The following is a 55,749-nucleotide window of genomic DNA, read 5'->3' as shown; positions in this document are numbered from 1 at the left end:
GCAGGGGGGTGACACGCCCGCTGCAACTGGCGTTGAGTTATGATGAGGAACTGGGCTGCACCGGCGCCCCGCCGATGATTCAGACGATGAAGCAGGTGTTGCCGCTGGGTTCTGTCGCGCTGATTGGCGAACCCAGCCGCATGGCGCTGATCAACGGGCACAAGGGCGGCACCGGCTATCATGTGCATGTGAAGGGGTTTGAGGTGCACAGCTCGCTTCTGCCCTACGGCGTCTCGGCGGTGATGGAGGGCGCGCGGCTGATTCATTGGCTGAACGAGCGGAATGCCGAGATTCAGGCCAAGCCCCCCAGCCCGGCAGCGGCGGCCTTTCATCCGCCCTTTACCACGCTGCATGTCGGCCAGATTGCGGGCGGCACGGCGAACAACATCACCGCCGCCGATTGCCGTTTCTCCATCGAAATGCGGGTGGTGCCGGATGAAATCCTCGAACATCACGCGGAAGCGGTGGTTGACGCAGCGGCGCGGATTGAAGGGGCGATGCAGGCCATCCGGCCCGAGGCCGGGATTACCCTGACGCGGTTCTTCGGGGTGCCCGCCCTGAAACCCGAAGCAGGCGGCGCGGCCGAGGCGCTGGTGCGGCGGCTGACCGGGGCCAATGCGGCGGGCGTCGTCAGCTATGGCACCGAGGCGGGGCAGTTTCAGGAGGCAGGCTATTCCGCCGTGGTCTGCGGGCCGGGCGATATCGCGCAGGCCCACCAACCGGATGAGTTCCTTGAGGTCTCCGAGTTTCAGGCGGGCATCCGCTTTATGGAGGCGTTGCTGGAGGATCTGGGATGAGCTTTCCGATCTCCGAGGCGACGCCCATCCGCCACCCCGGCCCGCCGCCGCGTGAAACCGATGTGGTGGTGGTTGGCGGCGGTGTCGTGGGGGTAATGACCGCGTGGTATCTCGCCGAACGCGGGCTGCGGGTGGTCTTGTGCGAAAAAGGCCGGATCGCGGGCGAACAATCCAGCCGCAACTGGGGCTGGGTGCGCCAGCAGGGCCGCGATTTTGCCGAACTGCCGATCATGATGGAATCCATGCGCCTCTGGCAGGGGCTGACGCAGGAACTTGGCCCCGGACTGGGCTTCCGGCAGGAGGGCGTGGTTTACCTTGCCCGCAGCGAAGCCGAGATGGCCGGGTTCGAGGCGTGGCGGGCCGAAGCGGCGGGACATGGGCTGGACAGCCGGATGATGCGCCGCGCCGATGTGGCGCAGGCCATTCCGGGCGGCGGTGACCCTTGGCTGGGCGGGCTGATCACGCCCTCTGATGCCCGGGCCGAACCTTGGGCGGCGGTGCCGCTGATGGCGGCAGGGGCGGTGGCGCGCGGGGCGGTGATCGTCGAGAACTGCGCCGTCCGCAGGTTGGACCTTGCCGCAGGCCGGGTGGCGGGCGTGGTCACCGAGGAGGGACGCATCGGCTGCGCGCAGGTGGTGGTGGCCGGTGGCGCGTGGTCGTCACTGTTCCTGCGGGCGCACGGCGTAGTGATCCCGCAACTGGCCGTCCTCGCTTCGGTCGCGCAAAGCGAGCCGATGGCGCAGGTCTTTGCCGGCAATGCCGCCGATGACCGCTTTGCCTTCCGCCGCCGGGCCGATGGCGGCTATACGCTGGCGCCGGGGGCGAGCCATGATTTCTTCATCGGCCCCGATGCCTTCCGGCATTTCGGCGCCTTCCTGCCCGTCCTGAAAAAGGATTTCAGGTCAACCAACTTCCGCCCCGCCGCCCCGCGCGGCTATCCTGACGCATGGTCCACGCCGCGCAAATGGGCGGCGGATGAGGTTTCGCCCTTTGAACGTCTGCGGGTGCTGAACCCGGCGCCGAATATGGCCGCGCTGCGCAAGGTTCAGGATGATTTCGCTGCGGCCCTTCCCGCCCTTGGCCGCCCGAAACTGCGCAAGACATGGGCCGGGATGATCGACACCATGCCCGACGTGGTGCCGGTGATCGACCGTATCCCCGCGATTCCCGGCCTTGTGGTGGCCACGGGGATGAGCGGCCATGGTTTCGGCATCGGCCCCGGCATCGGCCGGGTGGTGGCCGATCTGGTGGCGGATCAGCCGGTGGGCCATGACCTGCACCGCTTCCGCTTTGCCCGCTTTTCGGATGGCACGCGGCTGGCGCCGGGGCCGACGCTGTAGCTGCTGCGTCATGGATATTTGGGCCAAGATGAAATCGCAAAACCTTTACAAGGCGATGGCACAGCGCTAACCGGGCGGCTTTCGCTTTGGAGAGCATCATAGGCGCGCAATTCTGCGGCATCGACTTTGGCACCTCGAACTCGACGGTGGCGCTGGCCGACGCTTCGGGGGCGCGGCTGATCGCGCTGGAGGGGACGGCGGTTACCCTGCCCTCGGCGGTGTTCTGGGAGCCGGGGGCGCCGCAGCTTTACGGGCGCGCCGCGATTGCGGCCTATCTTGAGGGGCAGGACGGGCGGCTGATGCGCGGGCTGAAATCCACGCTCGGCTCGGGTCTGGTCAATGACAAGACCTCGGTCGGCGGGCGGGCGGTGTCGTTCCGCGACGTGCTGGCGCGCTTCATCGGCCATCTGCGGAAGGCACAACAGGCAGCGGCGCCGGGGCTGGATCAGGTCGTGCTGGGCCGCCCGGTGCATTTCGTCGATGGCGATGCGGCGGCAGATACCGCCGCCGAATCCGTTCTGGCGGAAATTGCCCGCGACTGTGGCTGGCGCGAGGTGGCCTTCCAGTTCGAGCCGATCGCGGCGGCGCTGCATTATGAAACCACCGTGCCGCGCGAGGAACTGGTGCTGATCGTCGATATCGGCGGCGGCACCTCGGACGTGTCGGTGGTGCGGGTCGGTCCGGGGCGGGCGGCGCAGGCCGACCGGGCGGGGGATATCCTTGGCAATGACGGTATCCGGGTGGGCGGCACCGATTTTGACCGGCAACTGAGCCTGGCCGAGGTGATGCCGCATCTGGGCTTCCTTGCCCCCACCCGCAGCGGCGGGGTGATGCCGCGCCATTACTACCTTGACCTTGCCACCTGGCACCGGATCAACGCGCTTTACACCGCCCGCACCGCCAGCGACCTCAAGGCGCTGCGGGCCGAGGTGTTGCGCCCTGAACTGATCGACCGGCTGGCCCGGTTGGTCGAGGCGCGGCAGGGCCATGCGCTGGCCATGCGGGTGGAAGAGGCCAAGATCGCGCTGTCGGGCGCCGAAGCGGTGCGGCTGGCGCTGTCGGATCTGACCGGCGGCCCCAATCCGATGGTGCGCCGCGACGGGTTTGAGGCGGCAGCCGAGGCGCTGGTGGCCCGGGTGCGTGGGCTTTTGTCGGATGTGCTGGCACAGGCTGGCATCGCCACCGATGCCATCGGCACCGTCTTCATGACCGGCGGTTCCAGCGGCCTGCCGGTCTTGCACCGTGTGGTGGCAGAGGTGCTGCCCGGCGTGCCGGTGGCGACGGGCGACATGCTCGGCTCGGTCGGGACCGGGCTGGCGCTGGAGGCGCGGCGGCGTTTCGGCTGAGAGGGGCCAGACGGGGGGTTGCGGGCGGGCGGGCTTTGTCACAGGCTTGTCGCAAAGGAGACCCCCCATGCCCGTCAAGAACCGCTTCGCCGAACTCTTGCCCGAAATCGCCGGCTGGCGCCGCGATTTCCACGAACACCCCGAATTGCTGTTCGAGGTCCACCGCACCGCCGCCAAAGTGGCCGAACTCTGCCGCAGCTTCGGCTGTGATGAAGTCACCGAGGGCATCGGCCGCACCGGCGTTGTCGCCGTGATCAAGGGCAAGACCGATACAGCGGGCAAGGTCGTGGGCCTGCGCGCCGATATGGATGCGCTGCCGATCATCGAACAGACCGGCGTCGCCTATGCCTCGAAAACCCCCGGTGCGATGCATGCCTGCGGCCATGACGGCCATACGGCCATGCTGCTGGGGGCTGCCAAATATCTGGCCGAGACGCGGAATTTCGACGGCACCGTGGTCTGCATCTTCCAGCCCGCCGAAGAGGGCGGCGGCGGCGGGCGCGAGATGTGCGCCGATGGCATGATGGAGCGTTGGAATATTCAGGAAGTCTACGGGATGCACAACATGCCCGGCATCCCGGTGGGCCATTTCGCCATCCGCCCCGGCGCCATGATGGCGGCGGCGGATCAGTTCGAAATCGTGGTGACCGGCAAGGGCGGCCATGCGGCCAAGCCCCATGACTGCGTCGATACCACCGTGGTCGCCGCCCATATCGTGGTGGCGCTGCAAACCATCGCCAGCCGCAACGTCGATCCCCTGAAGCAGGTCGTCGTCTCGGTCTGCACCGTGGCCACCGACAGCACCGCGCATAACGTCATCCCGCAGGTGGTCAAGATGAAGGGCACCGTGCGCACCATGGATTTCGCGGTGCAGGATTTCGTGGAACAGCGCATCGGCGAGATCGTGCAGGGCACCGCCCTTGCCTTGGGTGCCCGGGCCGAGGTGCATTATGCGCGCGGCTATCCGGTGACGGTCAATGCCCCCGAAAACACCGATTACGCCGCCGAAGTGGCCAAGGCCGTCTCGGGCCATGTCGATACCGACACCCCGCCCCTGATGGGGGCCGAGGATTTCAGCTTCATGCTGCTGGAACGCCCCGGCGCCTATATCTTCATGGGCAACGGCGATACGGCGATGGTCCACCACCCCGCCTATAATTTCGATGACAACGCTATTCCCTTCGGGTCAAGCTGGTATGCCGGCATGGCCGAAGCGCGGATGCCGGCAAGGTAACCCCGGCAAGGGGAAAGGGAGCGAGTGACATGAGAACAGGACTGACCGCATTCTGCATCACGGTGGCCCTTGCGGTTTCGGCCCCCGCCGCCCGGGCCGAAAAGAGCTTCACCATCCCGGTGGACAAGGACTTCACCGACCTCGACCTGACATGGAGCAACGGCAGGGCCACCTGGCGCGGGGTCTGGACCGTGATTCTGGGGCCGGACAAGAAGATTGCCCTCTGTGGCGCGGGTGCGGTCATGGATGCGGGCGCGGCAACGGTCAATGCCAAGTGGCAGAACGGCATGCGGCTGAAGCTGAACGGCAAGGTGATTCACAAGGGCATCGGCCATTTCACCAAACTGAAAAGCACCGACGACCCCCGCAAGGCCAAGGCGACCTGCCTCTCCACCGGCGTCGCAGCGCCCAAGGGCAAGGCGGAGTTGATGCTGCAATCCTCGCCGATGAACGAGAGGTTCTGAACGGCGCAGCCCGGTTCAGGCGTCGGCTGCCTCCGGCGGGGATATTTGGGCCAAGATGAAATTGCCGGTTTTCATCTTGGCTCAAAATATCCCGGGGTCCGGGGCTGGCCCCGGTCCGCCGCATGGGCAGGGCGCGTCAGCCGCCGGTATGGCTCATATGGCGGGTCATTTGCCCCGCGATCTTCTGGCGGGAATAGTCGAAGTCATGGCCCTTGGGTTTGCGGGCGATGGCATTGCGGATCGCCTGTTCCACCAGCACATCCTCGGGGCTGGCACGCAGGGGCGCGCGCAGGTCGGCCATGTCTTCCTGCCCGAGGCACATATACAGCTCGCCAGTGCAGGTCAGCCGCACGCGGTTGCAGCTTTCGCAGAAATTATGGGTCAGCGGCGTGATGAAGCCGATGCGCTGCCCGGTTTCCAGAAGCCGCACATAGCGGGCCGGGCCGCCGGTGCGGTCGGCCAGATCGCGCAGGGTATAGCGGCTTTCCAGCCGGGTGCGCAGATCCTTCAGGCTCCAGTATTGGTCCAGCCGCTGCACCTCGCCCATGTCGCCCATCGGCATGACCTCGATGAAGGTCAGGTCATGGCCGTCGCGGGCGCACCATTCGGCCAGCGTGAACAGTTCGTCATCATTCACGCCTTTCAGGGCCACGGCATTGATCTTGACCGCCAGCCCCGCCTCTTTGGCTGCCGCGATGCCGTCCAGCACCTGACCCAGACGGCCCCAGCGCGTCACCTCAGCGAATTTCGCCGCATCCAGCGTGTCGAGCGAGACATTGACTCGCCGCACCCCCACCGCCGCCAGATCGGCGGCATAGCGGCGCAACTGGCTGCCGTTGGTGGTCAGTGTCAATTCCTTCAGCGCGCCCGATTGCAGATGGCGGCCCATCGCCTCGAAAAACGTCAGGATGCCCTTGCGCACCAAGGGCTCGCCCCCGGTGATCCGCAGCTTCTGCACCCCCATCCGCACGAAGGCGGAACAGAGCCGGTCCAACTCTTCAAGGCTGAGAAGTTCCGCCTTGGGCAGAAAGGTCATGTGTTCGGTCATGCAATAGGTGCAGCGGAAATCACAGCGGTCGGTGACCGAGACCCGCAGATAGCTGATCGCGCGGGCGAAGGGATCGACAAGGGGCGGCGGCATATCCATGCTGCAAAGTTAGGCGTCACGCGGCGCCGCGACAAGGCGGAATACGCCGGTTGATCGGCAAGGGGCGGCAGACTAACGTCGCAGGATGAGAAATTCGATCGCCGTGATGGCCCCGCTTGTCTTGTCGCTTGGCGCCTGCGGGCTGGCGCCCAAGCCTGCTGCCCCGCCGGTCGCCATCATCGACCCGGCCCCGGTGACCGCCACGACGCTGCCCGCCTTGGGCGCCGGTCAGCCTGTGGCAGCGCTGGATCAGACGAGCGCTGCCGACAAGTCCGCCGCCACCGCGCCTAAGGCGGGCGGGCGTGAATTGGGCCGGGTTTCAGTCGCGCTTGGCAGCCCGGCCGAGCAGGGGTTCTGGCTCACCTCGCCCTTGGTCACAGTGGCGAGCAAGGGGCGTGTTGTCACTGCAAGCGGGGCGCAGGTGGCCGTGGAGCTGCGCCCGGGGCAGGGCGGGGCGCTGTTGTCGCTGGCGGCTTACCGCGCCCTTGGCCTTGCGCTGACCGATCTGCCGGAAGTGACGGTCTTCATCGACTGAGAAGGGCGCTCATGCCGCGGCCTGCGCCCGCCAGACTGGGAAAGGGTCGGGCAGATCGGCCCAATCGGCGGGGGTGAAATCCGTCGCCTGAACCAGCGCCGCATCCAGCCGGGCCGTCAGCGCGGCCTGGTCCAGACCCTGCCCGATGAAGACCAGTTCCTGCCGACGGTCGCCCCATGGCTCCACCCATTGCCGTTCGATCTCGGCTCGCGCTTCGGGGTGGGTCGGCAGGCGCGCAGGCGGAACCGCCGCCCACCAGCGGCCCAGCGGCGCCACCGAAGACATGACCCCGGCCAGCGAAAACTCGCCCGCCCAATCCGGGCGGCTGGCCAGCCAGAAATGCCCCTTGGCCCGGATCACCCCCGGCAGGTCGCCATTCAGCAGGGCATGAAGTTTGGCCGGATCAAACGGCCGCCGCGCCCGGTAGACGAAAGAGGAAATGCCGTATTCCTCGGTCTCGGGCTGATGGCTGGCAAAACCGTAAAGCTCTTGCGCCCAGAGCGGATGTTCCTGTGCGCGGTCAAAGTCAAAGAGTCCGGTGTCAAAGATCGCATCCACCGGCACCCTTGCCTGATCCGCCTCGATCAGGCGGGCGCCGGGGTTCAGCGCCTTGATGATCCGCCGCGCCGCCGCCGCGCGGTCCGGTCCGGCATCGCCGACCTTGTTCAGGATCACCACATCGGCAAATTCGATCTGATCCGTCAGCAGGTTGACCAGCGTGCGGCCATCTTCCTCGCCCAGACTTTCGCCCCGGTCGGCAAGGAAATCATGGCTGGAAAAATCGCGCGTCAGGTTGATCGCATCGACCACCGTCACCATGCAATCCAGCCGCGCCACATCTGACAGGCTTTCGCCTTCCGCATCCCGGAAATCAAAGGTCGCGGCGACCGGCATCGGCTCGGCAATGCCGGTGGATTCGATCAGCAGCCAGTCGAACCGGCCTTCGGCGGCAAGGCGGCGCACCTCTGACAGAAGATCATCGCGCAGGGTGCAGCAGATGCAGCCATTGGTCATCTCGACCAGTTTTTCTTCGGCCCGCGACAGGGTGCTGCCCTCGCGGATCAGATCGGCGTCGATGTTCACCTCGGACATGTCGTTGACGATCACCGCCACCCGCCGGCCTTCGCGGTTGTTCAGGATATGGTTCATCAGCGTGGTCTTTCCGGCGCCGAGGAAACCAGACAGCACAGTGACGGGAAGGCGGGGATCGGGCATGGGGGACTCCATTTTATGTTATAACATAACATAAAATGAACAAATGCAGGCTGCAACCCCCGGCGCGGGGCCGCGTTTCAGAGGTATTTCGTGGCTTCCTTGCGGGCAAAGCCCTTCATCGCGGCGCCGTGTTCGGCCAGAAACTGCCGCACCCGGTCGGCGTCATGCTTGGACAGGTCGCGCAGCCACCAACCGATGGCCTTCTGGATGAACCAGTCGCGGTCGGCAACATAGGCGGCGGCCCAACCAAGCACCTGTTCGCGGATCGCCAGATCCTGCGGCTTAAGAAAGTTCATCTTGGCCCAGGGCAGGGTGATGACCAGCGCGGCGCGGCGGGTCCACATGTTTTCCGCCGTGGTCCAGCCCGCCACCTCTTCCACCCGCGACGGATCGGCCAGCAACCGCCGTCCACCCGCGTCGCAGGCGTGGTCGGCAATCGCCCAGGCATCGAATTGCGGCACCCATGAGCAGATCAGCGCCCAGGCCCCGTCATCAGGCCGCAACCGCGCCTGCGTGAGCAGTTTGGCAGAGGCGATCCGCGCTTCGTGAATGTCGGTCTGCCACAGCGCATCGGCCAGTGCCACCCGCTCTTCCACCGTCCGTTCGGCCCGCCAGCCATTGGCCAGCTCGGTGATCTGCGGCACCGCGACGCCCAGATAGCGCCGCGGCGCCTTGTGATAGGCCGCCATCTCGGCCGCCTTGGCCGGATCGGCCAGCGCCTCAAGCGCTTGCAATTCCACGCTCATTCCACCGTCACCGATTTCGCCAGATTGCGCGGCTGGTCCACGTCGGTGCCCTTCGCAATTGCGGTGTGATAGGCCAGAAGCTGGGCGGGCACCGAATAGAGAATCGGCGCAAAGGCGCTGTCGCAGGCGGGCAGGGTGAGGGTTTTCCAGCAGCCCTTGCCGGCCTCGGCCACGCCCTGCGCGTCGGAAATCAGCAGAACCTTGCCATGGCGGGCCATGACTTCCTGCATGTTCGACACGGTTTTTTCAAACAGCGCATCGCGCGGCGCCAGCACGATCACCGGCACCTGCGCGTCGATCAGGGCGATGGGGCCATGCTTCAACTCGCCCGAGGCATAGCCTTCGGCGTGGATATAGCTGATTTCCTTCAGCTTCAGCGCCCCTTCCAGCGCCAGCGGATACATCGACCCGCGGCCAAGGAAGAGGATGTCCTGCGCCTTGGCCAGATCGCTCGCCAGCGCCGCGATATCGCCCGACAGGCCCAACGTGTGGTTCATCAGCCCCGGCAGCGCCGCCAGCGCCCCCAGATGCGCGGCAAGATCGGCAGGCGCCAGCCGCCCCCGGTCCAGCGCCGCCTTGAGCGCCAGAAGCGCCAGCACCGTCAACTGGCAGGTAAAGGCTTTGGTCGAGGCGACGCCCACCTCAACCCCCGCCAGAATGGGCAGCGCAAGGTCGCTTTCCCGCGCGATGGACGAGGTGGGCACGTTCACCACCGAAACCACCTTGGCCACCTTGCCGCTGGCATAGCGCAGGGCGGCCAGCGTATCGGCCGTCTCGCCCGACTGGCTGACGAACAGCGCCCAACTGCGGTCCGACAGCGGCGGTTCGCGGTAGCGGAATTCCGAGGCGATATCGACCTCGCAGGGCAGGCCCGCAATCTGCTCGAACCAGTATTTCGCCACAAGGCAGGCGTAAGAGGCGGTGCCGCAGGCCACCAGCGTCAGCCGGTCAACCCCGGTGAAATCCACCTCGGCGGGCAGGTTCGGGGCGCCGTCCTGAACGTAATGTTTCAGGGCATCGGCGATCACCACCGGCTGCTCGGCGATTTCCTTGGCCATGAAATGCTTGTAACCGCCCTTTTCGATCCGGGTGGCGTCGATCTGGATGCGGGTTTCGGCCCGGTTGGCCAGACGGCCCGCGGCATCGTAAATCTGCGCGCCCGCGCGGGTGATCACCGCCCAGTCGCCCTCTTCCAGATAGGTGATGCGGTCGGTCATCGGCGCCAGCGCGATGGCGTCCGAGCCCACGAACATCTCGCCCTCGCCATGGCCGATGGCCAAGGGGCTGCCCTTACGGGCGGCGATCATCAGATCTTCCTCGCCGTCAAACAGGAAGCACAGGGCAAAGGCGCCGTGCAGGCGGGTCAGCGTCTCGCGTGCTGCGTCCACCGGCGACAGGCCGCGGTCCATGAACATCCGCAGCACAAGGGCGACGGTTTCGGTATCGGTCTGCGATTCCGGGGTCAGGCCCGCCGCCGTCACCTCTTCGCGCAGCTCGCGGAAGTTCTCGATGATGCCGTTATGCACCACGGCGACGGGACCAGAGCGGTGGGGGTGCGCATTCACCGTGGTTGCAGCGCCGTGGGTTGCCCAGCGGGTGTGGCCGATGCCGGATTTGCCCGCCAGCGGTTCATGCACCAGCAGGTCCGACAGGTTCACCAGCTTGCCCACCGCGCGGCGGCGGTCCAGCCGCCCGCGGTTGACCGTGGCGATGCCGGCCGAATCGTAACCGCGATATTCCAGCCGCTTCAGCGCCTCGACGATCAGCGGCGCCACTTCATGGTTGCCCAGAACGCCCACAATCCCGCACATCAGACTTTCCCCTTCGCGGCCTTGATGGCCTTCAACCGTTCAAACAATTTCGTGGCCAGCCCCGGCTTGGTCACCTGTTTCGCCCGCCCCAGCGCCACCGCCTCGGCCGGCACATCCTCGGTGATGACCGAACCCGAGCCGGTCAGCGCGCCATCGCCCACCGTCACCGGCGCCACCAGCATGGTATCCGAGCCGATGAACACACGTTTTCCGATGCGGGTGCGGTGCTTCATCACGCCATCATAATTGCAGGTGACGGTTCCCGCGCCGATATTGGTGAATTCGCCCACATCCGCATCGCCGATATAAGAGAGGTGGCCGACCTTCACGCCCTCGTCCAGAATGGCGTTCTTGATTTCCACGAAATTGCCGACATGCACGTCTTCGGCCAGTTCCGCCCCCGGACGCAGCCGGGCAAAGGGGCCGACATCGGCGCCGCGTGATACATGGCAGCCCTCAAGATGGCAGAAACCCTTGATCTCGGCCCCGGATTCGATGGTCACCCCCGGCCCGAACAGCACATGCGGCCCGATGATGGCATCGCGCCCCACATGGGTATCCAGCGCGAAGAACACGGTTTCCGGCGCCGTCAGGGTGACGCCATTGTCCAGCGCCTCGGCCCGGGCGCGGGCCTGAAAAGCCGCCTCGGCCTCGGCCAGTTGCTGACGGGTGTTGACGCCAAGGGTTTCCGCCTCATCGCAGATCACCACGCCTGCGGACAATCCGCGACGGCGGGCCAGTTCCACGATATCGGTCAGGTAATATTCCCCCGCCGTATTGGCATTGCCCACCTCTGCCACCAGCGACAGCAAGGTTTGCACATCGGCACAGACCACACCGGAATTGCACAATGTGACCGAACGTTCGGCTTCGCTGGCCTCTTTATACTCGACAATCCGCTCAAGTGAATTACCGTTCACAATCAGACGGCCATAACGGCCGGGGTCGCGCGCCTCAAACCCCAGAATGACCACGGCATGTTCGCTGCGCGCCGCCAGCATCGCCGCCAGCGTCTCGGGGCGGATGAAGGGTGTATCGCCATAAAGCACGATGGCTTCGCCTGTGGCGCCTGCCAAAAGGGGTGCCGCCTGTGCCACGGCATGGGCGGTGCCCAGTTGCGGCTCTTGCATGACGCATTCCGCCGCCTCGTCATAGGTCGCTGCCGCCCGGGCCACCTCTTCGGCGCCGTGGCCGGTCACCACGACGATGCGCGACGGCTCCAGCGCCCGGCCCGCCGCCAGAGCATGGTGCAACAGCGGCGCCGCCGCCACCTTGTGCAGCGCCTTGGGCAGGTCGGAATTCATCCGTGTGCCCATGCCTGCCGCCAGAACGATCAGCGAAACCGCCATGCCTGCCTCTTTCTTTTCTGTTGCGCCCGTTTTACCGGGGAATGGCGGGCTCGCAAGGGGCGGCTTGCTCACGGAAGGTTACAGGATGCGCACGGTTGTCTTCGATCTGGACGGCACGCTGGCCGATACCTCTGCCGATCTGCTGGCGGCGGCCAATGCCTGCTTCGCGGTGCCGCTGCTGGACGCGGGCGATGCGCTGACGGCCTTTCACGGCGGGCGGGCGATGCTGCGGCTGGGGTTCACGCGGCTGGGAAAGGCGTGGACCGAGGCGGATGTGGACCGGGAATATCCGCGCCTTCTGGGCTTTTATGCCGAAGGGATCGACACCCATACCCGGCTTTATCCCGGTGCCGTCGAGGCGGTTGTCGCCCTGCGGCAGGCCGGTTTTGCCACCGCCATCTGCACCAACAAGCCCGAGGCGCTGGCCGAGACCCTTGTCCGCAAGCTTGGGGTGCGCGACCTGTTCGGCGCGCTGATCGGCGCCGATACGCTGCCCACCCGCAAGCCCGACCCGGCACCCTATCGGGCGGCGGTGGAGCAGGCGGGTGGCACGGTGGCGCGCTCGATGCTGATCGGCGACACCGAGACCGACCGCAAGACCGGCCTTGCCGCCGGGGTGCCGGTGGCGCTGGTCACCTTCGGCCCCGAAGGCCGGGCCGTCGCCCGGCTGGCCCCCGAAGCCCTGCTGGACCGTTTCGGGGATCTGCCGGAGCTGGCGGAACGTCTGTTGCAGCCGTAGATTTCTCGCCGAAAAATCTACGCTAAAGACTATTCATAGAAAGGCCGAATTGCACCAGGCCGAGGTCTCGTTATATTCGTCCAGCAACTGGTTGAGCGAACGGGTCCGCATCAGCTTGTCAAAGCGCTGGCCCATCGCCTGCACCTTCTGGTCATCGGTGCCGGGCACATAATCCAGCATCCGAACCGCGTTTTCCTGCGCCGAATTGGCGGTGGAATAGTCCAGCAAACCGGCCTCATACAGCGTGTCCGACACCATATAGAGCATGGCCGCGCAATGCAGCGCCTGCGCCGCGCGGCCCTTGATCACCAGATCGGCGCGGACGGGCTGGGACAGGGCGGCGGTCAGGGCCAGAGCGGGCAGGGCGATCTTGGCGAGGGTCTTGAGCGAGAGGGTCATTCGGGGTCTCCTTTGCATCTGTTGCCGCCAGACTGTCGCCGGGACTGCCCTGAATCCAGTGACAAAGCCCGTCATCCTTGTGTCGCCCATGGATTTGACAGTTCCGGCCCGTCCGCCTAGCGTCCGCGCCATGCAGACCCATGCCCTTCCCCCCGACGCCGACCCCACAGCGCCGCGACCCGCCGCTTCGGGCCATGCCGTGACCTTTGTCATGCTGACCGTGCTGCTGGATATGGTGGGGTTCGGGCTGATCATTCCGGTTCTGCCCAAGCTGATCGAGGGGGTCGGCCATGTTTCGCTGTCGCAGGCGGCGGTGATCGGCGGCTGGATGGCCTTTGCCTTTTCGATCACGCAATTCCTGTTCGCGCCGCTGATGGGCAACCTCTCGGACCGTTTCGGACGCCGGCCGCTGCTCTTGCTGGCGATTGCCGGGCTTGGGGCGGATTACCTGCTGCACGCCTGGGCGCCGACGCTGGTCTGGCTGTTCATCGGGCGGGCGCTGGCGGGGTTCTGCGGCTCGTCCTGGGTGATTGCCAATGCCTATATCGCCGATGTGACAGCGCCCGAGGACCGGGCGAAAGCCTTTGGCATGATGGGCGCGGCCTTTGGTGTGGGCTTCGTGATCGGCCCGGCGATTGGCGGGCTTCTGGGCGAGCTTGGCCCGCGGGTGCCCTTTGTGGTGGCAGCCATCGTCTCGGGGCTAAACCTGATCTATGGCTGGTTCGTGCTGCCCGAAACCCTGCCGCCCGAGCGGCGGCGCAAGTTTGAGCTTGCCCGCTCCAACCCGTTCGGCGCCTTCCGGGTGTTCCGCAGCTATCCCGGCGTGCTGCCGCTCTGCGCGGTGATGGCGGTGTTCTTCTTTGCCTCGTCGGTTTATCCTGCGATCTGGCCCTTCTGGGGCATGGCGAAATTCGGCTGGTCCGAGGCGATGGTGGGCGCCTCGCTGGCGGTGTTCGGGCTGGTGATGGCGGCGTTTCAGGGCTTTGGCACCGGGCCTGCGGTGAAATACTTCGGCGAGGCGCGGGTGGTCGTGGTCGGCCTTCTCTGCGCGACCATCGCGGCCACCGGCTATGGGTTTTCGGGTGGGGTGGTGGCGGTGGTGCTGCTGATGGTGGTTCACGGGCCCGAAGGGTTCGTCCATCCGATGCTGACCGCGATGATGTCCAAGGTGGTGCCCGACGATGCGCAGGGTGAATTGCAGGGCGGCATTTCGGCCATCACCAACATCTCGATGCTGGCGGGCACGGTGTTCTTTGCGCAGGTCTTTGGGCATTTCATGTCGGAAGAGCGGGCCAACCCGTCGCCCGATGTGGCCTATTACATCGCGGGCGGGCTTCTGGCGGTGGCCTTGGGGCTTTACATTCTGGTGCGACGCGGCAATTGGGCCAAGGCATGACGCAGGAACGTTTTACCGGCAGTTTCACCCAGCAGGAACCGATCCCCGAATCCGGGATTGAGGCGGCGCTGGCCGTGCTGCGCCATGGCCGGTTGCACCGCTACAACACCGCCCCGGGCGAGCTGGCCGAGGCGGCGCTGCTTGAGGAAGAATTTGCGGCCCTGACCGGGGCGAAATACTGCCTTGCGGTGGCTTCGGGTGGCTATGCCCTGGGCTGTGCCCTGCGGGCGGTGGGGATGCGGGCCGGAGAGCGGGTGCTGACAAATGCCTTCACCCTGGCCCCGGTGCCGGGTGCGATTGCGGCGGCGGGGGGCAGGCCGGTGTTCGTCGAGGTGACCGACGACCTCGTACTGGATTTCGCCCATCTTGAGGAGCAGGCGCGGGCCACCGGCGCGCGGCTGCTGATGCTGTCGCATATGCGGGGCCATCTGTGCGACATGGAGGCGCTGGTGGCCCTCTGCGCCCGGCTGGGTGTCACGATCATCGAAGATTGCGCGCATACGATGGGGGCGGCGTGGAACGGCGTTCCGTCCGGGCGCCATGGGCTGATCGGCTGCTATTCGATGCAGACCTACAAGCATATCAACGCGGGCGAGGGCGGGTTTCTGATTTCCGACGATGCCGAAGTCATGGCACGGGCGATCCTGCTTTCGGGCAGCTATATGCTTTACGCCCGCCATCGCGCCGCGCCGCCGCCCGAGGTGTTCGAGGCGATCCGGCTGGAAACGCCCAATGTTTCGGGCCGGATGGACAATCTGCGCGCGGCCATCCTGCGGCCGCAACTGCCGCTTCTGGCCGGGCGGGTGGCCCGCTGGGCGGCGCTTTACCGCGTGCTGGAGGCGGGTCTGGAGCAGACCCCGGGCCTGCGGCTGATTCCGCGGCCTGCGGCGGAAAGCTGGGTCGGTTCCTCGTTCCAGTTCAGCCTGCCGGGTTGGTCCGATACGCGGATCGGCGCCTTTCTGGCGCGTTGCGGTGCCCGGGGGGTGGAACTGAAATGGTTCGGCGCCGATCAGCCGGTGGCCTTCACCAGCCGCTATGACCATTGGCACTATGCCGAACCCACGCCGCTGCCGCAGACCGACCGCGTGCTGAAGGGGCTGATCGACATGCGGCTGCCTCTGACCTTCACCGAGGCCGACGCAGCCCAGATCGCCCGCATCATCCGGGCCGAGGCGCTGGCGGTGGGGCAGGCGGAAGAGGCGGCACTGGCCGCCGAGGCGCGGGCGGTCAGGCTGCCCGACTGACCCCGCCGTCGCCGCCGGATGCGGGCCAGATTCGGGCCGGATTGTTGGCGTTCAAATCCGACAAAAACACTTTATGCGGCGGCGCGGCAATTTCGGCATACTGTCGCATACAAAGGCCGCATTCTCATGTCGCAGGCCCCTGAAATCGCACCGCCTTCGGTTGACCCGGCCCCGGGGCCAGAGTAAACGGGCTAAAGATCAGCAACGCCCTGCCGGGCGCTGCGGCCCGCCTTGCAGCCAGCCGAAGGAGCCCCTTAGTGGACAATCCCCTCCTGCGTGAATACCTGCCGATTCTCATCCTGCTTGCGGTTGCGGTCGGTCTTGGCATCGTCCTGCTTCTTGCCGCCGCCGTGATTGCGGTGCGCAACCCGGACCCCGAGAAGGTTTCGGCCTATGAATGCGGCTTCAACGCCTTTGACGATGCGCGGATGAAGTTTGACGTGCGCTTCTACCTCGTCTCGATCCTCTTCATCATCTTCGACCTTGAAGTGGCGTTCCTGTTCCCCTGGGCTGTGGCCTTTGCGGACATCTCGCTGACCGGGTTCTGGTCGATGATGGTGTTCCTGGGCGTGCTGACCGTGGGCTTTGCCTATGAATGGAAGAAGGGGGCGCTGGAATGGGCGTGATGACCTCGGCCAATACGGCGGGCGCCGACCGCGAAGTCGCCACCCAAGCCCTGAACCGCGAGTTGCAGGACAAGGGTTTCCTGCTGACCACGACGGAAGACATCATCAACTGGGCGCGCAACGGCAGCCTGCACTGGATGACCTTCGGTCTGGCCTGCTGCGCGGTCGAGATGATGCACACCTCGATGCCGCGCTATGACCTTGAACGCTTCGGCACCGCCCCCCGCGCCTCACCGCGCCAGTCTGACCTGATGATCGTGGCGGGCACGCTGACCAACAAGATGGCCCCGGCGCTGCGCAAGGTCTATGACCAGATGCCGGAACCGCGCTATGTGATCTCGATGGGAAGCTGCGCCAATGGCGGCGGCTATTACCACTACAGCTATTCGGTGGTGCGCGGCTGTGACCGGATCGTTCCGGTTGACATCTACGTTCCCGGCTGCCCGCCCACGGCCGAGGCGCTGCTCTACGGTATCCTGCAATTGCAGCGGAAAATCCGCCGCACCGGCACGCTGGTTCGTTGAGGTTGATCATGTCCGAAGCCCTGACCGAACTGGCCGCCTATCTGGAAATCAAGCGCGCCGATGCCGTGCTGGCCACCAAGATCGCCTTTGGCGAACTGACGGTGACGGTGCAATCCGCGCATCTGATCAGCTTTGTCGAATTCCTGCGCGATGACGGCGCCTGCCGTTTCTCCTCGCTGGTCGATATCACCGCGGTTGACCACCCCGAGCGCAGCCCGCGCTTCGATGTGGTCTATCACTTCCTGTCGATGTATCAGAACCACCGCATCCGCGTCATCGTCGGTGTGGGCGAGGATGAGATGGTCCCCTCGCTGGTGACGGTCCACCCCTCGGCCAACTGGGTTGAGCGGGAGGTGTTCGACATGTTCGGCATCCTGTTCTCGGGCCATCCCGACCTGCGCCGCATCCTGACCGACTATGGTTTCCGCGGCCATCCGCTGCGCAAGGATTTCCCGACCACCGGCTACACCGAAGTCCGCTATGACGAGGCCGAAAAGCGGGTGGTCTATGAGCCGGTGAAGCTGGTGCAGGACTACCGCCAGTTCGACTTCATGTCGCCTTGGGAAGGCGCGCAATACATCCTTCCCGGCGACGAGAAGAAGGTCTGATCCGGTATGCGGGAGCCGACCGTCCTTTTCTGCGTGGGTGCGACCAAAGCCGGGACTTCCTGGCTTTACGAGCATTTGTCCGCGCACCCGGACTGTCACTTCCGCACGATCAAGGAACTGCATTACTTCCAGTTGACCGCGCCCGGTCAGTTCGGCGCGGCCCTGCGCCGCCTTCAGGGCGAGATCGACGGTCTGAAGGCCCGCCTGACCGGCGCCGCTGCCGCACAGCGCGCCCGGATCGAGCGGCGTCTGGCCGATCTGCGCGACTGGCGCCGGGTTTTGCAGCGGCGGGAAACCGATCTGGACGCCTACCGCGCCTTCCTGACCGAAGGGCAGGGCGAGCGGCGGCTGGTGGGCGACATCACCCCGGCCTATGCGCTGCTGGATGCCGACCGTCTTGCGCTGCTGCCGCAGGTCGCTGCCGATACCCGCGTGGTCTATCTCATGCGTGACCCGGTGGCGCGGCTGTGGAGCCATGTGCGGATGATCGCGCAGCGCGTGGCGCCTGCGGGCTTTGCCGCCGAGGCGCGCGCCCTTCTGGCGCGGATCGTGGCCGGTGACCTTGCGGGCGAGGGTGCCGGGATCGCGGCGCGCGGCGATTATGCCGCCATCCTGCCGCGTCTGGCGCGGGCCTTTGACCCGGCCCGGCTCTTGGTGCTGTTCTACGAAGAGATGCTGACCCTGCCGGGGCTGGCCCGTCTGTCGGAGTTTCTGGGCATCCGCCCGCTGCCCGCCGATCTGGACCGCCGCGTGCATGAGGGCATCGCCCTGCGCATGACCGAAGACGAAAGCCGCGCTGCCCGCGTCTGGCTGCGTCCGCAATATGACTATGTATCCGCAAAGTTCCCGTCGCTGCCCAAGGCGTGGCGCGCGAACATGGAAGAGGGTTTGGCATGATGGATGGCGATATTCGTCAGAATGCTTATGACGACGGCTCGCGCGATGCCCTGACGGGCGAGCAGCGCATCCGCAATTTCAACATCAACTTCGGCCCGCAACACCCGGCGGCCCACGGCGTGTTGCGCCTTGTGCTGGAGCTGGACGGCGAGATCGTCGAACGCTGCGACCCGCATATCGGCCTTCTGCACCGCGGCACCGAAAAGCTGATGGAATCGCGGACTTACCTGCAAAACCTGCCCTATTTCGACCGGCTGGACTATGTGGCGCCGATGAATCAGGAACATGCCTGGTGTCTGGCGATCGAACGGCTCACCGGCACCCCGGTGCCGCGCCGCGCCAGCCTGATCCGGGTGCTGTATTCGGAAATCGGCCGCATCCTGAACCACCTCCTCAACGTCACCACGCAGGCGATGGACGTGGGCGCGCTGACTCCGCCGCTCTGGGGCTTTGAAGAGCGTGAAAAGCTGATGGTGTTCTATGAGCGGGCCTGCGGCGCCCGTCTGCACGCCGCCTATTTCCGCCCCGGGGGCGTTCACCAGGATCTGCCGCCCGCGCTGATCGACGATATCGATGCTTGGGCCGACCAGTTCCCCAAAACGCTGGCCGACCTGCATGGCCTTCTGACCGAGAACCGCATCTTCAAACAGCGCAATGCCGATATCGGCATCGTGACCGAGAAGGACATTCAGGACTGGGGCTATTCCGGCGTCATGGTGCGCGGTTCGGGCTTTGCCTGGGATCTGCGGCGCAGCCAGCCCTATGAATGCTATGACGAGTTCGACTTCAAGATTCCGGTCGGCAAGAATGGCGACTGCTATGACCGCTATCTGGTTCGCATGGCCGAGATGGAAGAAAGCCTGAAGATCATCAAGCAGGCGCTGGCCAAGCTGCGGGTGGAAAAGGGCGACGTGCTGTCGCGCGGCAAGATCACGCCGCCGAAGCGGGCCGAGATGAAAACCTCGATGGAGGCGCTCATCCACCACTTCAAGCTCTATACCGAAGGCTTCCACGTTCCCGCCGGTGAGGTTTACGCCGCCGTCGAGGCGCCCAAGGGCGAATTCGGCGTCTACCTCAAGGCCGACGGCACCAACAAACCCTACCGCGCCAAAATCCGCGCCCCGGGCTACATGCACCTGCAATCCATGGACTACATCTGCAAGGGCCATCAGCTTGCCGACGTCTCTGCCATCATCGGCACGATGGATATCGTGTTCGGGGAGGTGGATCGCTAATGGTATCAGGTGGCGCCCCGGAAGATATGCTCGCCGCATATGATCGTCAGCGGGCTATCATAGAGCAACAATCAGTCGTGATCGAAGATCAGCATTCTGAGATTGATCGGATGAAATCCAAGGTTGATGTCCTTGCAAAGCAAGTCGATTCCCTGCGGGAGGCCCTGCATGGGAATCGGAGCGTTTGGGCGTCACTCGGTTCAGTTGCAGGTGCGCTTGGTGTCGTGCTGGCCTCTCTAGCTCTGCTATTTGTCTTCTTGGCAGATCCCGTAGAATACGGGGATGCGGTTGCGCTGAAGAACTCTGTGGGGACCGAACTCTGGCAGCTTGATGCCTGCTTGAGCGCAGAATGCAATGATCGGGGCGCCATTCACATGGCGCAGGATGCCCAAACCGGGCATCGCTTCTTCGTTTCCAAAACGGAATAAACCAGATGCTTCGCCGTCTTCACAAAGAACAACCCGCCTCCTTCGAGTTCACCCCGGCGAACCTTGCCTGGGCGAAGGGGCAGATTTCCAAATATCCCGAGGGGCGGCAGGCGTCTGCGGTGATCCCGCTTCTGTGGCGGGCGCAGGAGCAGCACGGCTGGCTGACCCGCCCGGCGATCGAATATGTCGCCGACATGCTGGGCATGGCCTATATCCGCGCGCTGGAAGTGGCGACCTTCTACTTCATGTTCCAGTTGCAACCCGTTGGTTCGGTTGCACATATCCAGATCTGCGGCACCACCTCCTGCATGATCTGCGGCGCGGAAGAGCTGATTGCCGTCTGTCAGGAACTGGTTGCCAAGGCGCCGCATACCCTGTCGGCGGATGGGAAGTTTTCCTGGGAAGAGGTGGAATGCATGGGCGCCTGCGCCAATGCGCCCATGGCCCAGATCGGCAAGGATTATTACGAAGACCTGACCGCCGACAAGTTGCGCGCCCTGATCGGCCGCTTCTCCAAGGGCGAGGTGCCGGTGCCCGGCCCGCAGAACGGCCGTTACGCGGCCGAGCCGCTGTCGGGGCTGACTTCGCTCAAGGATTATGCGGCGGACCGCGCCGAGTATAACGCTTCGGCGCAACTGGCGGTGGACATCGCCGACACCGTGCGCCGCATCGACGGCACCGAGGTTCCGCTGGTTACCCCTTGGCTGGGCAAGGCGGTGCCGGGTTCGCTCGCCGCGGCCGTGCAGGAGTTTGAGGACGAAGGCGGCAGCACTGGCGAGACCGCCGAGGAAAAGGCTGCGCGCAAGGCCGCCAATGCCGCCCGCAAGGCGGCCAAGGCGGCGCGGGAAGCCAAGGTCGCCGAACCCGCCCCCGAACCCGTCGCGGTTGCCGCCCTGCCGGGCGAAGGCACCAAGCCCGCCGCGCTGGACGGCGCGCGGGGCGGCGTGGCCGACAAGCTGCAAACCATCGAAGGCATCGGCCCGGCGCTGGAGAAACTCTGCCACGAACTGGGCATCTTCCATTTCGACCAGATCGCGGGCTGGGGTGCGGCGGAAGTGGCGTGGATGGACAGCAACCTCAAGGGCTTCAAGGGCCGGGTGACGCGCGACCGCTGGGTGACGCAGGCCAAGCTGATCCTTGAGGTCGGGATCGAGGAATTCCTGATCCGCGCCAAGTCGAACAATTACTGAGGGGGCCGCCATGGACGACCATCACCATCACGAGACGGTTGAGGGCCTTTGGCCCGGGGGCTGGCTGGTGGCCGCGGTCGCCGGGCTTTTCGCGGCGCTGGTCGCCCGCGTCATCGGCGAGACGGGCATCAGCCCGGCGGTGCTGATGGGCAGCGTGACCTTCCTTGTCTTCGGGGTTCTTCTGGGCTCGGGCGGCGTTGAACTGACTTTGGACGCGGGCCATGGCGATGACCATGGTCACGGCCACCACTGAGGCAGGGCGATGACCGCCCCCAGCCCTCAGGACATGGCGCTGGCGCGCGAGGCCCGGACGGTGGGCATCGTGCTGGCCGCGACCATCGTGCTGTGGGTGGGGGCGCAATTCGTCGGCGGCGAGATGGGCTGGGCGCCCCGCTTTGCGCTTCTGGCCGATCTGGCCGCGCTGGCGGGGTTCGTCTGGGCCCTTGTCGTGACATATCGGATCTGGCGCAAGCGCCGGGCGTGAGGGAAAGGGGCAAGCAATGCTCAAGGATCAGGACCGCATCTTTACCAACCTCTACGGGATGCACGAGCGCACGCTCGCGGGGGCGATGAAGCGCGGCCACTGGGACGGCACCGCCGCCCTGATCGCGCTGGGGCGTGACAAGATCGTCGAGATCATCAAGGCATCGGGCCTGCGGGGCCGGGGTGGTGCGGGCTTTCCGACCGGCCTGAAATGGTCCTTCATGCCCAAGGCGTCGGATGGTCGTCCGTCCTATCTGGTGATCAACGCCGACGAATCCGAGCCGGGCACCTGCAAGGACCGCGAGATCATGCGGCACGATCCGCATACCCTGATTGAAGGGGCGCTGATCGCGTCCTTCGCCATGGGCGCGAATGCCTGCTACATCTACATCCGCGGCGAATATATCCGCGAGCGTGAGGCGCTTCAGGCCGCCATCGACGAATGCTATGACGCCGGCAAGCTGGGCAAGAATGCCGCCGGGTCGGGCTGGGACTTTGACCTTTACCTGCACCACGGGGCAGGGGCCTATATCTGCGGCGAGGAAACCGCGCTTCTGGAAAGCCTTGAGGGCAAGAAGGGGATGCCGCGGATGAAGCCGCCGTTCCCGGCGGGCTCGGGCCTTTATGGTTGCCCGACCACGGTGAACAATGTGGAATCGATTGCCGTCGTGCCGACCATCCTGCGCCGGGGTGCGGAATGGTTCGCGGGCTTTGGCCGCCCGAACAATGCGGGCACCAAGCTCTTCGGCATCTCGGGCCATGTGATGAATCCCTGCGTCGTCGAAGAAGCCATGTCGATCCCGCTGAAAGAGCTGCTGGAGCGGCATTGCGGCGGCGTGCGCGGCGGGTGGAAGAACCTCAAGGCGGTGATCCCGGGCGGCTCGTCGGTGCCCTTGCTGACGCAGGCGCAATGTGACGATGCGATCATGGATTTCGACTGGCTGCGCGAGCAGCGTTCGGGCCTTGGCACCGCCGCCGTGATCGTGATGGACAACTCGACCGATGTGATCAAGGCGATCTGGCGGCTGTCGAAGTTCTACAAGCACGAAAGCTGCGGCCAATGCACGCCCTGCCGCGAAGGCACCGGCTGGATGATGCGGGTCATGGACCGTCTGGTGAAGGGCGACGCCGAGGTTGAGGAAATCGACATGCTGTTGTCGGTGACCAAGCAGGTCGAAGGCCACACCATCTGTGCCCTTGGCGATGCCGCCGCCTGGCCGATCCAGGGTCTGGTGCGCGCCTTCCGCAATGAAATCGAAGACCGGATCAAGGCCAAGAAGACCGGCCGGATTTCGGCCGCACTGGCAGCGGAGTAAGCGATGATGCCCGCCCTCACCCTGCGTTCCGCCCTGCTGTTGACCGCGCTTTGCGCGCTCGCGGCCTGTGGCGACCGGGGGGAACAGGCGCCGGTGCCGCTGGCCGCCTCTGGCCCGTCCGAGGTGAAGGTGGAGGGCGTCTCGTATCTGGCCGACCTGCAACCCACCGCGACCGGCAGCACGCTGCGCGTGACGCGGGGCGAACCGGCGATGACCTATGACGAAGGTGCTTTGGCCAAGCAGGTCGGCGTGCAGTTCTGCTCGGGGCGCGGCAAGCGGCTGGCGCCTTGGGCGCTTGGCAAGTTTGACGGCGGGGCTTGGGTGTTTGACGGGGGCTGCGCATGACAAATGTCGTCGCCTTTCGCGGGAATGCGCCGATGACAAAGGTTTGTCATGGCATATCAGGGGGTTTCACCCCCATCTCCGGGGCATCAACCGCCAAGGAGGCCCTTATGAAATTCGCAATCCTGCCCGCCACCCTGCTGACTTCCGCCCTGCTGACCCTCGCCGCGCCCGCACTGGCGCGGGAGCCTTTGGGCGATGATCCGCATATCGTCAACAGCCTGATGTCGGGCCGCGTCGCGGATGTGATCCGCAATGAATGTTCGTCGATCTCGGCCAAGATGTTCGTGGTGATGGGCAAGCTGAACGACCTTGAGACCTATGCCCGTGGCAAGGGCTATACCGAGGCCGAGGTGAAAGCTTTCCTCAAGGACAAGACCGAGAAAGACCGCATCAAGGCGATGGCCACCGACTATCTGGCCAAGGCTGGCGCCAAGCCGGGCGATGCCGAAAGCTATTGCAAGGTCGGCCGCGATGAAATCGCCAAGGGCACCCTTGCGGGCAGCCTGTTGAGGTCGTGGAAATGAACGCACGCCCGGGCTTCCATCTGGCCGAGTTGAACGTGGGGCGCCTTCTGGCCCCCACCGACGACCCGCGCGTGGCCGATTTCATGGCCGCGCTCGACCGGGTGAATGGTCTGGGCAAGCGGATGCCGGGCTTTGTCTGGATGATGGAAGGTTCGGGCGAACCGGGGACCGGCAACACCGAAGCCAAGATCGGCGGCGACCCGCAGTTCGTGTCGAACCTGACCGTTTGGACGGACGTGCAAAGCCTTGAGCATTTCGTCTGGAACACCGTCCACCGCGCGTTTTATGAACGGCGGGCGGAATGGTTTGAAGTGCTGGGCAAGATGCATTTCGTCATGTGGTGGGTGCCTGCGGGGCACCGGCCCACGCTGGACGAAGCTTTGGACCGGCTTGCCGCGTTGCAGGCCAATGGCGACAGCGACCGGGCCTTCGGCTGGTCTTATCTCAAAGAAGCGCAGGCGTGGAAAACGCGTGGTTGTTCAGGGGTGGCAGCGGAGTGATGCAAATGTGGTCAAACAAGTCTCGGTTGGCGGCGGCGGCGGCTTTTGCGATGGTTTTCGCACTGGCTGGTTGTGTCGAGCCGGAACCGCCGGTGCCGGTCAAGCCGTTGTCGCCCGCGCTGAAGCAAGAACTGATGAACGTGGGCCTTGCCGTCGAGACGGTCAGGAATTGCCGCGGTGGTCTGGGGCTGAACACCGCACAGTTGGAGAAGCTTAAGCCGCGTCTTGAGGCCGAGGTTCTGGGCGAAGGCGGGGAAATCCCGTCCAAGCGCACGATTGACGCGATTCTCAAGAAAAGCCTCAGCGAAAAAGAGGTTCAGGACCAGGTCTTTGGCTACATCCAGAAACGAGATATTGTCATCTCCGAAAGCCAGACTTGGTGCGTGGCAGGGGCGAAGGAGATCGCGGCCAAGACCCCGCTTGGAAAATATCTCACGCTGAGAAAATGACCCGGGCGGACCGGGACTGACAAGAAGACCAGGCACCCTGCGGTGCGGTGACGAAGTGGACAGGCAGATGACGAACCTGAAAAAGATCAGCATCGACGGCATCGAGGTCGAGGTGGATGGCGCGATGACCATCATCCAGGCCGCCGAGGTTGCCGGGGTGGAAATCCCGCGCTTCTGCTATCACGAGCGGCTGACCATCGCGGGCAACTGCCGGATGTGTCTGGTCGAGGTTCAGGGTGGCCCGCCGAAACCCGCCGCAAGCTGCGCCATGCAGGTGCGCGACCTGCGCCCCGGTCCGAACGGCGAGGCGCCGGTGGTGAAAACCAAGTCGCCCATGGTCAAGAAGGCCCGCGAGGGCGTGATGGAATTTCTGCTGATCAACCATCCGCTCGATTGCCCGATCTGCGATCAGGGCGGCGAATGCGACTTGCAGGATCAGGCCATGGCCTATGGCGTGGACTTCTCCCGCTACCGCGAGCCGAAGCGAGCCAGCGAGAACCTGAACCTTGGCCCCTTGGTCAAGACCGAGATGACGCGCTGCATCTCCTGCACCCGCTGCGTGCGCTTCACCACCGAAGTTGCCGGCATCACCCAGATGGGCCAGACCGGGCGCGGTGAGGACAGCGAGATCACCTCTTATCTGAACCTGACGCTGGATTCGAACCTTCAGGGCAATATCATCGACCTTTGCCCGGTCGGCGCGCTGACCTCGAAACCCTATGCCTTCACCGCCCGTCCGTGGGAACTGACCAAGACCGAAAGCATCGACGTAATGGATGCCGTTGGCAGCAACATCCGCCTCGATACCAAGGGCCGTGAAGTCATGCGGATCATCCCGCGCAACCATGACGGCGTGAATGAGGAATGGATCAGCGACAAGACCCGCTTCATCTGGGACGGGTTGCGGCGGCAGCGGCTGGACGTGCCCTATATCCGTGAAAACGGCAAACTGCGCAAAGCCACCTGGGCCGAGGCGCTGTCGGCGGCGGCCACGGCGATGAAGGGCCGCAAGCTGGCCGGTCTGGTCGGCGATCTGGCCCCGGTCGAGGCGGCCTATTCGCTGAAAACGCTGGTGGAATCCTTGGGCGGTTCGGTCGAATGCCGCACTGACAATGCCCGGCTGCCGGCGGGCAACCGCGCCGCCTATGTCGGCACCGCGACGATCGAGGATATCGACACGGCCAAGACGATTCTGCTGATCGGCACCAATCCCCGCAATGAGGCGCCGGTGCTGAACGCCCGGATCCGCAAGGCATGGATCAATGGCGCCAAGGTCGGGCTGATCGGCGAGGCGGCCGATCTGACCTATGATTACAAGCATATGGGCACCGACCGCGCCGCGCTGGTCGATCTGGTGGGCCGGGTGACGGAAAAGCCCGATACGCTGGTGATCGTGGGGCAGGGCGCCCTGAACGAGGCGGATGGCGAAGCGGTTCTGGCGCAGGCCATGGCCTATGCGACGGGCGCGGGTGGCAAGCTTCTGGTGCTGCACACCGCGGCGGGCCGCGTGGGTGCGCTGGATGTGGGCGCCGTCACCGAGGGCGGGCTGAAAGCCGCGACCGAGGGCGCCGAGGTGATCTTCAATCTGGGCGCCGATGAGGTGGAAATCGCTGCTGGCCCCTTCGTGATCTATCAGGGCAGCCATGGCGACCGGGGCGCGTCGCGCGCCGATGTGATCCTGCCCGCCGCCGCCTATACCGAAGAGAACGGCCTGTTCGTGAACACCGAGGGCCGGCCGCAACTGGCGATGCGCGCCGGTTTCGCGCCGGGGCAGGCCAAGGAAAACTGGGCGATCCTGCGGGCGCTGTCGGCGGAACTGGGCCAGACCCTGCCTTGGGACAGCCTTGCCGCCCTGCGGGCTGCCATCGTGGCCAAGCACCCCCATCTGGGCCGGATCGACGAAGTTGCGGTGAACGAAGGTCCGGCGCTTGAACTGCGCGCACCGGGCAAGGCCACCTTCCGCAACATCGGCGGTGATTTCTACCTGTCCAACCCGATTGCCCGCGCCTCTGCCGTGATGGCAGAGCTTTCGGCGCTGGCCAAGGCGCGGGCGCAGGCCCCGCTTGCGGCGGAGTAAGCGATGCTGAAACCGCTCCGCCTGCTGGCAAGTCTCGGGGTCGCTTCGGCGGCGCTGATGGCTTGCGCGCAGGGTGGAGAGGTCAGCCAGGGCGACTTTTCACCGACCTATCGCGGGATCGAGACGATCCTTCTGGACGGCGATCTGGTCAACTTCCGGGTGTCAATGGACGGCGCGCGGAACAATGGCGATGTCGAGGCTTATGGCCGCTGTGCGGCGGCGCAATATGCGCTGATCCGCGGCTATGGTTTCGCCCGTCATGTGCGGACGAATGTGAGGAATGCGGGTGGCATTTGGCGCGGGGATGCGGTTTACACCATCTCGGCGGCGCTGCCCGAAGGACTGAAAACGATAGATGCCGAGGTAACCGTGCGCGACTGCGGCGCGCTGGGGATACCGACGGTTTGAGGGACGTGAGGGACCATGGCTGAATTCTTGCAAACGGGACTGGGCACGGCGCTGCTGATCATCGCCCAAAGCCTGCTGATCGTCGCTTTCGTGATGCTCAGCCTGTTGTTCCTTGTTTACGGCGACCGCAAGATCTGGGCCGCGGTCCAGATGCGCCGGGGGCCGAACGTGGTGGGCCCCTGGGGCCTGCTGCAATCGGTGGCCGATGCGCTGAAATTCGTGGTCAAGGAAATCGTGGTCCCGGCGGGGGTTGACCGCCCGGTCTATTTCCTTGCGCCGATGCTGTCCTTCGTGCTGGCCATCCTCGCCTGGGCGGTGATCCCGTTCGACTCTGGCTGGGTGCTGGCCGATATCAACGTGGCGCTGCTCTTCGTTTTCGCCGCCTCCTCGCTTGAGGTCTATGGCGTGATCATGGGCGGCTGGGCCTCGAACTCGAAATACGCCTTCCTCGGCTCGCTGCGCTCGGCGGCGCAGATGATTTCCTATGAGGTCTCGCTGGGCCTGATCATCATCGGCATCATCATCTCGACCGGCAGCATGAACTTCTCGGCCATCGTCGCCGCGCAGGATACCGGATACGGGCTGCTCAGCTGGTATTGGCTGCCGCACCTGCCGATGGTGGTGCTGTTCTTCATCTCGGCGCTGGCCGAAACCAACCGCCCGCCGTTTGACCTGCCCGAAGCGGAATCGGAACTCGTCGCCGGCTTCATGGTGGAATATTCCTCGACTCCCTACCTCCTCTTCATGGCGGGCGAATACATCGCCATCTTCCTGATGTGCGCGCTGATTTCGCTCTTGTTCTTCGGCGGCTGGCTGTCGCCCATCCCGGGCATCGCCGATGGCTGGTGGTGGATGGTTGCCAAGATGTGGGTGTTCTTCTTCATGTTCGCCATGGTGAAGGCCATCGTGCCGCGCTACCGCTATGACCAGCTGATGCGGATTGGCTGGAAGGTCTTCCTGCCGCTGTCGCTGGGCTGGGTCGTGCTGGTGGCTTTCCTTGCGAAATATGAAGTTCTGGGCACCTTCTGGGCCCGGTTCGCGATCGGGGGCTGATCCATGGGCATCGGCGCCGCCACTTTCCGGGAGCTGGCCGAACTGGGCGCGCGTATCGCGCTGCCCGGGGCGTCGGTCATGCTTGGCCGGCAGCGGTGTCGCCTGAAGCATCCGCACCGCCGCCATTACCGCAAGGCGCTGGACCGCAACGGCCATGCCGGAGCCGATCTGAAATCCTTCTTCGATGACAGCGGTTATGCCGAAACCGCGCTGGAAAAGCTGGGCTTCGGCACGGTCGAGACGATGGATTTCTCGGATTACGAAGGCGCCCGGCATCTGGCCGACCTGTCGCGTCCGCTGGACCCGAAGTTCCACAACCGCTTTGACTTTGTGCTGGACGGCGGCACGCTGGAGCATGTCTTCGACATCCCGCAGGCCTTCCGCAACATCTTTGCCATGCTGCGGCCGGGCGGCACTTTCGTGTCGGTCAACGGCTTTACCGGCTGGCCCGGCCATGGCTTTTACCAGTTCCAGCCCGATCTGGTCTGGTCTTACTGGAAATACATGGCGCATTGCGAAGTGCGCCGCTGCATCGCCCTTCCGGCGAACCCCGATGATGCGCCCTTCGATCTGCCCGACAACAAGGGCAGCGCCGAGCGGCGCGAATATGACAAGATGGTGCCTGCGGGCCGGGTCTCGATCTATTACGAGATCTTCAAGCCCGCAGACGCACGGCTGGACGGCGATGTGCTGCAGGCCGACTACGAGACGAAATGGCTGAAAGCCAAGGAAGATGAGAGGGACGCATGACGGTCGATATCGCCCGCGCCACGAAATATTTCCTGATGATGGATTTCATCAAGGGTTTCGGCCTTGGCATGAAGTATTTCTTCGCCCCGAAGGCCACGCTGAACTATCCGCATGAAAAGGGGCCGCTCTCGCCCCGCTTCCGCGGCGAACATGCGCTGCGCCGCTATCCCAACGGGGAAGAGCGTTGCATCGCCTGCAAGCTGTGTGAAGCGGTCTGCCCGGCGCAGGCCATCACCATCGACGCCGAACCGCGCGAGGATGGCAGCCGCCGCACCACCCGCTATGACATCGACATGACGAAATGCATCTACTGCGGCTTCTGTCAGGAAGCCTGCCCGGTGGATGCCATCGTCGAAGGCCCGAACTTCGAATTCTCGACCGAGACGCGGGAAGAGCTGTTCTACACCAAGGACAAGCTTCTGGAAAACGGCGCCCGCTGGGAAGCCGAGATCGCCCGCAATCTCGAAATCGACGCCCCTTATCGCTGAGGCAAACACCGCATGACCGATGCCCTGACCCAGATGTTCAAACAGATGCTGGAAAGCAGCCAGGAAATGGCGCGCGTCTTTGCACCCTCGTTTGAAACGGGCAGCATGAAGGGCTTTGAAAAGCTCTGGCCCACCATGTCGAAAGACATGATGGAGATGTGGTTCGGCAAGACCTTCAACCGCGAGGGGCTGGATGCCAAGACCCGGCTTCTGGTGACCATCGCGGCGCTGACCGTGCTGGGCGCGCAGGCCGAGGCGCAGATGAAACTGACGATCCGCCACGCGCTTGAGGCCGGGGCCACGAAACGCGAGATTGCCGAAGTGATCTGGCAGATGAGCATGTTCGGCGGCGTGCCCGCCATGCAGAAGGCGCTTGAAACCGCTCAGGCTGTCTTCGACGAGACCAAGGAGAATGACGCATGACCGTCGCTGACTATGCCTTTTATGCTTTTGCCACGGTGATGGTGGCGGCGGGGCTTCTGGTCACCATCAGCCGCAACCCGGTGCATTCTGTGCTGTGGCTGATCCTGGCCTTCCTGTCTGCGGCGGGGCTGTTCGTTCTGCTGGGGGCCGAGTTCGTGGCGATGCTCTTGATCATCGTCTATGTCGGCGCGGTGGCGGTGCTGTTCCTCTTCGTCGTGATGATGCTCGACATCGACTTTGCCGAGTTGAAGGGCGAGATGGCGCGCTATATGCCGCTGGGCCTTCTGGTGGGCGTGATCATCCTGATGCAACTGGCGCTGGGTGTCGGCGCCTGGGTGCAGGCCGATGGTGCGCTGGGGCTGCGCCAAGCGGTGACGCCGGCGGCGGATCAGGTGGAAAACACCCGCGCGCTGGGTCTGCTGATCTATGACAAATACCTCTACCTCTTCCAGGCCGCCGCGCTGATCCTGCTGGTTGCGATGATCGGCGCCATCGTGCTGACGCTCCGCCACCGCAAGGACGTCAAGCGCCAGAACGTGCTGGCCCAGATGTGGCGCGACCCGGCCAAGGCGATGGAACTGAAGGACGTGAAGCCGGGGCAGGGGCTCTGACAAGGATGGGCAGATTGCCCATCCTACGAAATCACCCGTAGGATGGGCAATCTGCCCATCCCGACGATGAAAAAGACAACGGGCCAAAGCCCTGAGGGACGTGAGCGATGGTGGGACTTGAACATTACCTTGTGGTGGCGGCGGCGTTGTTCGTCATCGGCATCTTCGGCATCTTCCTGAACCGGAAGAATGTCATCGTGATCCTCATGTCGATCGAGTTGATCCTGCTGGCGGTGAATATCAACTTCGTCGCCTTCTCCTCCTACCTTGGCGATCTGGTGGGGCAGGTCTTCACCATGTTCGTCCTCACGGTGGCCGCGGCCGAGGCGGCGATCGGTCTGGCGATCCTGGTGGTGTTCTTCCGCACCCGCGGCACCATCGACGTCGAAGACGCGAATGTGATGAAAGGCTGAGACCCATGGCAACGATCATCCTCCTTGCGCCTCTGATCGGGGCCATCATCTGCGGTTTCGGCTGGCGTCTGATCGGCGAGAAGGCCGGTCAGATCATCGCCACCGCGCTGGTGTTTCTGGGCGCTGCCCTGTCGTGGAACATCTTCCTGACCTTCGACGGCACCACGCAGCACATCGTCCTTCTGCGCTGGATCGAGAGCGGCGCGCTTTCGACCGACTGGGGCATCCGGCTGGACCGGCTTACGGCGATCATGCTGGTGGTGGTGAACTCGGTCTCGGCCCTCGTCCACCTCTACTCGTTCGGTTACATGGCCCATGACGACAACTGGACCCATGAAGAGCATTACCGGGCGCGCTTCTTTGCCTATCTGTCGTTCTTCACCTTCTCGATGCTGGCGCTGATCACCTCGGACAATCTGGTGCAGATGTTCTTCGGCTGGGAAGGCGTGGGTGTCGCGTCCTATCTGCTGATCGGGTTCTACTACCGCAAGCCGAGCGCGAATGCCGCCGCCATCAAGGCGTTCGTGGTCAACCGGGTGGGCGACTTCGGTTTCGCGCTGGGGATCTTCGGGCTGTTCTACCTTACCGACAGCATCCGTCTGGATGATGTCTTTGCCGCAGCGCCCAAGCTGGCCGAGACGCAGTTGCATTTCCTGTGGACCGAGTGGAATGCCGCCAACCTTCTGGGGGTGCTGCTGTTCATCGGGGCCATGGGCAAATCGGCGCAGCTTATCCTGCACACCTGGCTGCCTGACGCGATGGAAGGTCCGACCCCGGTTTCGGCGCTGATCCATGCGGCAACCATGGTGACGGCGGGTGTCTTCCTGGTCTGCCGGATGTCGCCGCTGTATGAATATGCGCCGCAGGCTACTGCCTTCATCACTGTTCTGGGCGCCACCACCGCCTTCTTTGCGGCGACGGTCGGCCTTGTGCAGAACGACATCAAGCGGGTGATCGCCTATTCCACCTGTTCGCAGCTTGGCTACATGTTCGTGGCCGCGGGCGTGGGCGCCTATCCGGTGGCGATGTTCCACCTCTTCACGCACGCCTTCTTCAAGGCCATGCTGTTCCTTGGCGCCGGTTCGGTGATCCATGCGATGCACCATGAACAGGACATGCGGAACTACGGGGGCTTGCGGAAAAAGATCCCGCTGACCTTCTGGGCCATGCTGATCGGCACGCTGGCGATTACCGGCGTCGGTATTCCGCTGACCCATTACGGCTTTGCCGGCTTCCTGTCGAAGGATGCGGTCATCGAATCCGCCTATGTCGGCTCGGACTATGCGTTCTGGCTGCTGGTTGTGGCGGCGGGGATGACCAGCTTCTACTCGTGGCGGCTGATGTTCCTGACCTTCTGGGGCAAGCCGCGGGGCGACCATCATGCGCATGACCATGCCCATGAAAGCCCGACCGTCATGCTGATCCCGCTGGGGGTTCTGGCAACCGGCGCGGTTTTTGCCGGGATGCTGTGGTATGGCGTCTTCTTCGGTGACGAGGTCAAGCTGCGGAGCTGGTTCGCCATGGAGCCTGCCGCCCATCACGAGGTTGCGGCCGAAGGCGAACACGCCACTGAAGCCGCCGCAACCGAAGCCGCGCCCGCGACCGAAGCGGCCCCTGCCGAGGCGGCGGCCACCGACCATGCCGCAACCGAAGCTGCCCCGGCGGAACATGGCCCGGCGGTTGCCCCCAAGGGCGCCGTGCTGATCCTGCCTTACGGCGCCGAGGAGCAGGCCGTGGTCGATGCCCGTGTCGGCTATGATCCGGCCCATGCCGAGGAAGGCCACCATGCGCCGACCAATATCATCCTTGCGGCCCATGCGGTGCCGAAATGGGTGAAGGTCGCGCCCTTCATCGCCATGCTGCTGGGCCTTCTGCTGGCCTTCCGCTTCTACATCCAGCGGCCCGACCTGCCGGTGCGGTTGGCGGCGGCGCAGCGTCCGCTCTACCTCTTCCTGCTCAACAAGTGGTATTTCGACGAGCTTTATGACTGGGTCTTCGTGCGCCCGGCCAAATGGCTTGGCCGCTTCCTGTGGCAGAAGGGCGATGGCGCCGTGATCGACGGCACGATCAACGGCCTTGCCCTGGGGATCATTCCCTTCTTCACCCGGCTGGCTGGCCGTCTTCAGTCCGGCTACGTCTTCACCTACGCCTTTGCCATGGTCCTGGGGATTGCCGCCCTGTTGACCTGGATGACCCTCGGGGGGCACTGAGAACCATGGATAACCTCCTGTCGATCATCACCTTTCTGCCTGCGGTGGCGGCGCTTGTGATGGCGCTGTTCCTGCGGGGCGACGATGCCGCCGCGCAGAAGAATGCCAAGAGCCTGGCGCTGTTTGCGACCACGGCGACCTTCCTTGTCTCGCTCTTCCTGCTGGCCGGGTTTGATCCGGCCAACACGCAGATGCAGTTCGTCGAGGATTATGCCTGGATCGCCGGGCTGAAATACAAGATGGGCGTGGACGGCATCTCGATCCTGTTCGTGCTGCTGACCACCTTCCTGATGCCCATTACCATCCTGTCCTGCTGGGGCGTGGAAACCCGGGTCAAGGAATACATGATCGCGTTCCTGCTCTTGGAAACGCTGATGCTGGGCGTGTTCTGTGCGCTGGATCTGGTGCTGTTCTACCTGTTCTTCGAAGCCGGTCTGATCCCGATGTTCCTGATCATCGGCATCTGGGGCGGGGTGAACCGCATCTATGCCGCCTTCAAGTTCTTCCTCTACACCTTCCTCGGCTCGGTGCTGATGCTGGTGGCGATGATCGCCATGTATATGATGGCGGGCACCACCGACATTCCGACGCTGCTGACCTTCGACTTCCCGCATGAGGATATGGCGCTCTTGGGTCTGACCATCACCGGCGGGGTGCAGACTCTGCTGTTCCTCGCCTTCTTTGCCAGCTTTGCGGTGAAGATGCCGATGTGGCCGGTCCACACCTGGTTGCCCGATGCCCACGTTCAGGCGCCTACCGCAGGTTCGGTCGTGCTGGCGGCGATCCTGTTGAAGATGGGGGGCTACGGCTTCCTGCGCTTCTCGCTGCCGATGTTCCCGGTGGGGTCCGATACCATGGCCGGCCTGGTCTTTGCGATGTCGGCCATTGCCATCGTCTACACCTCGCTGGTGGCGCTGGTGCAGTCGGACATGAAAAAGCTGGTGGCCTATTCCTCGGTCGCGCACATGGGCTATGTGACCATGGGCATCTTTGCCGCGAACCAGCAGGGCGTGGACGGCGCGATCTTCCAGATGATCAGCCACGGCTTCATCTCGGGCGCGCTCTTTCTCTGCGTCGGCGTGATCTATGACCGGATGCACACCCGCGAGATTGATGCCTATGGCGGTCTGGTGAACCGGATGCCCGCCTATGCGCTGGTCTTCCTGTTCTTCACCATGGCGAACGTCGGCCTGCCGGGCACCAGCGGGTTCATCGGCGAATTCCTTGTTCTGATGGGGATTTTCCAGGTGAACACCTGGGTTGCCGCCGTGGCCACCTCTGGCGTGATCTTCTCGGCGGCCTATGCTTTGTGGCTTTATCGCCGCGTCGCCCTCGGCGCGCTGGTGAAAGAGGCGCTGGCCACCATTCAGGACATGAGCCGCCGCGAGCGGGCGATCTTCGCCCCCCTCGTCGTGATGACGCTGCTTCTGGGCGTCTATCCGGCGGTGGTGACCGACATCATCGGCCCGTCGGTGACGGCGCTGATCACCGACTATCATGCTGCTCTGCCCGTTGTGGCGGAAGCGGCCACGCACTGAAGGACGAACCCGATGCAAGGCGTTGATCTTCCCATTCTCCTGCCCGAGATCGTCCTGTCGGTCTATGCCATGGCGGCGCTGCTTTTCGCGGTCTACAGCGGCAAGGACGCGCTGACCGGGGTGCTGACCTGGGCCACGGCGGGGCTGTTCGTTCTGCTTGCGGGCTTTGTCGCCCTGCGCAATGGCGAGGGTGCCATCGCCTTCGGCGGTATGTTCATCGACGACGCCTTTGCGCGGTTTGCCAAGGTTGTCGTGCTGCTGTCGGCGGCGGGCGTGCTGGTAATGGCCAAGGACTATATGGCCCGGCGCGATCTGGCGCGGTTCGAATATCCCATCCTTGTCGCGCTGGCGGTGGTCGGCATGATGATGATGGTTTCGGCGGGCGACCTGATGGCCCTCTACATGGGGCTGGAGCTGCAATCGCTGGCGCTTTATGTCGTCGCCTCGCTGCGCCGCGACAGTGCCAAATCGACCGAGGCGGGTCTGAAATACTTCGTCCTTGGCGCGCTGTCTTCGGGTCTGCTGCTTTACGGGTCGTCGCTGACCTATGGCTTTGCCGGGACCACACTCTTCTCGGGAATCTTCTCGACGGTGGAGCATGGCGTTCCGCTGGGGCTTTTGTTCGGTCTGGTCTTTGTGCTGTCCGGTCTGGCCTTCAAGGTCTCGGCGGCGCCGTTCCACATGTGGACGCCCGACGTTTACGAAGGTGCGCCGACGCCGGTGACCGCTTTCTTCGCCACCGCGCCCAAGGTGGCGGCGATGGCGCTGATTGCCCGCGTGGTGCATGACGCTTTTGGTGGCATCCCGGGCGATTGGGGGCAGGTGCTGGCGGCGCTGGCGGTGATCTCGATGTTCCTGGGTGCCGTGGCGGCCATCGGGCAGAAGGACATCAAGCGTCTGATGGCCTATTCCTCGATCGCGCATATGGGCTATGCCCTGATCGGCATTGCCTCGGGCACGGCCGAGGGCATTCAGGCCATGCTGATCTACATGGCGATCTATGCCACGATGAACCTTGGCACCTTTGCCTTCATCCTCTCGCTGGAGAAGGATGGCCGCCCGGTGACCGACATTGCCAGCCTGAACCTCTTCGCCCGGCGCGAGCCGCTGAAGGCGCTGGCGGTGCTGGTCTTGATGTTCAGCCTTGCCGGCGTGCCGCCGATGCTGGGCTTCTTCGGGAAGTTCTATGTGCTGAAGGCTGCCGTCGATGCCGGGATGACCTGGCTGGCCATCGCGGGCGCCGTGGCTTCGGTGATCGGTGCCTTCTATTACCTGCGCATCGTCTATTTCATCTATTTCGGGGCCGAGACCGAGGGCGCCGAAAGCCGGATGTCGCCGGTGCAATGGCTGATGCTGGTGGCGGTGGCTGCTGTGATGGTGCTGGGGGTGGTCAATCTCTTCGGGATCGAGCCTATCGCCCTGAACGCTGCCGAGGCGCTTCTTGGCTAAGGCGGTCTGGCCTGCGGGCCTCGGCCGTCAGGTGCTGGACACGGTCGATTCGACCAATGCCCACGCGCTGCGCATGGCCCCCGAGCTTCGGGGGCCTATGTGGTTTCTGGGCCTGACGCAGACGGCGGGGCGCGGGCGGCGGGCGCGGCCGTGGGTCAGCCCGCGTGGCAATTTCTATGGCACGCTGCTCTTGCATCCGCAGGAGGCGCCCGAAACGGTGGCCTCGCGCAGCTTTGCCGCAGCACTTGCTCTGCGCGACGCCTTTGTGGACATCACCGGCCTGCCGGACAGTTTTGCGCTGAAATGGCCCAATGACGTGCTGCTGAACGGCGCCAAGGTGGCGGGGATTCTTCTGGAAAGCAGCGGGGCCGGGGGCAGGGTGGATCATCTGGCCATCGGCATCGGCGTCAACCTGATCGCCCATCCCGATCCGTCGCTGATCGAGGCCGGGGCGGTGCCTGCGGTGTCCCTGCTGTCGGAAACCGGGCTGCGCATCACGCCCGAGGCGTTTCTGGATGCGCTGGCCCCCGCCTATGCCCGGCGTGAGGCGCAGTTTCAAAGCGGTGGCTTCGCGCCCCTGCGCGCCGATTGGCTGGCCCATGCCGCCCGTCTGGGCGAGCCGATCCGTGCCCGCACTGGCCAGACCACCCGCGAGGGCGTGTTCGAGACCATCGACGATCAGGGCAACCTGATCCTGATGACCGCAAAGGGGCGCGAGGCGATCCCGGCGGCCGAGATTTTCTTCTAGGGGGGCGGCAATGCTTCTGGCCATCGACTGCGGCAATACCAATACGGTGTTCTCGATCTGGGACGGCGCCCGCTTTATCGCCACATGGCGCATCGCCACCGATCACAAGCGCACGGCGGATGAATATTTCGTCTGGCTCTCCAGCCTGATGATGCTGACGAAAACCGAAGCCAAGGTGACCGAGGCGATCATTTCCTCCACCGTGCCGCGGGTGGTGTTCAACCTGCGGGTGCTGTGCAACCGCTATTTCGACTGCCGCCCGCTGGTGGTGGGCAAGCCGGAGTGCCGCCTGCCGGTGGCGCCGCGGGTGGATCAGGGCACCACGGTCGGCCCCGATCGGCTGGTCAACACCGTGGCGGGATTTGACCGGCACGGCGGCGATCTGGTGGTGGTGGATTTCGGCACGGCAACCACCTTTGACGTGGTGGATACCGATGGCGCCTATGTCGGCGGGGTGATTGCGCCGGGGGTGAACCTGTCGCTGGAAGCCTTGCACATGGCCGCTGCCGCCCTGCCACATATCGACATCGCCCGCCCGGCCCGCGCCATCGGCACGAATACGGTGGCCTGTATGCAGTCGGGCGTGTATTGGGGCTATATCGGCCTGATCGAAGGCATCGTCCGTGAAGTCCGGCGCGAGCGGGACCGGACCACGAAAGTCATCGCTACCGGGGGCCTGGCCCCGTTGTTCGCCCAGGGAACCGACCTATTTCATGCGATCGAGGACGATCTGACCATGCATGGTCTGGTCCTGATCAACCAGTTCAACAAGGACACTCCATGAGCGGCGAACGCCTTATCTACCTCCCCCTTGGAGGCGCCGGTGAAATCGGCATGAATGCCTATGTCTATGGCTATGGCCGCCCCGGAAAGGAGCGGCTGATGCTGGTCGATCTGGGGGTGGCCTTCCCCGATATGGATACCTCGCCGGGTGTCGATCTGATCGTGCCGGATATCTCGTGGCTGATGGACAAGCTGGACCGGCTTGAAGGCATCGTGATCACCCATGCACACGAAGACCATATCGGCGCGCTGGCGCATCTGTGGCCGCAACTGCGCAAGCCGGTCTATGCCCGCAAGTTCACCGCCGCCCTCGGACGGCTGAAATTCGAAGAAGGCGGTCACCCGCAGGATGCCATCAAGACCGTCGGCGCCCGCCCCGAAGTGGTCGAGATCGGGCCGTTCCGGGTGCAGTTCATGCCGGTCAGCCATTCGATCCCTGAAAGTGCGATGCTGGTGATCGACAGCCCGGCAGGCCGGGTGATCCACACCGCCGATTTCAAGCGCGACGCAACCCCGGTGGTCGGCGAAGGCTGGGACGAGGCCGCGATGCAGGCGCTGGCCGCCGAACAGCCGGTCAAGGCGGTGATGTGCGACAGCACCAACGTCTTTTCGCAGCATGAGGGCCGCAGCGAGGCCACGCTTGCCGCCCCGATTGCCGATCTGATCCGCACCCAGCCCGGCATGGTGGTGGCGACCACCTTCGCCTCGAACGTGGCGCGGTTGCAGACGCTGGCCGAAGCCGGCCGCGCTGCCGACCGCTCGGTCTGCCTTCTGGGCCGCGCGATGAAGCGGATGGTGGCCACGGCGCAGGCCACCGGCATCCTCACCGGCTTTCCGCAGATCGTCAGCCCGGAAGAGGCGCTGGAACTGCCGCGCCGCAACCTCATGCTGATCGTGACCGGATCGCAGGGGGAACGGCGGGCGGCTTCGGCGGCACTGTCGCGCGGCAAATATCTGGGGATCGAGCTGAAAGAGGGCGATACCTTCCTCTTCTCCTCGAAAACCATCCCGGGGAACGAGCGGGACGTGCTGCGCGTGGTCAATGCGCTGTCGGAAAAGGGTGTCGATATCGTCGATGACAACGGCGGGCTGTATCACGTTTCGGGCCATGCCAACCGCCCCGACCTTGAGCATGTCCACCGGCTTTTCCTGCCCGATATGGTTATTCCGATGCACGGCGAACACCGCCACCTGCGTGAGCATGTGCGGCTGGCGCATGAGGCGGGCATCGCTTCGGCTATCGCCACCAATGGCACCATGCTCGACATCACCGGCGATGTGCCGGTGGTGGCCGAACGGGTGCAGACCGGGCGGACCTATCTGGACGGCACGGTTCTGGTGGGGGCAATGGATGGGGTGGTGCGCGACCGCATCCGGCTGGCGCTGAACGGGCTGGCCATGGTGACGGTGATCCTTGACGAACAGGACGAGCCCTTGGGCGAAGCCTGGGTCGAGTTGATGGGCCTGCCCGCCACCGGCCTGAATGGCCGGGCACTGTCGGAAACCATCGAGGATGAGCTGACCGAGTTCATGGAAGGTGTCGGCGGTAAGATTCTGTCGGACGACGACAAGCTGGACGAGGCGCTGAAGCGCATCGTGCGTCAAGTCGCCATGGAAGAGATCGGCAAGAAACCCGAGGTGCGGGTGGTGATCAGCCGTCTGGCCGCCGAGTAAGCGGGCTTGACCGGACAACGGCGGCGGCGCGGGGGTGAACCCCCGCGCCGCCGCCTTGGCTTTCGGGGCAGCGCCCTTGCAAAGCTTTGGCCACCCTTGTAAATTCCTTTACAAGGAGGTGCGCCCCATGCCGATGCAGACCCTGACCGGCACAAGGCTGCGCGAACGGCGGCAGGCGCTTGGCCTGCGGCAGTCCGATCTGGCCGAAAGGGCGGGGATTTCCGGTTCCTACCTCAACCTGATCGAGCATAACCGCCGCCGCATCGCGCCCGATCTGCTGGCGCGTCTGGCCGGGGTTCTGGGCCTTGACATGGCGGCCTTCGAGGGCAGCGCGGCGGGGGCACTGGTCGAAGAACTGCGGGCGGCGGCGGCGGGGGTGCCGGGGGGCGGCGCCGAACTGGACCGGGTGGAGGATTTCGCCGGGCGCTTTCCGGGCTGGGCCGCCACGCTGGCCGCGCTGCACAGCCGGGCCGAGGGGCTGGGCCGCGCGGTCGAGGCGCTGAACGACCGGATGAGCCATGACCCGCACCTGTCAGCCTCGTTGCATGAGGTGCTGTCGGCGGTCTCCTCGGTCCGTTCGACCGCCGCGATTCTGGCCGATACCGAGGATATCGAGCCGGAATGGCGCGAGCGCTTTCACCGCAACCTGCATGAAGACAGCGAACGTCTGGCCGCCGGGGCCGAGGCGCTGGTGGCCTATCTCGATGCAGGCGGGCAGGCGGAAGAACAGGTCATCGCCTCGCCACAGGAAGAGGTCGAGGCTTGGGCGGCAGCCGAGGATTGGGCGCTGGAAACCGCGCCGGAGGGGCTGGCTTCGGGGGCTGCGCGGGCGCTGGCGGCGGCAATGCTGGCGCGGGCGCGGGCCGACCGTATGGCCTTGCCGGACCCGGCGTTTTCGCAAGCGGTGCAAGAGCTTGGCCCTGATCCCGCCGCATTGGCCGCGCGGTTCGGGGTGGAGGTTCTGGCGGTCTTCCGGCGGCTGACCTTGCGGCCCGGCGCCGCGGCGGGGCTGGTGATCTGCGACGGTTCGGGCACGCTGACCCTGCGCAAGCCGCTGGCGGGTTTTGCCTTGCCGCGCTTTGGCGCCGCCTGTCCGCTCTGGCCGCTCTTCACCGCGCTGGCCCGCCCGGTGACGCCGATCGAGGCGGTGATCGAAACCCCGGGGCCGCAGGGCCGCCGCTTTCGCGCCCGCGCCTTTTGCCTGCCGCGCCATCCGGGCGGCTTTCGCGGCCCGGAACTGCGCGAGGCGGCCATGCTGATCCTGCCCGAGCCGCCGGGCGCCGAGACGGCGCTGCCGGTCGGCTCGACTTGCCGCATCTGCCCGCGGGCCGATTGTGCCGCCCGGCGCGAGCCGTCGATCCTGACAGTCTGAGGTGATCTCGCCTTTTGACAGGGGCGGGATTTGCCCTGATACTCGGAAAGGGAACCGGCGGAGAAAAGCCGGAGAGGACGGGAGGGGCGATGGCGGGCCGGGTTCTGCTCATCGAAGACGAAAGCAATATCGCCGAGGCGATCCGCTTCATCCTGTCGCGCGACGGCTGCGAGGTGGAGGTGGAACATGACGGTCGCGCCGGCTTTGCCCGGCTGGCCGAAGGGCTGCCGGATGTGCTGATCCTTGACCTGATGCTGCCGGGGATGAGCGGGCTGGAAATCCTGACCGCGCTGCGCGCCGATCCGCGCAGCGCCGATCTGCCGGTGCTGATGCTGACCGCCAAGGGCCAGGGCCGCGACCGCGAGGCGGCCGAGCGGGCCGGGGTTTCCGCCTTCATGTCGAAACCCTTCGCCAATGCCGAGATGCGCGCCCGGGTGCGCGCCCTGATGGGGCTGGACGCATGACGAGAGGCCGGGCGAAGGGCGGGCGCCAAAATCCTTGCAAGGATTTTGCAAATTACTTTGAAGAATTTTGGTTCGCCTCGTCCCGGCGGTTGGTCTGATGCGGGCGCCGCTTTTCCTTGCCCGCAAGGTTTACCGCCGCCGCCGGTTGCGCGATGCGGCGCGGATTCTGCCGTTTCTGGGGCTGTTCCTCATGCTGCTGCCCGCGCTCTGGTCGCCGGGACGGGGGGGCGGCGGGGCGGCGGTTTTCGTCTTTTCGGTCTGGGCGCTGCTGATTGCCGGGGCGGCGGCGCTGGCGCCGGGCCTTGCCCGCCCCGAGGCCGACGGCGGCGAGGCCGAGGGGACCGAAGACTGACATGCCCTTCGACATTCTGGTTCTCACCTGTCTGGCCTATGTGATCTTCCTCTTCCTCGTCGCCTTCGCGGTCGAGCGGCGGGCAGGGCAGGGCGCGATGGGCTTCCTGCGCTCGCCCGTGGTCTATACGCTGTCGCTGTCGATCTATTGCACCGCCTGGACCTTTTACGGCGCGGTCGGCTATGCCGCCCGTTCGGGCATCGAATATCTGACGATCTATATCGGGCCGACGCTGGTCTTTGTCGGCTGGTGGTGGGTGCTGCGCAAGCTGGTGCGGATCGGGCGGCAACAGCGGGTCACCTCGATCGCCGACCTGATCTCGTCGCGGTTCGGCAAGTCGAACCTGCTCGGTGTGATGGTGACGGTGATCGCGGTGGTGGCGGCGACGCCCTATATCGCGCTGCAATTGCAGTCTGTTACCCTGTCCTTCGCGGTTTTCGCCTCGGACGCGCCGGCGGGATGGGCACTGCCGAACCGCGATGCCACGGCGGTCTGGGTGGCCGGGGGGCTGGCGCTTTTCACCATCCTCTTCGGCACCCGCAAGTTGGACGCCAAGGAACAGCACCACGGCATCGTCATGGCCATCGCGGTTGAGGCAGTGGTCAAGCTGGTGGCGCTGGTTGCGGTGGGGGTCTGGGTGGTCTGGGGGCTGGCGGGCGGCCCGGCGGCGGTGGTGGCGCGGATTTCCGCGATGGACAATCCCGACTGGGCCTTGCAGCCCGGGCGCTGGTTCGGGCTGACCGCGCTGGCGGCGGCGGCGGTGATCACCCTGCCACGGATGTTTCAGGTTCTGGTGGTCGAGAATGTGAACGAGCGGCATCTGGCCCGCGCCAGTTGGGCCTTTCCGCTGTATCTTTTCGGGATGAGCCTGTTCATCCTGCCCATCGCCCTGATCGGGCTGGAGCGGATGCCCGCCGACAGCAACCCCGACATGATGGTCTTGACGCTGCCCTTGTCCGAGGGGCAGGGGACGCTGGCGATGCTGGCCTTTCTGGGCGGCTTTTCCAGCGCCACCTCGATGGTGATTGTCGAGACGGTGGCGCTGGCGACCATGCTGTCGAACCATGTGGTGATGCCGCTCTGGCTGCGGCTGCGGCCGTTGGCGGCGATGTCGGGCGACCTTCGGGGCGGTATCCTCTTGGCGCGGCGGCTGTCGATCGTGGGGGTTCTGGGGCTGGGGCTGGCCTATTACCGGCTGTCGGGTGGCACGGTGGCGCTGGCCTCGATCGGGCTGATCGCCTTTGCCGGCATGGCGCAGGTGCTGCCCGCGATGCTGGGCGGCATCTTCTGGCGCGGGGCGACCAAGGCCGGGGCGGTGGCGGGGCTGGCCACCGGCTTTGCCGCCTGGGGCTGGACGCTGTTCCTGCCCTCCTTCGGGCAGGATGTGCTGATCCCGGCTTCGGTCTTTGCCGAGGGGCCGTTCGGCATCGGCTGGCTGCGCCCGCAGGCGCTGTTCGGCACCGGCACGATGGACCCGCTCTTGCATTCGATCTTCTGGTCCTGTGCGCTGAACAGCGCGGCCTTCTGCGCCGGGTCGATCCTGACCTTTCCCGACCCGGTGGAGCGGATACAGGGCGCGGCCTTTGTCAACGCCTTTGACCGCGAGGCGCAGGCCGAGCGTCTGGGCTGGACCCATGGGCAGGCGGAGCCTGAGGCGCTCTTGAACCTCGCGCAGCGCATCCTGGGCGAAGAGGCGCTGACCTTTTTTGAGGCCGAGGCGCGGGCGCAGGGCAAAGAGGGCTATCTGCCCGACCTGACCCCGGCCTTTCTGGCCGAGCTTGAGCGGCGGCTGGCCGGTTCGGTCGGCGCGGCCACCGCCCATGCGATGATCAGCCAGTTGTTCGGCCGCGCCACCGTGACCGTCGAAGACCTGATGGCGGTGGCCAATGAGGCGGCGCAGATCATGGAAAGCTCGGCCCGGCTGGAGGCCAAGCAGCAGGAACTGACCATCACCGCCCGCCAGTTGCGCGAGGTGAATGAAAAGCTGACCCAGCTTTCGGTGCAGAAGGATGCCTTCCTCAGCCAGATCAGCCATGAGCTGCGCACCCCGATGACTTCGATCCGCGCCTTTTCGGAAATCCTGACCGAAGGCGATCTGCCGCCCGCCATGGTCGCCGATTATGGCCGTATCATCCATGACGAGGCCAAGCGGCTGACCCGGCTGCTGGATGACCTCCTTGACCTGTCGGTTCTGGAAAACGGCACGGTGCAACTGAACCTTGATCTGGCGCATCTGGGCCAGATGCTGGACCGGGCCGAGGCGGCGGCCAGCCAGACCCGCCCCGGCCGCGCCTTCCGGGTGGAGCGGGACGTGACCGGCGAAGAGGTTTACCTGCGCACCGACAGCGACCGTCTGGTGCAGGTCTTCATCAACCTGATTTCCAATGCGCGCAAATATTGCGACGCCGATCCGGCGGTGCTGCGGGTGGTAGTGCGGCTCAAGGCCGGGCGGGTCAGCATTGATTTCATTGACAATGGCAAGGGCATTCCCAAGGACAAGCAGGGCCTGATCTTCGAGAAATTCTCGCGGCTGACCGACCTCAGCCGCGCCGGGGGGGCGGGTCTGGGGCTGGCGATCTGCCGCGAGATCATGGCCAATCTGGGTGGCACGGTGGCCTATCTGCCCGGCCAGCGCGGCGCGGCTTTCCGGGTGACGCTGCCCTTGCGGTTGGAAAAACAGGTGGCATGAGGCAGGTCGGGGTTAACCCCGACCTAAGCGGTTTGCCGCCGGCGTTCATCTTTCGGAAAGGGCTTGTGGTCTAGTCTGATCGGGCAACAGCGAAGGGGTTTGCCATGGCAGACGAAGGGTCGGGCGTGATCCGGCGCAAACTGGCGGCTGCGCGGGCGGCAGGGGCCGAAGGGGTGCCGGGGGCCGATCGCGGCTGGCGGCTCTCGCTGGCGCGGGCGGCGCGCGATGTTCTGAAACTGCCGCTTGAGGTGGCCAGCCTGCGGCTGACCCGCGGTTCTCTGGCCGAACTCCTGGAACTGCCGCTGGAAATGTCGCTGCTGGCGGTGCTGGAAGGGCCGGCAGAGGGGATTGGCCTTCTGGTGCTGTCGCCCGCGGTCTTGCAGGCGATGATCGAGGTGCAGACGGTGGGCCGGGTTTCGGCCAGCCCGCCACCCGCCCGCCGTCCGACGCGCACCGATGCCGCCATGGTGGCCGGGCTGATCGACACCGCCCTTGCCGGGCTGGAAACCAGTCTTGCACAAGAGGCCGATCTGGTCTGGGCCGGGGGGTTCCGCTATGCCAGCTTCCTTGACGATCCGCGTCCGCTGGGTCTGTTGCTGGAAGATTGCAGTTACCGCATCCTGCGGGCCGAGGTGGCGCTGGCCGATGGGGCGCGCGGGGGCGGCGTGATCCTGGCCCTGCCGGCCGAAGGGCGGGGGGCCAAGCCGGCGCTTCTGGCGCCGCAGCCCGAGGATGAGGCGATGGCAGGTTTCGCCTTTACCCGCGCCCTGGCCGAGCAGGTGGAAGGCTCGGGCGCGGTGTTGCAGGCGGTGCTGGCGCGGATGATGCTGCCTCTGGCCTCGGTGATGGCGTTGCAGCCCGGGGAGGTGCTGGCGCTGCCCTCTGCCGCGCTGGACCGGATCGGGTTCGAGGGCATCGACGGTCGCCGGGTGGCCGAAGGGCGGCTAGGCCAGAACCGCGGCCTGCGGGCCTTGCGGCTGACGCCGCCCGCAGCCCCCGCTCCGGCGGCAAAGGTGGTGGCGCCTGCCGTGGCGCCGCCGGTGGCAGAGCCGCTGCGGCAGGCGGGATAAATCACGCTGTGACCTTTCGCCTCCGCTTGGGGCCATTGCCCGCGCCGCGGCGGTGCCTATGCTGCCCTCCTGTCGCCCCCCACCCGCAATCCTGCACGGCAGGCCCGGCGACGAGGAGGCAGCCTTGGCCCATTCCCATGACGATGCCGACAGCGCGGCCGCCCTTGGCCTGACGCAACTGACGGTCTTTGGCCTGATGGCCGGGCTTGCCGCGGAATATGGCGGGGCGCCGGGGGCGGCGTGGATCGGCTATGGCCTTGCCTATCTGGCGGGCGGGCTGCCGGCGGCGCGGTCGGCGCTGGCCGAATTGTGGCAGGATCATGTGCTGGACATCGACCTTTTGATGGTGATTGCGGCGCTGGCGGCGGCCAGCGTCGGCGCGCCGACCGAAGGGGCCATCCTGCTGGCGCTGTTCAGCCTGTCCTCGACGCTAGAGGCGCGGGCGATGGGCCGCGCCCGCCGTGCGGTGCAGGCGCTGATGGCGCTGCGGCCCGATACCGCCCTGCGCCGCAGCGGCACCGGCGTGGAAGAGGTGGCGGCGGGCGCGCTGGTCCTGGGCGATATCGTGATCCTGCGGCCCGGGGCGCGGGTGCCGGTGGATGGCCGGATCGTCGCGGGCGAGGGGGCGCTGGACGAAAGCACCATCACCGGCGAATCGCTGCCGCAGACCAAGGGCGCCGGGGCGCCGCTCTATGAGGCGACGGTGAACCTTGACGGCGTGCTGGAGATGGAGGTGACGCGCCTCACCTCGGACAGCACCGTGGCGCGGATGATCGCGCTGGTGACCGAGGCGCAGGCCGCCCGCGCCCCGTCGGAGCGGTTCAGCGAATGGTTCGGGCAGCGCTATACCGTGGCGGTGCTGCTGGGCGCCGTTCTGGCCTATGGCGTGATGCGGGGGCTGGGGCTGCTGCATGGCGATGCGCTTTACCGGGCGGCGACGCTTCTGGTGGCGGCAAGCCCCTGTGCCATCGTGATTTCGGTGCCGGCGGCGATCCTGTCGGCGCTGTCGGCTGCGGCACGGGGCGGCGTCTTGTTCAAGGGCGGCAGCGCCTTGGAAACGCTGGGCGCGGTGCGGGCCTTTGCCTTTGACAAGACCGGCACGCTGACCACGGGCCGCCCCGAAGTGCTGCGCCTTGTCGCGCCGGGACTGGCCGAGGATGATTTTCTGGCCCGCATCGCCGGGATCGAGGCGCAGTCGGAACATCCCGTCGCCACGGCGCTGCGGCGGCTTGCGGCAGAGCGGGGCGTTGCGCCGCGCCTCTGCGACGGGGTGCGTTCCCTGCCGTCCGAAGGGATCGTGGCGGGCGAAGGCGCGGCGGCGATCTGGGCCGGCAATCTGCGACTGGTGGCGCGGATGGGGGCGGTGGTCAGCGATCCGGCCATCCGCGACCTTGCCGAGGAAGGCAACACCACGGTCTATTACGGCGAGGGGGCGCGGCTGATCGGGGCCGTTTCGGTGGCGGATCAGCCTCGGGTATCCTCGGCCGAAGGGCTGGCGGGGCTGCGCGCCTCGGGGGTGAGGGGCATCGTGATGATGACGGGCGACCGCCGCGCCGTGGCCGAAAGGGTGGGCGCCGAACTGGGTCTGCGGCCGGAAGAAATTCATGCCGACCTTCTACCGGGCGACAAGGTGGCGCTGGTGGCCGGGCTGTCGCACCATGGCAAGGTGGCTTTCGTCGGCGACGGGGTGAATGATGCGGCCGCACTGGCGCGGGCCGATGTCGGCATCGCCATGGGGGCCGCGGGCAGCGATGTTGCCTTGCAGGCCGCCGATGTGGCGCTGTTGTCCGAGGATATGACACAGCTTGCCGCGGCACACCGGCTGGCCCGGCGCACGGCTTCGGTGATCCGGCAGAATCTGGCTTTTGCCATGGCGGCCATGGCGGTTCTGGTGCTGGGGGCGCTGTTCTTTCACCTGCCGTTGCCGCTCGCGGTCATCGGGCATGAAGGCGGCACGGTTCTGGTGGTGCTGAACGGGCTGCGGCTGCTGGCAGACCCGGTCCGGCGCGGCTAGGATGGCGCGCAAGGCAAAGCGGGGGGCAGCATGGCGCAGCAGGGCATTCTCATCACCGGCGCAGGGTCGGGCATCGGCCGGGCCACGGCACAGGCGTTTCACGCCGCGGGCTGGCGGGTGGCACTGATGGGGCGGCGGGTGGGCGCGTTGCAGGAAACGGCGGCGGGGCATGACATGCTGATCCTGCCCGCCGATGTCGGCGATCCGGCGCAAGTCGAGGCGGCTTTTGCCCGGCTTGCCGCAGAATGGGGCCGGCTGGACGTTCTTTTCAACAATGCCGGGCAAAGCGCCCCGGCCGCGCCGATTGACGAGATTCCGGTGGAAACCTGGCTTTCGGTGATGAATGCCAATGTCAACGGCATGTTCCTCTGTGCCCGTGCCGCCTTTGGTCTGATGCGGCGGCAGGCGCCGCAGGGCGGGCGGATCATCAACAACGGCTCGATTTCCGCCCATGCGCCGCGGCCCGGCTCAGCGCCCTATACCCTGTCGAAACATGCGGTGACGGGGCTGACGAAGACGCTGGCGCTGGATGGTCGGCCCTTCGACATCGCCTGCGGTCAGATCGACATTGGCAATGCCCTGACCGAGATGGCCGCCCGCTTCCCGCTTGGCGTGCCGCAGGCCGATGGCAGCATCAGGGCCGAACCGGTGATGGAGGTGGCCCATGTCGCCGAGGCGGTGCTGCATATGGCGGCGCTGCCCCTGTCGGTGAACATCCCGTTCCTGACCATCATGGCGCGCGACATGCCCTTTGTCGGGCGGGGTTAGGGCCGCGCGCTTTCCGGGCCGCAGAACAGGTCATAGACCAGCGCCATGATCGCCGCCGCCTTGGGGTCGCGGATGGAATAATGGATCACCTTGCCGTCGCGCCGGGCCGAGACCAGACCTTCGGCCCGCAGCCGGGCGAGTTGCTGGCTGACCGCCGCCTGCCGCGCGCCGAGGAGTGCCTCAAGCTCGGTGACCGAACGTTCGCCACCCGACAGGTGGCACAGGATCATCAGTCGCCCCTCATGCCCCAGCGCCTTGAGGAACAGCGCCGCCTCGGCCGCCCGCGCCGCCATTTCATCGGCAGGCAGCGCCGCGCAGCCTTGCAGGTTTGGGTCGTGATTGCCGCTGTCCATCGCCGCCTCCGCCATCGCCCGATTGTCCTAGCACAGCCGGTCGTCGCAGGCGAGGGGCGCACTGGACGCGGCGCAGATTGCCGCTAGTCTGGCGCCAAATCCGGCCCGGAAGGAGAATCCCATGGCCCTGCGCGACCCCGCCTTTACCGCTCCGGGCCGTTTCTGGCGCGGCAACCTGCACACCCATTCCACCAATTCCGACGGCATCCTGCCGCCGCAAGAGGTCTGCCGCCGCTACCGGGCCGAGGGCTATGATTTTCTGGCGCTGACCGACCATTTCGTTGGCATCTGGAACTATCCGATCAGCGACACCACCGGCTACCGGACCGAAGGCTTCACCACCATTCTGGGGGCCGAACTGCATTCCGGCGCCATGGCCAATGGCGAGCTGTGGCATATTCTGGCGGTCGGCCTGCCGCCCGATTTCGCGCCGTCGAACAGCCCGCATTTCGTGCCGGTGCCGGGGCAGGAAACGGCGGGCGAGATTGCGGCGCGGGCCGTGGCGGCGGGGGCTTTCGTCGCCATCGCCCATCCGCAATGGTCCGGCCTGACGATGGAGGATGCCCGCAGCGTTTCGGCGGCCCATGCGGTTGAGGTCTATAACCACGGCTGCGCCATGGGCTGCGACCGGCCCGACGGCTTTGCCGTGCTGGACCAGCTCTTGACCGAGGGGCGGCGGCTGACCCTTGTCGCCACCGATGACGCGCATTTCAGCGAGCCGGATTTCTTTGGCGGCTGGGTGATGGTGAAAGCGCAAGCGAACGAACCCGCGGCGCTGCTCGCGGCGCTGAAGGCGGGGCATTTCTATTCCACCCAAGGCCCGGAACTGCACGATGTGCGGATCGAGGGCGGCCGGGTGGTCGTCGAAAGCTCGGCCGTGGTCTCGGTCGTGGCGATCGGCTGGGGCACCGGGGCCAAGGGGGTGCATGGCGCCTCGATGACGCGGACAGAAGTGCCGCTGGAACGGCTGAACAACAGCCCTTGGGTCCGCGTTGCGGTGATCGACGCGGCGGGGCGCCGGGCCTGGTCGAACCCGATCTGGCGCGACGGCGGCCCGAACCCGCGCCTTACCCCGTAGGATGGGCAATCTGCCCATCCTGCATGGATCAGGCTTTGCCCTCCAGCCCCGCCGCCGCGGCCCCCGTGGCGCCGGGGATCGGCATGGTGAAGGTTTCGGAGAAGCTGGTGTAATCGTGATAGCCGACCCGGGCCAGCGGCCGGATCGCGCCATAGTCCAGCTTGCCTTCGGGTGTCAGCACCTCGTCCTTGACATGGATGCGCACCACTTCGCCAAAGACCACATCCACCCAGCCATGGGCTGAATTGCCCTTCAGTCGCGTGGTGGACAGATAGCGGCATTCGAAATGCGCCGGGCTTTCGGCCACCCGCGGCCCCGGCGCGTCAATGCAGGCGGCCTTGGTGACCCCGGCCTTGTCGAATTCATCCACCCCGTCTGGCCATTCGACGGCGGTGATGTTCATGGCATCCTTCAGCGCGTAATTGCACATGTTCCAGACGAACCAGCCGGTCTCCTCGGCATTGATGACCGTATGCTTGCGGCGGCCATCGGAATATTGGTTGGCCGCAAACATCACCATCGGCGGATCGAAGGTCAGGTTCTGCCACTGGCTGTAGGGGGCAAGATTGGTCTTGCCGTCTTTCGAGATGGTGGAAAGCCAGCCGATCGGGCGCGGCACGGTGCAGGCTTTGAACGGGCTGTAGGGCAGCGGGCAGGGCTCTTTGCCGGGGGCGTAATGCATGGCGTCGTCCTTGTGGTGGGTTGCGGGACCGGGGGCCAGCCCCCGGACTCCCGGGATATTTGTGGAGAGAGGATGGGGGCGGCAGGGTGCGCGATGTCACGCACCTGCCCTTAGTTCCCGAGGATGCCTGGCAGGCGCAGCCCGTGGTCCTTGGCGCATTGGATGGCGGTTTCATAGCCTGCATCGGCATGACGCCAGACGCCCGAGGCCGGGTCGTTCCACAGCACCCGCTCCAGCCGTTTGGCGGCTTCGGGCGTGCCATCGGCCAGGATCACAACCCCGGCGTGCTGGCTGAACCCCATGCCGACGCCGCCGCCGTGATGCAGGCTGACCCAGGTCGCGCCCGAGGCGGTATTGGTCAGCGCATTCAGCAGCGGCCAGTCGGAAACCGCGTCCGAGCCGTCCTTCATCGCCTCGGTCTCGCGGTTGGGCGAGGCGACCGAGCCGGAATCGAGGTGGTCGCGGCCGATCACGATGGGCGCCTTCAGCTCTCCGCTCGCCACCATTTCGTTGAACATGAGGCCGGCACGGTGCCGGTCGCCCAGCCCGATCCAGCAGATGCGGGCGGGCAGGCCCTGAAAGGCGATCCGCTCTTGCGCCATGTCCAGCCAACGGTGCAGATGGGCGTTTTCGGGGAACAGCTTCTTCATCGCGGCATCGGTCTTGCGGATATCCTCGGGGTCGCCTGACAGCGCACACCAGCGGAAGGGGCCGATGCCCTTGCAGAAGAGCGGGCGGATATAGGCGGGCACGAAGCCGGGGAAGGCGAAGGCGTTTTCCAGCCCCTCATCCTGCGCGACCTGCCGGATGTTGTTGCCGTAATCCAGCGTCGGCACCCCGGCATTCCAGAAATCGACCATGGCCGCGACATGCACCTTCATGCTGGCGCGGGCGGCTTTCTCGACCGCCTTGGGGTCGGTTTCCTGTTTCGCGCGCCATTCGCCAACGGTCCAGCCCTGCGGCAGATAGCCGTGCAGCGGGTCATGGGCCGAGGTCTGGTCGGTCACGATATCCGGGCGGGGACCGCCGGCCTTCATCCGGGTGACCAGTTCGGCAAAGACATCGGCGGCATTGCCGAGCAGGCCCACCGACTTCGCCTCGCCCTTCGCGGTCCAGTCGGCGATCAGCGCCAGTGCTTCATCCAGAGTCTTTGCTTTGGCGTCCAAATATCTGGTACGGATGCGGAAATCAATTCGCGTCTCGTCGCATTCCACCGCAAGGCAGCAGGCGCCGGCCATCACGGCGGCCAGCGGCTGCGCCCCGCCCATACCGCCAAGCCCGCCGGTCAGAATCCATTTGCCGGTGAGGTTGCCGCCATAATGCTGACGGCCCGCTTCGGCGAAGGTTTCATAGGTTCCCTGCACAATGCCTTGGGTTCCAATGTAAATCCAGGAACCCGCGGTCATCTGGCCATACATCATCAGACCCTTGCGGTCCAATTCGTTGAAATGGTCCCAGGTCGCCCAATGCGGCACGAGGTTGGAATTGGCGATCAGCACGCGGGGGGCATCGGCATGGGTGCGCACGATGGCGATGGGCTTGCCCGATTGCACCAGCAGCGTTTCATCCGCCTCAAGATCCTTGAGACCCGCGACGATGCGGTCAAAATCCTCCCATGTCCGGGCGGCGCGGCCGATGCCGCCGTAAACCACCAGTTCATGCGGGTTTTCGGCGACATCGGGGTGCAGGTTGTTCATCAGCATCCGCATGGCCGCCTCGCCGCCCCAGGTCTTGGCGGTTTTCTCGGGGCCGGTCGGGGGGAAGATGTCGCGGGTGTTGTGGCGCGGGTTGGTCATGGGAACCTCGTGGGATCAGGCGGAAAGGGCGGGCAGGGCGCAGGCGCTGGCGGCGGCGAGGGCGCCGCTGCCGACAAGGCGGGATGCGGCGGTAAGGTCGGGGGCAAGGTAGCGGTCGTCGCCCAGCGTGGCGACGTCGCGGCGCAGACGGGCCACGACGGCCTGCAAGGGCGCCGAGGTTGGCAAGGGCGCGCGGAATTCGATGCCTTGGGCGGCGCAAATCGCCTCGACGCCGAGGATGACATTCAGGTTCTCGACCATGCGACCCAAGCGGCGGGCGCCGTGGGCGGCCATCGAGACGTGATCCTCTTGGTTGGCCGAGGTGGGGGTGCTGTCGATCACGGTGGGATGGGCGAGGTGCTTGTTTTCGCTCATCAAAGCTGCCGTGGTGACTTCGGCGATCATCAGGCCCGAGTTCAGGCCGGGCTTCGGCGTGAGGAAGGCGGGGAGGTCAAAACTCAGCGTCGGGTCCACCATCAGCGCGATGCGGCGCTGTGCGATGGCACCGATTTCCGAGAGCGCCATGGCGATCATGTCGGCGGCAAAACCCACCGGCTCGGCATGGAAATTGCCGCCCGAGACGATCTGGCCATCGGAGAGAACAAGCGGATTGTCGGTGGCGGCGTTCGCCTCGATTTCCAGCGTGCGGGCGGCCATGCGCAGCACATCCATCGCGGCACCCGTCACCTGCGGCTGGCAGCGGATGCAGTAGGGGTCTTGCACGCGGCTGTCCCCCTCGCGGTGGCTTTCGCGGATCACCGAACCGTCGAGCAGGGCGCGCATGGTGGTGGCCGCCTCGATCTGGCCGGGCTGGCCGCGAAGGCTGTGGATTTCGGGGTGGAGCGGCGCGGTGGAGCCCATGATGGCATCGGTCGAAAGCGCCGAGGTGACAAGGGCCGAGGTCGCCGCATTCCAGCCGCCGAAGAGACCGGCCAGTGCATAGGCGGTGGAAAACTGCGTGCCGTTGATCAGGGCCAGCCCCTCTTTCGGACCAAGGGTGACGGGGGAAAGCCCCGCCATTGCAAGGGCTTCGGCGCCGGGTTTGATCTGGCCTGCGAATTCGGCCTCGCCATGGCCGATCATCACGGCGGTCATATGGGCCAAGGGCGCGAGGTCACCCGAGGCGCCGACCGAACCTTGGGCCGGGATCACCGGGGTCACGCCTTTTTCCAGCATGGCTTCCAGCAGCGCCACGATCTCCCAGCGCACGCCCGAGGCGCCGCGGCCCAGCGACAGCAGTTTCAGCGCCATCATCAGCCGGGCGGTGGCGCGGGGCATCGGCTCACCCACGCCGCAGCAATGCGACAGGATCAGGTTTTTTTGCAGTGTGGCGGTATCTTGCGGCGCGATCTTGAGGCTGGCGAGCTTACCGAAGCCGGTGTTCACACCGTAAACCGCCGTGCCGCCTGCGGCGGCTGCGGCGATGCGGGCGGCGGCGGCCTCAACGCCCGGGCGGGCCGAGGGATGCAGGCGTGCCGGCGCCTCGTGCCGCCAGAGGCGTTCAAGCTGGGCAAGGGTGGTGGCGCCGGGGGTGAGGGTTTCAGGCGTCAAGACGGCCTCCGAAAATGCGGGCGTGAAGGGGCGTGGCCCCGATGCGATAGGAAAGTTCGGCGGGGTGGCGGGCGTCCCACAGGCAGAGGTCGGCCAGTTGGCCGGGCGCCAGCGTGCCGCGATCAGTCAGGCCAAGGGCGCGGGCGGCATGGGTGGTGGTTCCTGCCAGCGCCTCAAGCGGGGTCATGCGGAAGAGGGTGCAGGCCATGTTCATGGCGAGCGGCAGCGACGCGATGGGGGCGGTGCCGGGATTGAAATCGGTCGCCACCGCCATGGGCACCCCTGCGGCACGGAAGGCGGTGATGGGCGGGGCCTGCGTTTCGCGCAGGGTATAGAAGGCGCCGGGCAGGATCACCGCCACGCTGCCCGCCGCCGCCATGGCGGCGACGCCGTCGGCGGCGATATATTCGACATGATCGGCCGAAAGCGCGCCCATGCCGGCGGCCATCGCGGCGCCTTTCAGGTCGCTGAGTTGTTCGGCGTGCAGCTTGATCGGCAGGCCGAGGGCGCGGGCGGCGCGGAACAGCCGCTCTACCTGTGCCGGGGAAAAGGCGATGCCTTCGCAGAAGGCGTCCACGGCGTCGATCAGGCCCGCGGCATGGGCCTGATGCAGCGAGGGAATTGCAACCTCGTCGATGTAAGCATCTGCCCGGTCTGCATATTCCGGGGGAATGGCATGGGCGGCAAGATGGGTGGTGACCACCCGCAGGGGTCGGTGCGCGGCGATCTGCCGGGCCACGCGCAGCATTTTCAGCTCATCCGCGACGGTCAGGCCATAGCCGGATTTCACCTCGATTGTGGTGGCGCCTCCGGCGATCATCAGGTCGGCCCGGGCCAGTGCGGAAGCCAGAAGATCGGCCTCACTGGCCGCACGGGTGGCGCGGACGGTCGAGAGGATGCCACCCCCCGCACGGGCGACCTCTTCGTAAGAGGCGCCGTTCAGCCGCATTTCGAATTCCACCGCGCGGTCGCCACCGAAGACGATGTGGCTGTGGCAGTCGATCAGGCCGGGGGTGAGCAAGCGCCCGCCGCAGTCATGGCGGGGCAGGCTGACAAGGGTTTCGGGCAGATTGCACATCCGTCCAACCCAGGCAATCCGCCCATCCAAGATGGCAACCGCGCCGTCTTCGGTCAGCCCATAGCCATTCACCATGGGGGCCAGCGTCGCGTTATGCAGGAGAATCGCCATGGGGCTTGCCTTATGTCTGCGTCTTAGGCTATTATGTCTGCACATATTAGCCGCTGTCAAGATGAGGCCACCATGACCGTGATCCATGCCAAGACCGCCCTTCTGCCGGAAGGCTGGGCGCAAGATGTGACGGTACGGCTTGAGGCGGGGCGGATCACCTCGGTTCAGCCGGGGGCCGCGGCGGAAGGGCAGCGGGTGGATTGCCTGCTTCCGGCGATGGTCAACCTGCACAGCCACGCCTTTCAGCGCGCCATGGCTGGGCTGACCGAATACCGCAGTGCCGGGCAGGACAGTTTCTGGACATGGCGGACGCTGATGTATCGCTTCCTTGACCGGCTGACGCCGGAGGATGTGCAGGCGATTGCGGCGATGGTCATGCTGGAGATGGCCGAGGCGGGCTATGCGGCGGTGGCCGAGTTCCACTATCTGCACCACGCGCCCGGGGGGCAGACCTATGATGACCTTGCCGAGATGTCGGGGCGGATCGCGGCGGCGGCGGCGGAAACCGGGCTGGGGCTGACGCATCTGCCGGTGCTGTATGAGCGGGGCGGCTGCGACGGGCGCGCGCTGACCGCGGGGCAGTTGCGGTTTGGCAATGACCCCGACCGTTTTGCGCGGCTCTGGCAGGGCGCGGCGGCGGCGCTGCGCGGTTTGCCCGAGGATACCGTTCTGGGCGTGGCGCCGCATTCGCTGCGGGCGGCCTCGCCCCTTGGGCTGCGGCTGGCTTCGGGGCTGTGCCCGAGGACGCCGGTGCATATCCATGTGGCCGAACAGGTGGCCGAGGTGGCCGAGGTGCAGGCGGCCACGGGGCTGCGCCCGGTGGAATGGCTGCTGAAGAATGTCGAGCTGGGGCCGCGCT

The 55,749-nt window shown here is 65.7% G+C and carries 57 protein-coding genes (2 of these 57 running past the window's edge); 46 read left to right on the top strand and 11 right to left on the bottom strand.

Going from position 1 to position 55,749, the window contains the following annotated elements; translation table 11 throughout:
- The 5 genes from argE to HS053_RS07935 form a co-directional block, all read left to right on the top strand.
- Nucleotides 1–797, top strand: the 3' portion of a protein-coding gene (argE, locus tag HS053_RS07955) for an acetylornithine deacetylase (RefSeq protein ID WP_174210879.1). The gene continues 364 nt to the left of window position 1, outside the view; only the last 797 of its 1,161 coding nucleotides appear in the window; its start codon lies beyond the left edge, outside the window; its stop codon occupies nucleotides 795–797.
- Nucleotides 794–2,137: an NAD(P)/FAD-dependent oxidoreductase gene (locus HS053_RS07950; RefSeq protein WP_174210691.1), complete on the top strand. Its 1,344-nt coding sequence runs from the start codon at nucleotides 794–796 to the stop codon at nucleotides 2,135–2,137. The genes argE and HS053_RS07950 overlap by 4 nt, the downstream gene beginning before the upstream one ends.
- An 86-nt stretch (nucleotides 2,138–2,223) precedes the next feature.
- A complete protein-coding gene (locus HS053_RS07945) occupies nucleotides 2,224–3,483 on the top strand; it encodes an Hsp70 family protein (RefSeq protein WP_194245527.1) in 1,260 nt (419 codons plus the stop codon).
- A gap of 67 nt (nucleotides 3,484–3,550) precedes the next feature.
- Nucleotides 3,551–4,717, top strand: coding sequence for a M20 aminoacylase family protein (locus HS053_RS07940; RefSeq protein ID WP_174210690.1), 1,167 nt, complete (start codon nucleotides 3,551–3,553; stop codon nucleotides 4,715–4,717).
- A 29-nt stretch (nucleotides 4,718–4,746) separates the two neighbouring features.
- Nucleotides 4,747–5,181 carry a hypothetical protein gene (locus tag HS053_RS07935; RefSeq protein WP_174210689.1) on the top strand — a complete coding sequence of 145 codons (435 nt, stop codon included), beginning with the start codon at nucleotides 4,747–4,749 and terminating at the stop codon, nucleotides 5,179–5,181.
- 136 nt (nucleotides 5,182–5,317) lie between these two features.
- Here HS053_RS07935 and moaA read toward each other — a convergent pair whose 3' ends face one another.
- Nucleotides 5,318–6,322: a GTP 3',8-cyclase MoaA gene (gene moaA, locus HS053_RS07930; protein ID WP_174210877.1), complete on the bottom strand. Its 1,005-nt coding sequence runs from the start codon at nucleotides 6,320–6,322 to the stop codon at nucleotides 5,318–5,320.
- A 91-nt stretch (nucleotides 6,323–6,413) separates the two neighbouring features.
- Between moaA and HS053_RS07925 the strand changes: the two genes are divergently transcribed.
- Nucleotides 6,414–6,863, top strand: a complete 450-nt coding sequence (locus HS053_RS07925; protein ID WP_194245526.1) for a hypothetical protein — start codon at nucleotides 6,414–6,416, stop codon at nucleotides 6,861–6,863.
- A gap of 9 nt (nucleotides 6,864–6,872) precedes the next feature.
- On the opposite strand, the gene HS053_RS07920 is transcribed toward HS053_RS07925, so the two are convergent.
- From HS053_RS07920 to glmU, 4 genes are all read right to left on the bottom strand, one after another.
- Complete coding sequence (locus tag HS053_RS07920) at nucleotides 6,873–8,078, bottom strand: GTP-binding protein (protein ID WP_174210688.1); 1,206 nt, start codon at nucleotides 8,076–8,078, stop codon at nucleotides 6,873–6,875.
- A gap of 77 nt (nucleotides 8,079–8,155) precedes the next feature.
- On the bottom strand, nucleotides 8,156–8,824 hold the full coding sequence (locus HS053_RS07915) for a DNA alkylation repair protein (protein WP_174210687.1): 669 nt from the start codon (nucleotides 8,822–8,824) through the stop codon (nucleotides 8,156–8,158).
- Nucleotides 8,821–10,635 carry a glutamine--fructose-6-phosphate transaminase (isomerizing) gene (gene glmS / locus HS053_RS07910; protein ID WP_174210686.1) on the bottom strand — a complete coding sequence of 605 codons (1,815 nt, stop codon included), beginning with the start codon at nucleotides 10,633–10,635 and terminating at the stop codon, nucleotides 8,821–8,823. Before glmS ends, HS053_RS07915 begins: the two co-directional genes overlap by 4 nt.
- A complete protein-coding gene (gene glmU, locus HS053_RS07905; RefSeq protein WP_174210685.1) occupies nucleotides 10,635–11,984 on the bottom strand; it encodes a bifunctional UDP-N-acetylglucosamine diphosphorylase/glucosamine-1-phosphate N-acetyltransferase GlmU in 1,350 nt (449 codons plus the stop codon). Before glmU ends, glmS begins: the two co-directional genes overlap by 1 nt.
- An 85-nt stretch (nucleotides 11,985–12,069) precedes the next feature.
- Between glmU and HS053_RS07900 the strand changes: the two genes are divergently transcribed.
- On the top strand, nucleotides 12,070–12,723 hold the full coding sequence (locus HS053_RS07900) for an HAD-IA family hydrolase (protein WP_174210684.1): 654 nt from the start codon (nucleotides 12,070–12,072) through the stop codon (nucleotides 12,721–12,723).
- 33 nt (nucleotides 12,724–12,756) lie between these two features.
- On the opposite strand, the gene HS053_RS07895 is transcribed toward HS053_RS07900, so the two are convergent.
- Complete coding sequence (locus HS053_RS07895; RefSeq protein ID WP_174210683.1) at nucleotides 12,757–13,122, bottom strand: hypothetical protein; 366 nt, start codon at nucleotides 13,120–13,122, stop codon at nucleotides 12,757–12,759.
- 130 nt (nucleotides 13,123–13,252) lie between these two features.
- On the opposite strand from HS053_RS07895, the gene HS053_RS07890 reads away from it, so the two are divergent.
- From HS053_RS07890 to HS053_RS07710, 37 genes are all read left to right on the top strand, one after another.
- On the top strand, nucleotides 13,253–14,518 hold the full coding sequence (locus tag HS053_RS07890) for a TCR/Tet family MFS transporter (RefSeq protein ID WP_174210682.1): 1,266 nt from the start codon (nucleotides 13,253–13,255) through the stop codon (nucleotides 14,516–14,518).
- Nucleotides 14,515–15,762 carry a DegT/DnrJ/EryC1/StrS family aminotransferase gene (locus tag HS053_RS07885; RefSeq protein ID WP_174210681.1) on the top strand — a complete coding sequence of 416 codons (1,248 nt, stop codon included), beginning with the start codon at nucleotides 14,515–14,517 and terminating at the stop codon, nucleotides 15,760–15,762. The genes HS053_RS07890 and HS053_RS07885 overlap by 4 nt, the downstream gene beginning before the upstream one ends.
- 257 nt (nucleotides 15,763–16,019) lie before the next feature.
- On the top strand, nucleotides 16,020–16,388 hold the full coding sequence (locus HS053_RS07880; RefSeq protein ID WP_174210680.1) for an NADH-quinone oxidoreductase subunit A: 369 nt from the start codon (nucleotides 16,020–16,022) through the stop codon (nucleotides 16,386–16,388).
- Complete coding sequence (locus HS053_RS07875) at nucleotides 16,379–16,912, top strand: NuoB/complex I 20 kDa subunit family protein (RefSeq protein ID WP_174210679.1); 534 nt, start codon at nucleotides 16,379–16,381, stop codon at nucleotides 16,910–16,912. Before HS053_RS07880 ends, HS053_RS07875 begins: the two co-directional genes overlap by 10 nt.
- 8 nt (nucleotides 16,913–16,920) lie before the next feature.
- A complete protein-coding gene (locus HS053_RS07870) occupies nucleotides 16,921–17,520 on the top strand; it encodes an NADH-quinone oxidoreductase subunit C (protein ID WP_174210678.1) in 600 nt (199 codons plus the stop codon).
- Between the two features lie 6 nt (nucleotides 17,521–17,526).
- Entirely contained in the window at nucleotides 17,527–18,417 is an 891-nt protein-coding gene (locus HS053_RS07865) for a sulfotransferase (protein WP_277817046.1), read from the top strand.
- Nucleotides 18,414–19,652: an NADH-quinone oxidoreductase subunit D gene (locus HS053_RS07860; protein WP_174210676.1), complete on the top strand. Its 1,239-nt coding sequence runs from the start codon at nucleotides 18,414–18,416 to the stop codon at nucleotides 19,650–19,652. Before HS053_RS07865 ends, HS053_RS07860 begins: the two co-directional genes overlap by 4 nt.
- Entirely contained in the window at nucleotides 19,652–20,080 is a 429-nt protein-coding gene (locus HS053_RS07855; RefSeq protein WP_174210675.1) for a hypothetical protein, read from the top strand. The genes HS053_RS07860 and HS053_RS07855 overlap by 1 nt, the downstream gene beginning before the upstream one ends.
- 5 nt (nucleotides 20,081–20,085) lie before the next feature.
- Nucleotides 20,086–21,270 carry an NADH-quinone oxidoreductase subunit E gene (locus tag HS053_RS07850; protein ID WP_174210674.1) on the top strand — a complete coding sequence of 395 codons (1,185 nt, stop codon included), beginning with the start codon at nucleotides 20,086–20,088 and terminating at the stop codon, nucleotides 21,268–21,270.
- Between the two features lie 10 nt (nucleotides 21,271–21,280).
- Entirely contained in the window at nucleotides 21,281–21,523 is a 243-nt protein-coding gene (locus HS053_RS07845; protein WP_174210673.1) for a hypothetical protein, read from the top strand.
- A gap of 9 nt (nucleotides 21,524–21,532) precedes the next feature.
- Nucleotides 21,533–21,754 carry a DUF5337 domain-containing protein gene (locus tag HS053_RS07840; protein WP_174210672.1) on the top strand — a complete coding sequence of 74 codons (222 nt, stop codon included), beginning with the start codon at nucleotides 21,533–21,535 and terminating at the stop codon, nucleotides 21,752–21,754.
- A 16-nt stretch (nucleotides 21,755–21,770) separates the two neighbouring features.
- On the top strand, nucleotides 21,771–23,069 hold the full coding sequence (nuoF, locus tag HS053_RS07835) for an NADH-quinone oxidoreductase subunit NuoF (RefSeq protein ID WP_174210671.1): 1,299 nt from the start codon (nucleotides 21,771–21,773) through the stop codon (nucleotides 23,067–23,069).
- Nucleotides 23,070–23,072: 3 nt separating this feature from the next.
- Nucleotides 23,073–23,414, top strand: a complete 342-nt coding sequence (locus HS053_RS07830) for a hypothetical protein (protein ID WP_174210670.1) — start codon at nucleotides 23,073–23,075, stop codon at nucleotides 23,412–23,414.
- A 107-nt stretch (nucleotides 23,415–23,521) separates the two neighbouring features.
- Entirely contained in the window at nucleotides 23,522–23,938 is a 417-nt protein-coding gene (locus HS053_RS07825; protein ID WP_174210669.1) for a DUF5333 domain-containing protein, read from the top strand.
- Nucleotides 23,935–24,438 (top strand): DUF3291 domain-containing protein, encoded by a 504-nt coding sequence (locus HS053_RS07820; protein WP_174210668.1) that lies wholly within the window; start codon nucleotides 23,935–23,937, stop codon nucleotides 24,436–24,438. The genes HS053_RS07825 and HS053_RS07820 overlap by 4 nt, the downstream gene beginning before the upstream one ends.
- Nucleotides 24,399–24,887: a DUF5333 family protein gene (locus tag HS053_RS07815; RefSeq protein ID WP_347233307.1), complete on the top strand. Its 489-nt coding sequence runs from the start codon at nucleotides 24,399–24,401 to the stop codon at nucleotides 24,885–24,887. The genes HS053_RS07820 and HS053_RS07815 overlap by 40 nt, the downstream gene beginning before the upstream one ends.
- Before the next feature lie 67 nt (nucleotides 24,888–24,954).
- Entirely contained in the window at nucleotides 24,955–26,964 is a 2,010-nt protein-coding gene (nuoG, locus tag HS053_RS07810) for an NADH-quinone oxidoreductase subunit NuoG (RefSeq protein WP_174210666.1), read from the top strand.
- A 3-nt stretch (nucleotides 26,965–26,967) separates the two neighbouring features.
- Nucleotides 26,968–27,372, top strand: coding sequence for a hypothetical protein (locus tag HS053_RS07805; protein WP_458358886.1), 405 nt, complete (start codon nucleotides 26,968–26,970; stop codon nucleotides 27,370–27,372).
- Between the two features lie 15 nt (nucleotides 27,373–27,387).
- Nucleotides 27,388–28,425, top strand: a complete 1,038-nt coding sequence (gene nuoH / locus HS053_RS07800; protein WP_174210665.1) for an NADH-quinone oxidoreductase subunit NuoH — start codon at nucleotides 27,388–27,390, stop codon at nucleotides 28,423–28,425.
- Nucleotides 28,426–28,428: 3 nt separating this feature from the next.
- Nucleotides 28,429–29,175 (top strand): methyltransferase domain-containing protein, encoded by a 747-nt coding sequence (locus HS053_RS07795; RefSeq protein WP_174210664.1) that lies wholly within the window; start codon nucleotides 28,429–28,431, stop codon nucleotides 29,173–29,175.
- The gene (nuoI, locus tag HS053_RS07790; RefSeq protein WP_174210663.1) at nucleotides 29,172–29,663 is read left to right on the top strand and encodes an NADH-quinone oxidoreductase subunit NuoI; all 492 of its coding nucleotides are present in this window, start codon (nucleotides 29,172–29,174) and stop codon (nucleotides 29,661–29,663) included. The genes HS053_RS07795 and nuoI overlap by 4 nt, the downstream gene beginning before the upstream one ends.
- A 12-nt stretch (nucleotides 29,664–29,675) precedes the next feature.
- Nucleotides 29,676–30,086, top strand: a complete 411-nt coding sequence (locus HS053_RS07785; RefSeq protein WP_174210662.1) for a carboxymuconolactone decarboxylase family protein — start codon at nucleotides 29,676–29,678, stop codon at nucleotides 30,084–30,086.
- The gene (locus HS053_RS07780) at nucleotides 30,083–30,697 is read left to right on the top strand and encodes an NADH-quinone oxidoreductase subunit J (protein WP_174210661.1); all 615 of its coding nucleotides are present in this window, start codon (nucleotides 30,083–30,085) and stop codon (nucleotides 30,695–30,697) included. Before HS053_RS07785 ends, HS053_RS07780 begins: the two co-directional genes overlap by 4 nt.
- A 107-nt stretch (nucleotides 30,698–30,804) precedes the next feature.
- On the top strand, nucleotides 30,805–31,110 hold the full coding sequence (gene nuoK / locus HS053_RS07775; RefSeq protein WP_174210660.1) for an NADH-quinone oxidoreductase subunit NuoK: 306 nt from the start codon (nucleotides 30,805–30,807) through the stop codon (nucleotides 31,108–31,110).
- Between the two features lie 5 nt (nucleotides 31,111–31,115).
- A complete protein-coding gene (nuoL, locus tag HS053_RS07770) occupies nucleotides 31,116–33,320 on the top strand; it encodes an NADH-quinone oxidoreductase subunit L (RefSeq protein ID WP_174210659.1) in 2,205 nt (734 codons plus the stop codon).
- A 5-nt stretch (nucleotides 33,321–33,325) separates the two neighbouring features.
- Nucleotides 33,326–34,858 (top strand): NADH-quinone oxidoreductase subunit M, encoded by a 1,533-nt coding sequence (locus HS053_RS07765; protein ID WP_174210658.1) that lies wholly within the window; start codon nucleotides 33,326–33,328, stop codon nucleotides 34,856–34,858.
- A gap of 12 nt (nucleotides 34,859–34,870) precedes the next feature.
- A complete protein-coding gene (gene nuoN / locus HS053_RS07760; protein ID WP_174210657.1) occupies nucleotides 34,871–36,307 on the top strand; it encodes an NADH-quinone oxidoreductase subunit NuoN in 1,437 nt (478 codons plus the stop codon).
- On the top strand, nucleotides 36,300–37,055 hold the full coding sequence (locus HS053_RS07755; protein ID WP_174210656.1) for a biotin--[acetyl-CoA-carboxylase] ligase: 756 nt from the start codon (nucleotides 36,300–36,302) through the stop codon (nucleotides 37,053–37,055). Before nuoN ends, HS053_RS07755 begins: the two co-directional genes overlap by 8 nt.
- A 10-nt stretch (nucleotides 37,056–37,065) precedes the next feature.
- On the top strand, nucleotides 37,066–37,839 hold the full coding sequence (locus HS053_RS07750) for a type III pantothenate kinase (RefSeq protein ID WP_174210655.1): 774 nt from the start codon (nucleotides 37,066–37,068) through the stop codon (nucleotides 37,837–37,839).
- Nucleotides 37,836–39,512 (top strand): ribonuclease J, encoded by a 1,677-nt coding sequence (locus HS053_RS07745; RefSeq protein WP_174210654.1) that lies wholly within the window; start codon nucleotides 37,836–37,838, stop codon nucleotides 39,510–39,512. Before HS053_RS07750 ends, HS053_RS07745 begins: the two co-directional genes overlap by 4 nt.
- A gap of 127 nt (nucleotides 39,513–39,639) precedes the next feature.
- Entirely contained in the window at nucleotides 39,640–40,884 is a 1,245-nt protein-coding gene (locus HS053_RS07740; protein WP_174210653.1) for a short-chain fatty acyl-CoA regulator family protein, read from the top strand.
- Between the two features lie 89 nt (nucleotides 40,885–40,973).
- Entirely contained in the window at nucleotides 40,974–41,348 is a 375-nt protein-coding gene (locus tag HS053_RS07735; RefSeq protein WP_174210652.1) for a response regulator transcription factor, read from the top strand.
- A 97-nt stretch (nucleotides 41,349–41,445) separates the two neighbouring features.
- Nucleotides 41,446–41,700: a hypothetical protein gene (locus tag HS053_RS07730; RefSeq protein ID WP_174210651.1), complete on the top strand. Its 255-nt coding sequence runs from the start codon at nucleotides 41,446–41,448 to the stop codon at nucleotides 41,698–41,700.
- Between the two features lies 1 nt (nucleotide 41,701).
- A complete protein-coding gene (locus HS053_RS07725) occupies nucleotides 41,702–44,389 on the top strand; it encodes a sensor histidine kinase (RefSeq protein ID WP_174210650.1) in 2,688 nt (895 codons plus the stop codon).
- A gap of 104 nt (nucleotides 44,390–44,493) precedes the next feature.
- Nucleotides 44,494–45,459 (top strand): flagellar motor switch protein FliM, encoded by a 966-nt coding sequence (locus HS053_RS07720; RefSeq protein ID WP_174210649.1) that lies wholly within the window; start codon nucleotides 44,494–44,496, stop codon nucleotides 45,457–45,459.
- 196 nt (nucleotides 45,460–45,655) lie between these two features.
- The gene (locus HS053_RS07715; protein ID WP_174210874.1) at nucleotides 45,656–47,473 is read left to right on the top strand and encodes a heavy metal translocating P-type ATPase; all 1,818 of its coding nucleotides are present in this window, start codon (nucleotides 45,656–45,658) and stop codon (nucleotides 47,471–47,473) included.
- Between the two features lie 30 nt (nucleotides 47,474–47,503).
- Nucleotides 47,504–48,241: an SDR family oxidoreductase gene (locus tag HS053_RS07710; RefSeq protein WP_174210648.1), complete on the top strand. Its 738-nt coding sequence runs from the start codon at nucleotides 47,504–47,506 to the stop codon at nucleotides 48,239–48,241.
- On the opposite strand, the gene HS053_RS07705 is transcribed toward HS053_RS07710, so the two are convergent.
- Nucleotides 48,238–48,594 (bottom strand): ArsR/SmtB family transcription factor, encoded by a 357-nt coding sequence (locus tag HS053_RS07705; protein ID WP_174210647.1) that lies wholly within the window; start codon nucleotides 48,592–48,594, stop codon nucleotides 48,238–48,240. The genes HS053_RS07710 and HS053_RS07705 overlap by 4 nt on opposite strands.
- A 121-nt stretch (nucleotides 48,595–48,715) precedes the next feature.
- On the opposite strand from HS053_RS07705, the gene HS053_RS07700 reads away from it, so the two are divergent.
- Nucleotides 48,716–49,672 (top strand): PHP domain-containing protein, encoded by a 957-nt coding sequence (locus HS053_RS07700; protein ID WP_458358885.1) that lies wholly within the window; start codon nucleotides 48,716–48,718, stop codon nucleotides 49,670–49,672.
- A gap of 28 nt (nucleotides 49,673–49,700) precedes the next feature.
- On the opposite strand, the gene HS053_RS07695 is transcribed toward HS053_RS07700, so the two are convergent.
- The 4 genes from HS053_RS07695 to hutI form a co-directional block, all read right to left on the bottom strand.
- On the bottom strand, nucleotides 49,701–50,354 hold the full coding sequence (locus HS053_RS07695; protein ID WP_174210646.1) for a flavin reductase family protein: 654 nt from the start codon (nucleotides 50,352–50,354) through the stop codon (nucleotides 49,701–49,703).
- A gap of 110 nt (nucleotides 50,355–50,464) precedes the next feature.
- Entirely contained in the window at nucleotides 50,465–52,150 is a 1,686-nt protein-coding gene (gene hutU, locus HS053_RS07690) for a urocanate hydratase (protein ID WP_174210645.1), read from the bottom strand.
- A gap of 15 nt (nucleotides 52,151–52,165) precedes the next feature.
- A complete protein-coding gene (gene hutH / locus HS053_RS07685; protein ID WP_174210644.1) occupies nucleotides 52,166–53,701 on the bottom strand; it encodes a histidine ammonia-lyase in 1,536 nt (511 codons plus the stop codon).
- Entirely contained in the window at nucleotides 53,691–54,890 is a 1,200-nt protein-coding gene (gene hutI, locus HS053_RS07680; RefSeq protein WP_241699791.1) for an imidazolonepropionase, read from the bottom strand. Before hutI ends, hutH begins: the two co-directional genes overlap by 11 nt.
- Nucleotides 54,891–54,962: 72 nt before the next feature.
- Between hutI and HS053_RS07675 the strand changes: the two genes are divergently transcribed.
- Nucleotides 54,963–55,749, top strand: partial view of a formimidoylglutamate deiminase gene (locus HS053_RS07675; RefSeq protein WP_174210642.1) — the 5' portion only. The gene runs 572 nt beyond the window's last position; the window shows 787 of its 1,359 coding nt (coding positions 1–787); it begins with the start codon at nucleotides 54,963–54,965; the stop codon falls past the right edge of the window.

The organism is Tabrizicola fusiformis (assembly GCF_013328815.1).
Lineage (GTDB): Bacteria > Pseudomonadota > Alphaproteobacteria > Rhodobacterales > Rhodobacteraceae > Fuscibacter.
The sequence above is the reverse complement of the archived record's forward strand: the minus strand, read 5'-3'. Positions and strand labels throughout refer to the sequence as shown.

Bases quoted from the DNA above. Each gene is read 5' to 3' on its own strand.
- HS053_RS07950 (WP_174210691.1), top strand. From the start codon at position 794: ATGAGCTTTCCGATCTCCGAGGCGACGCCCATCCGCCACCCCGGCCCG.
- HS053_RS07940 (WP_174210690.1), top strand. From the start codon at position 3,551: ATGCCCGTCAAGAACCGCTTCGCCGAACTCTTGCCCGAAATCGCCGGC.
- HS053_RS07935 (WP_174210689.1), top strand. From the start codon at position 4,747: ATGAGAACAGGACTGACCGCATTCTGCATCACGGTGGCCCTTGCGGTT.
- moaA (WP_174210877.1), bottom strand. From the start codon at position 6,322: ATGCCGCCGCCCCTTGTCGATCCCTTCGCCCGCGCGATCAGCTATCTG.
- HS053_RS07925 (WP_194245526.1), top strand. From the start codon at position 6,414: ATGAGAAATTCGATCGCCGTGATGGCCCCGCTTGTCTTGTCGCTTGGC.
- HS053_RS07920 (WP_174210688.1), bottom strand. From the start codon at position 8,078: ATGCCCGATCCCCGCCTTCCCGTCACTGTGCTGTCTGGTTTCCTCGGC.
- HS053_RS07915 (WP_174210687.1), bottom strand. From the start codon at position 8,824: ATGAGCGTGGAATTGCAAGCGCTTGAGGCGCTGGCCGATCCGGCCAAG.
- glmS (WP_174210686.1), bottom strand. From the start codon at position 10,635: ATGTGCGGGATTGTGGGCGTTCTGGGCAACCATGAAGTGGCGCCGCTG.
- glmU (WP_174210685.1), bottom strand. From the start codon at position 11,984: ATGGCGGTTTCGCTGATCGTTCTGGCGGCAGGCATGGGCACACGGATG.
- HS053_RS07900 (WP_174210684.1), top strand. From the start codon at position 12,070: ATGCGCACGGTTGTCTTCGATCTGGACGGCACGCTGGCCGATACCTCT.
- HS053_RS07895 (WP_174210683.1), bottom strand. From the start codon at position 13,122: ATGACCCTCTCGCTCAAGACCCTCGCCAAGATCGCCCTGCCCGCTCTG.
- HS053_RS07890 (WP_174210682.1), top strand. From the start codon at position 13,253: ATGCAGACCCATGCCCTTCCCCCCGACGCCGACCCCACAGCGCCGCGA.
- HS053_RS07885 (WP_174210681.1), top strand. From the start codon at position 14,515: ATGACGCAGGAACGTTTTACCGGCAGTTTCACCCAGCAGGAACCGATC.
- HS053_RS07875 (WP_174210679.1), top strand. From the start codon at position 16,379: ATGGGCGTGATGACCTCGGCCAATACGGCGGGCGCCGACCGCGAAGTC.
- HS053_RS07870 (WP_174210678.1), top strand. From the start codon at position 16,921: ATGTCCGAAGCCCTGACCGAACTGGCCGCCTATCTGGAAATCAAGCGC.
- HS053_RS07865 (WP_277817046.1), top strand. From the start codon at position 17,527: ATGCGGGAGCCGACCGTCCTTTTCTGCGTGGGTGCGACCAAAGCCGGG.
- HS053_RS07860 (WP_174210676.1), top strand. From the start codon at position 18,414: ATGATGGATGGCGATATTCGTCAGAATGCTTATGACGACGGCTCGCGC.
- HS053_RS07855 (WP_174210675.1), top strand. From the start codon at position 19,652: ATGGTATCAGGTGGCGCCCCGGAAGATATGCTCGCCGCATATGATCGT.
- HS053_RS07850 (WP_174210674.1), top strand. From the start codon at position 20,086: ATGCTTCGCCGTCTTCACAAAGAACAACCCGCCTCCTTCGAGTTCACC.
- HS053_RS07845 (WP_174210673.1), top strand. From the start codon at position 21,281: ATGGACGACCATCACCATCACGAGACGGTTGAGGGCCTTTGGCCCGGG.
- HS053_RS07840 (WP_174210672.1), top strand. From the start codon at position 21,533: ATGACCGCCCCCAGCCCTCAGGACATGGCGCTGGCGCGCGAGGCCCGG.
- nuoF (WP_174210671.1), top strand. From the start codon at position 21,771: ATGCTCAAGGATCAGGACCGCATCTTTACCAACCTCTACGGGATGCAC.
- HS053_RS07830 (WP_174210670.1), top strand. From the start codon at position 23,073: ATGATGCCCGCCCTCACCCTGCGTTCCGCCCTGCTGTTGACCGCGCTT.
- HS053_RS07825 (WP_174210669.1), top strand. From the start codon at position 23,522: ATGAAATTCGCAATCCTGCCCGCCACCCTGCTGACTTCCGCCCTGCTG.
- HS053_RS07820 (WP_174210668.1), top strand. From the start codon at position 23,935: ATGAACGCACGCCCGGGCTTCCATCTGGCCGAGTTGAACGTGGGGCGC.
- nuoG (WP_174210666.1), top strand. From the start codon at position 24,955: ATGACGAACCTGAAAAAGATCAGCATCGACGGCATCGAGGTCGAGGTG.
- HS053_RS07805 (WP_458358886.1), top strand. From the start codon at position 26,968: ATGCTGAAACCGCTCCGCCTGCTGGCAAGTCTCGGGGTCGCTTCGGCG.
- nuoH (WP_174210665.1), top strand. From the start codon at position 27,388: ATGGCTGAATTCTTGCAAACGGGACTGGGCACGGCGCTGCTGATCATC.
- HS053_RS07795 (WP_174210664.1), top strand. From the start codon at position 28,429: ATGGGCATCGGCGCCGCCACTTTCCGGGAGCTGGCCGAACTGGGCGCG.
- nuoI (WP_174210663.1), top strand. From the start codon at position 29,172: ATGACGGTCGATATCGCCCGCGCCACGAAATATTTCCTGATGATGGAT.
- HS053_RS07785 (WP_174210662.1), top strand. From the start codon at position 29,676: ATGACCGATGCCCTGACCCAGATGTTCAAACAGATGCTGGAAAGCAGC.
- HS053_RS07780 (WP_174210661.1), top strand. From the start codon at position 30,083: ATGACCGTCGCTGACTATGCCTTTTATGCTTTTGCCACGGTGATGGTG.
- nuoK (WP_174210660.1), top strand. From the start codon at position 30,805: ATGGTGGGACTTGAACATTACCTTGTGGTGGCGGCGGCGTTGTTCGTC.
- nuoL (WP_174210659.1), top strand. From the start codon at position 31,116: ATGGCAACGATCATCCTCCTTGCGCCTCTGATCGGGGCCATCATCTGC.
- HS053_RS07765 (WP_174210658.1), top strand. From the start codon at position 33,326: ATGGATAACCTCCTGTCGATCATCACCTTTCTGCCTGCGGTGGCGGCG.
- nuoN (WP_174210657.1), top strand. From the start codon at position 34,871: ATGCAAGGCGTTGATCTTCCCATTCTCCTGCCCGAGATCGTCCTGTCG.
- HS053_RS07750 (WP_174210655.1), top strand. From the start codon at position 37,066: ATGCTTCTGGCCATCGACTGCGGCAATACCAATACGGTGTTCTCGATC.
- HS053_RS07745 (WP_174210654.1), top strand. From the start codon at position 37,836: ATGAGCGGCGAACGCCTTATCTACCTCCCCCTTGGAGGCGCCGGTGAA.
- HS053_RS07740 (WP_174210653.1), top strand. From the start codon at position 39,640: ATGCCGATGCAGACCCTGACCGGCACAAGGCTGCGCGAACGGCGGCAG.
- HS053_RS07735 (WP_174210652.1), top strand. From the start codon at position 40,974: ATGGCGGGCCGGGTTCTGCTCATCGAAGACGAAAGCAATATCGCCGAG.
- HS053_RS07730 (WP_174210651.1), top strand. From the start codon at position 41,446: ATGCGGGCGCCGCTTTTCCTTGCCCGCAAGGTTTACCGCCGCCGCCGG.
- HS053_RS07725 (WP_174210650.1), top strand. From the start codon at position 41,702: ATGCCCTTCGACATTCTGGTTCTCACCTGTCTGGCCTATGTGATCTTC.
- HS053_RS07720 (WP_174210649.1), top strand. From the start codon at position 44,494: ATGGCAGACGAAGGGTCGGGCGTGATCCGGCGCAAACTGGCGGCTGCG.
- HS053_RS07715 (WP_174210874.1), top strand. From the start codon at position 45,656: ATGGCCGGGCTTGCCGCGGAATATGGCGGGGCGCCGGGGGCGGCGTGG.
- HS053_RS07710 (WP_174210648.1), top strand. From the start codon at position 47,504: ATGGCGCAGCAGGGCATTCTCATCACCGGCGCAGGGTCGGGCATCGGC.
- HS053_RS07705 (WP_174210647.1), bottom strand. From the start codon at position 48,594: ATGGACAGCGGCAATCACGACCCAAACCTGCAAGGCTGCGCGGCGCTG.
- HS053_RS07700 (WP_458358885.1), top strand. From the start codon at position 48,716: ATGGCCCTGCGCGACCCCGCCTTTACCGCTCCGGGCCGTTTCTGGCGC.
- HS053_RS07695 (WP_174210646.1), bottom strand. From the start codon at position 50,354: ATGCATTACGCCCCCGGCAAAGAGCCCTGCCCGCTGCCCTACAGCCCG.
- hutU (WP_174210645.1), bottom strand. From the start codon at position 52,150: ATGACCAACCCGCGCCACAACACCCGCGACATCTTCCCCCCGACCGGC.
- hutI (WP_241699791.1), bottom strand. From the start codon at position 54,890: ATGGCGATTCTCCTGCATAACGCGACGCTGGCCCCCATGGTGAATGGC.